The 56,112-nt window shown below is 65.9% G+C and carries 55 protein-coding genes (2 of these 55 only partly in view); 37 read left to right on the top strand and 18 right to left on the bottom strand.

What is annotated here, in order from left to right; genetic code table 11:
* Window positions 1–332, top strand: the 3' portion of a protein-coding gene (locus tag D9V29_RS11445) for a DUF6804 family protein (RefSeq protein WP_121673455.1). Its footprint begins 25 nt before the window's first position; the window shows 332 of its 357 coding nt (coding positions 26–357); its start codon lies beyond the left edge, outside the window; its stop codon occupies window positions 330–332.
* An 18-nt stretch (window positions 333–350) separates the two neighbouring features.
* On the opposite strand, the gene D9V29_RS11440 is transcribed toward D9V29_RS11445, so the two are convergent.
* Together D9V29_RS11440 and D9V29_RS11435 are read right to left on the bottom strand one after the other, a co-directional pair.
* The gene (locus tag D9V29_RS11440; RefSeq protein WP_121673454.1) at window positions 351–560 is read right to left on the bottom strand and encodes a hypothetical protein; all 210 of its coding nucleotides are present in this window, start codon (window positions 558–560) and stop codon (window positions 351–353) included.
* Between the two features lie 59 nt (window positions 561–619).
* Complete coding sequence (locus D9V29_RS11435; RefSeq protein WP_121673453.1) at window positions 620–877, bottom strand: mycoredoxin; 258 nt, start codon at window positions 875–877, stop codon at window positions 620–622.
* A 138-nt stretch (window positions 878–1,015) separates the two neighbouring features.
* Here D9V29_RS11435 and D9V29_RS11430 point away from each other — a divergent pair, with 138 nt between their 5' ends.
* Window positions 1,016–2,044, top strand: a complete 1,029-nt coding sequence (locus tag D9V29_RS11430; RefSeq protein ID WP_121673452.1) for a 6-phosphofructokinase — start codon at window positions 1,016–1,018, stop codon at window positions 2,042–2,044.
* On the opposite strand, the gene D9V29_RS11425 is transcribed toward D9V29_RS11430, so the two are convergent.
* Window positions 2,041–4,155 (bottom strand): S9 family peptidase, encoded by a 2,115-nt coding sequence (locus D9V29_RS11425; protein WP_121673451.1) that lies wholly within the window; start codon window positions 4,153–4,155, stop codon window positions 2,041–2,043. The two genes, D9V29_RS11430 and D9V29_RS11425, sit on opposite strands and share 4 nt — an antisense overlap.
* A gap of 30 nt (window positions 4,156–4,185) precedes the next feature.
* On the opposite strand from D9V29_RS11425, the gene D9V29_RS11420 reads away from it, so the two are divergent.
* The 4 genes from D9V29_RS11420 to D9V29_RS11405 all read left to right on the top strand — a co-directional run bounded on the left by D9V29_RS11420 (window position 4,186) and on the right by D9V29_RS11405 (window position 8,615).
* Window positions 4,186–5,025 (top strand): aldo/keto reductase, encoded by an 840-nt coding sequence (locus D9V29_RS11420; RefSeq protein WP_121673450.1) that lies wholly within the window; start codon window positions 4,186–4,188, stop codon window positions 5,023–5,025.
* A gap of 18 nt (window positions 5,026–5,043) precedes the next feature.
* Complete coding sequence (locus D9V29_RS11415) at window positions 5,044–6,945, top strand: DUF2207 domain-containing protein (protein ID WP_121673449.1); 1,902 nt, start codon at window positions 5,044–5,046, stop codon at window positions 6,943–6,945.
* 159 nt (window positions 6,946–7,104) lie between these two features.
* On the top strand, window positions 7,105–8,286 hold the full coding sequence (locus tag D9V29_RS11410; RefSeq protein WP_121673484.1) for an inorganic phosphate transporter: 1,182 nt from the start codon (window positions 7,105–7,107) through the stop codon (window positions 8,284–8,286).
* An 8-nt stretch (window positions 8,287–8,294) separates the two neighbouring features.
* Window positions 8,295–8,615 carry a peptidase gene (locus D9V29_RS11405; protein WP_121673483.1) on the top strand — a complete coding sequence of 107 codons (321 nt, stop codon included), beginning with the start codon at window positions 8,295–8,297 and terminating at the stop codon, window positions 8,613–8,615.
* A gap of 149 nt (window positions 8,616–8,764) precedes the next feature.
* Here D9V29_RS11405 and D9V29_RS11400 read toward each other — a convergent pair whose 3' ends face one another.
* Window positions 8,765–10,042: a uracil-xanthine permease family protein gene (locus D9V29_RS11400; protein WP_121673448.1), complete on the bottom strand. Its 1,278-nt coding sequence runs from the start codon at window positions 10,040–10,042 to the stop codon at window positions 8,765–8,767.
* A 170-nt stretch (window positions 10,043–10,212) separates the two neighbouring features.
* On the opposite strand from D9V29_RS11400, the gene D9V29_RS11395 reads away from it, so the two are divergent.
* Both D9V29_RS11395 and D9V29_RS11390 read left to right on the top strand, forming a co-directional pair.
* Entirely contained in the window at window positions 10,213–11,649 is a 1,437-nt protein-coding gene (locus D9V29_RS11395) for an NCS2 family permease (RefSeq protein ID WP_121673447.1), read from the top strand.
* A gap of 32 nt (window positions 11,650–11,681) precedes the next feature.
* Window positions 11,682–12,578: a phosphodiesterase gene (locus D9V29_RS11390; RefSeq protein WP_121673446.1), complete on the top strand. Its 897-nt coding sequence runs from the start codon at window positions 11,682–11,684 to the stop codon at window positions 12,576–12,578.
* A 56-nt stretch (window positions 12,579–12,634) separates the two neighbouring features.
* Here the strand turns inward: D9V29_RS11390 and D9V29_RS14790 are convergent, their stop codons facing one another.
* Window positions 12,635–13,396: a putative endonuclease domain-containing protein gene (locus D9V29_RS14790; protein ID WP_147436268.1), complete on the bottom strand. Its 762-nt coding sequence runs from the start codon at window positions 13,394–13,396 to the stop codon at window positions 12,635–12,637.
* 411 nt (window positions 13,397–13,807) lie between these two features.
* Between D9V29_RS14790 and D9V29_RS11375 the strand changes: the two genes are divergently transcribed.
* Window positions 13,808–15,304 (top strand): aspartate ammonia-lyase, encoded by a 1,497-nt coding sequence (locus D9V29_RS11375; RefSeq protein WP_121673443.1) that lies wholly within the window; start codon window positions 13,808–13,810, stop codon window positions 15,302–15,304.
* A 5-nt stretch (window positions 15,305–15,309) separates the two neighbouring features.
* On the opposite strand, the gene D9V29_RS11370 is transcribed toward D9V29_RS11375, so the two are convergent.
* On the bottom strand, window positions 15,310–16,194 hold the full coding sequence (locus tag D9V29_RS11370) for a fumarylacetoacetate hydrolase family protein (RefSeq protein ID WP_229790540.1): 885 nt from the start codon (window positions 16,192–16,194) through the stop codon (window positions 15,310–15,312).
* A gap of 150 nt (window positions 16,195–16,344) precedes the next feature.
* Here D9V29_RS11370 and D9V29_RS11365 point away from each other — a divergent pair, with 150 nt between their 5' ends.
* From D9V29_RS11365 to D9V29_RS11355, 3 genes are all read left to right on the top strand, one after another.
* On the top strand, window positions 16,345–17,445 hold the full coding sequence (locus tag D9V29_RS11365) for a PrsW family intramembrane metalloprotease (protein WP_229790539.1): 1,101 nt from the start codon (window positions 16,345–16,347) through the stop codon (window positions 17,443–17,445).
* A gap of 232 nt (window positions 17,446–17,677) precedes the next feature.
* Window positions 17,678–18,052 (top strand): FKBP-type peptidyl-prolyl cis-trans isomerase, encoded by a 375-nt coding sequence (locus D9V29_RS11360; protein WP_121673442.1) that lies wholly within the window; start codon window positions 17,678–17,680, stop codon window positions 18,050–18,052.
* A 3-nt stretch (window positions 18,053–18,055) separates the two neighbouring features.
* A complete protein-coding gene (locus tag D9V29_RS11355; RefSeq protein ID WP_121673441.1) occupies window positions 18,056–18,583 on the top strand; it encodes an adenine phosphoribosyltransferase in 528 nt (175 codons plus the stop codon).
* Between the two features lie 2 nt (window positions 18,584–18,585).
* Here the strand turns inward: D9V29_RS11355 and D9V29_RS11350 are convergent, their stop codons facing one another.
* Entirely contained in the window at window positions 18,586–18,981 is a 396-nt protein-coding gene (locus tag D9V29_RS11350; RefSeq protein ID WP_121673440.1) for a DUF1304 domain-containing protein, read from the bottom strand.
* A 10-nt stretch (window positions 18,982–18,991) separates the two neighbouring features.
* Window positions 18,992–20,215, bottom strand: a complete 1,224-nt coding sequence (locus tag D9V29_RS11345; RefSeq protein ID WP_121673439.1) for a trans-sulfuration enzyme family protein — start codon at window positions 20,213–20,215, stop codon at window positions 18,992–18,994.
* Between the two features lie 107 nt (window positions 20,216–20,322).
* Between D9V29_RS11345 and D9V29_RS11340 the strand changes: the two genes are divergently transcribed.
* The 3 genes from D9V29_RS11340 to D9V29_RS11330 all read left to right on the top strand — a co-directional run bounded on the left by D9V29_RS11340 (window position 20,323) and on the right by D9V29_RS11330 (window position 23,356).
* Window positions 20,323–20,802: an Lrp/AsnC family transcriptional regulator gene (locus tag D9V29_RS11340; RefSeq protein WP_121673438.1), complete on the top strand. Its 480-nt coding sequence runs from the start codon at window positions 20,323–20,325 to the stop codon at window positions 20,800–20,802.
* A 95-nt stretch (window positions 20,803–20,897) separates the two neighbouring features.
* Window positions 20,898–21,947, top strand: coding sequence for an LLM class flavin-dependent oxidoreductase (locus tag D9V29_RS11335; RefSeq protein ID WP_121673437.1), 1,050 nt, complete (start codon window positions 20,898–20,900; stop codon window positions 21,945–21,947).
* A gap of 35 nt (window positions 21,948–21,982) precedes the next feature.
* Window positions 21,983–23,356 carry an MFS transporter gene (locus D9V29_RS11330; RefSeq protein WP_121673436.1) on the top strand — a complete coding sequence of 458 codons (1,374 nt, stop codon included), beginning with the start codon at window positions 21,983–21,985 and terminating at the stop codon, window positions 23,354–23,356.
* A gap of 18 nt (window positions 23,357–23,374) precedes the next feature.
* Here the strand turns inward: D9V29_RS11330 and D9V29_RS11325 are convergent, their stop codons facing one another.
* Both D9V29_RS11325 and D9V29_RS11320 read right to left on the bottom strand, forming a co-directional pair.
* Window positions 23,375–23,743, bottom strand: a complete 369-nt coding sequence (locus D9V29_RS11325; protein WP_183084992.1) for a protealysin inhibitor emfourin — start codon at window positions 23,741–23,743, stop codon at window positions 23,375–23,377.
* Between the two features lie 19 nt (window positions 23,744–23,762).
* On the bottom strand, window positions 23,763–24,893 hold the full coding sequence (locus tag D9V29_RS11320) for a M4 family metallopeptidase (RefSeq protein ID WP_121673435.1): 1,131 nt from the start codon (window positions 24,891–24,893) through the stop codon (window positions 23,763–23,765).
* Window positions 24,894–24,979: 86 nt separating this feature from the next.
* Here D9V29_RS11320 and D9V29_RS11315 point away from each other — a divergent pair, with 86 nt between their 5' ends.
* Together D9V29_RS11315 and D9V29_RS11310 are read left to right on the top strand one after the other, a co-directional pair.
* Window positions 24,980–25,897 carry an LLM class flavin-dependent oxidoreductase gene (locus D9V29_RS11315; protein WP_121673434.1) on the top strand — a complete coding sequence of 306 codons (918 nt, stop codon included), beginning with the start codon at window positions 24,980–24,982 and terminating at the stop codon, window positions 25,895–25,897.
* Entirely contained in the window at window positions 25,897–26,355 is a 459-nt protein-coding gene (locus D9V29_RS11310) for a PaaI family thioesterase (protein WP_121673433.1), read from the top strand. The genes D9V29_RS11315 and D9V29_RS11310 overlap by 1 nt, the downstream gene beginning before the upstream one ends.
* Here D9V29_RS11310 and D9V29_RS11305 read toward each other — a convergent pair.
* The gene (locus tag D9V29_RS11305) at window positions 26,352–26,552 is read right to left on the bottom strand and encodes a DUF5302 domain-containing protein (RefSeq protein WP_121673480.1); all 201 of its coding nucleotides are present in this window, start codon (window positions 26,550–26,552) and stop codon (window positions 26,352–26,354) included. The genes D9V29_RS11310 and D9V29_RS11305 overlap by 4 nt on opposite strands.
* A gap of 53 nt (window positions 26,553–26,605) precedes the next feature.
* Window positions 26,606–27,262 (bottom strand): pyridoxine/pyridoxamine 5'-phosphate oxidase, encoded by a 657-nt coding sequence (locus D9V29_RS11300; RefSeq protein WP_121673432.1) that lies wholly within the window; start codon window positions 27,260–27,262, stop codon window positions 26,606–26,608.
* A 181-nt stretch (window positions 27,263–27,443) separates the two neighbouring features.
* Here D9V29_RS11300 and rpsO point away from each other — a divergent pair, with 181 nt between their 5' ends.
* Complete coding sequence (rpsO, locus tag D9V29_RS11295) at window positions 27,444–27,713, top strand: 30S ribosomal protein S15 (protein ID WP_121673431.1); 270 nt, start codon at window positions 27,444–27,446, stop codon at window positions 27,711–27,713.
* 112 nt (window positions 27,714–27,825) lie between these two features.
* Here rpsO and D9V29_RS11290 read toward each other — a convergent pair whose 3' ends face one another.
* On the bottom strand, window positions 27,826–29,514 hold the full coding sequence (locus D9V29_RS11290) for a glycoside hydrolase family 13 protein (RefSeq protein ID WP_121673479.1): 1,689 nt from the start codon (window positions 29,512–29,514) through the stop codon (window positions 27,826–27,828).
* 88 nt (window positions 29,515–29,602) lie between these two features.
* On the opposite strand from D9V29_RS11290, the gene D9V29_RS11285 reads away from it, so the two are divergent.
* The gene (locus tag D9V29_RS11285; RefSeq protein ID WP_121673430.1) at window positions 29,603–31,111 is read left to right on the top strand and encodes an amino acid permease; all 1,509 of its coding nucleotides are present in this window, start codon (window positions 29,603–29,605) and stop codon (window positions 31,109–31,111) included.
* 4 nt (window positions 31,112–31,115) lie between these two features.
* On the top strand, window positions 31,116–31,574 hold the full coding sequence (locus D9V29_RS11280) for a VanZ family protein (RefSeq protein WP_121673429.1): 459 nt from the start codon (window positions 31,116–31,118) through the stop codon (window positions 31,572–31,574).
* Window positions 31,575–31,586: 12 nt separating this feature from the next.
* Here the strand turns inward: D9V29_RS11280 and D9V29_RS11275 are convergent, their stop codons facing one another.
* Complete coding sequence (locus tag D9V29_RS11275; RefSeq protein WP_121673428.1) at window positions 31,587–32,744, bottom strand: acyltransferase family protein; 1,158 nt, start codon at window positions 32,742–32,744, stop codon at window positions 31,587–31,589.
* Between the two features lie 134 nt (window positions 32,745–32,878).
* Between D9V29_RS11275 and D9V29_RS11270 the strand changes: the two genes are divergently transcribed.
* From D9V29_RS11270 to D9V29_RS11255, 4 genes are all read left to right on the top strand, one after another.
* Window positions 32,879–33,985 carry an LLM class flavin-dependent oxidoreductase gene (locus D9V29_RS11270; protein WP_121673427.1) on the top strand — a complete coding sequence of 369 codons (1,107 nt, stop codon included), beginning with the start codon at window positions 32,879–32,881 and terminating at the stop codon, window positions 33,983–33,985.
* Window positions 33,985–34,599, top strand: coding sequence for an FMN reductase (locus tag D9V29_RS11265; RefSeq protein ID WP_121673426.1), 615 nt, complete (start codon window positions 33,985–33,987; stop codon window positions 34,597–34,599). The genes D9V29_RS11270 and D9V29_RS11265 overlap by 1 nt, the downstream gene beginning before the upstream one ends.
* Before the next feature lie 84 nt (window positions 34,600–34,683).
* The gene (locus D9V29_RS11260; protein ID WP_121673425.1) at window positions 34,684–34,878 is read left to right on the top strand and encodes a hypothetical protein; all 195 of its coding nucleotides are present in this window, start codon (window positions 34,684–34,686) and stop codon (window positions 34,876–34,878) included.
* 359 nt (window positions 34,879–35,237) lie between these two features.
* Entirely contained in the window at window positions 35,238–37,523 is a 2,286-nt protein-coding gene (locus D9V29_RS11255; RefSeq protein WP_121673424.1) for a polyribonucleotide nucleotidyltransferase, read from the top strand.
* Between the two features lie 224 nt (window positions 37,524–37,747).
* Here D9V29_RS11255 and D9V29_RS11250 read toward each other — a convergent pair whose 3' ends face one another.
* Window positions 37,748–38,218, bottom strand: coding sequence for an Lrp/AsnC family transcriptional regulator (locus tag D9V29_RS11250; protein ID WP_121673423.1), 471 nt, complete (start codon window positions 38,216–38,218; stop codon window positions 37,748–37,750).
* A 175-nt stretch (window positions 38,219–38,393) separates the two neighbouring features.
* Here D9V29_RS11250 and pdhA point away from each other — a divergent pair, with 175 nt between their 5' ends.
* From pdhA to D9V29_RS11225, 5 genes are all read left to right on the top strand, one after another.
* Window positions 38,394–39,557 carry a pyruvate dehydrogenase (acetyl-transferring) E1 component subunit alpha gene (pdhA, locus tag D9V29_RS11245; RefSeq protein WP_373294838.1) on the top strand — a complete coding sequence of 388 codons (1,164 nt, stop codon included), beginning with the start codon at window positions 38,394–38,396 and terminating at the stop codon, window positions 39,555–39,557.
* Window positions 39,554–40,561, top strand: a complete 1,008-nt coding sequence (locus D9V29_RS11240) for an alpha-ketoacid dehydrogenase subunit beta (RefSeq protein WP_121673421.1) — start codon at window positions 39,554–39,556, stop codon at window positions 40,559–40,561. Before pdhA ends, D9V29_RS11240 begins: the two co-directional genes overlap by 4 nt.
* Window positions 40,558–42,030, top strand: coding sequence for a dihydrolipoamide acetyltransferase family protein (locus D9V29_RS11235; RefSeq protein ID WP_121673420.1), 1,473 nt, complete (start codon window positions 40,558–40,560; stop codon window positions 42,028–42,030). Before D9V29_RS11240 ends, D9V29_RS11235 begins: the two co-directional genes overlap by 4 nt.
* 74 nt (window positions 42,031–42,104) lie before the next feature.
* Window positions 42,105–43,487: an MFS transporter gene (locus D9V29_RS11230; protein ID WP_121673419.1), complete on the top strand. Its 1,383-nt coding sequence runs from the start codon at window positions 42,105–42,107 to the stop codon at window positions 43,485–43,487.
* Between the two features lie 173 nt (window positions 43,488–43,660).
* Window positions 43,661–45,268, top strand: a complete 1,608-nt coding sequence (locus D9V29_RS11225) for an ABC-F family ATP-binding cassette domain-containing protein (protein WP_121673418.1) — start codon at window positions 43,661–43,663, stop codon at window positions 45,266–45,268.
* Window positions 45,269–45,271: 3 nt separating this feature from the next.
* On the opposite strand, the gene D9V29_RS11220 is transcribed toward D9V29_RS11225, so the two are convergent.
* Both D9V29_RS11220 and D9V29_RS11215 read right to left on the bottom strand, forming a co-directional pair.
* Window positions 45,272–45,493 carry a hypothetical protein gene (locus D9V29_RS11220; protein WP_121673417.1) on the bottom strand — a complete coding sequence of 74 codons (222 nt, stop codon included), beginning with the start codon at window positions 45,491–45,493 and terminating at the stop codon, window positions 45,272–45,274.
* A gap of 248 nt (window positions 45,494–45,741) precedes the next feature.
* Window positions 45,742–46,368, bottom strand: coding sequence for an SACE_7040 family transcriptional regulator (locus D9V29_RS11215; RefSeq protein WP_121673416.1), 627 nt, complete (start codon window positions 46,366–46,368; stop codon window positions 45,742–45,744).
* A gap of 161 nt (window positions 46,369–46,529) precedes the next feature.
* Here D9V29_RS11215 and D9V29_RS15145 point away from each other — a divergent pair, with 161 nt between their 5' ends.
* From D9V29_RS15145 to D9V29_RS11180, 8 genes are all read left to right on the top strand, one after another.
* The gene (locus D9V29_RS15145; RefSeq protein ID WP_308428574.1) at window positions 46,530–48,137 is read left to right on the top strand and encodes a carboxyl transferase domain-containing protein; all 1,608 of its coding nucleotides are present in this window, start codon (window positions 46,530–46,532) and stop codon (window positions 48,135–48,137) included.
* 4 nt (window positions 48,138–48,141) lie between these two features.
* Entirely contained in the window at window positions 48,142–50,190 is a 2,049-nt protein-coding gene (locus D9V29_RS11210) for an acetyl/propionyl/methylcrotonyl-CoA carboxylase subunit alpha (protein WP_229790538.1), read from the top strand.
* Window positions 50,187–51,353 carry an acyl-CoA dehydrogenase family protein gene (locus D9V29_RS11205; RefSeq protein ID WP_121673414.1) on the top strand — a complete coding sequence of 389 codons (1,167 nt, stop codon included), beginning with the start codon at window positions 50,187–50,189 and terminating at the stop codon, window positions 51,351–51,353. Before D9V29_RS11210 ends, D9V29_RS11205 begins: the two co-directional genes overlap by 4 nt.
* 9 nt (window positions 51,354–51,362) lie before the next feature.
* Window positions 51,363–51,848: a MaoC family dehydratase gene (locus D9V29_RS11200; protein WP_121673478.1), complete on the top strand. Its 486-nt coding sequence runs from the start codon at window positions 51,363–51,365 to the stop codon at window positions 51,846–51,848.
* A complete protein-coding gene (locus D9V29_RS11195) occupies window positions 51,845–52,660 on the top strand; it encodes an HpcH/HpaI aldolase/citrate lyase family protein (RefSeq protein ID WP_121673413.1) in 816 nt (271 codons plus the stop codon). The genes D9V29_RS11200 and D9V29_RS11195 overlap by 4 nt, the downstream gene beginning before the upstream one ends.
* Before the next feature lie 167 nt (window positions 52,661–52,827).
* Window positions 52,828–53,904 (top strand): aldo/keto reductase, encoded by a 1,077-nt coding sequence (locus D9V29_RS11190; RefSeq protein ID WP_373294837.1) that lies wholly within the window; start codon window positions 52,828–52,830, stop codon window positions 53,902–53,904.
* Window positions 53,905–53,966: 62 nt separating this feature from the next.
* On the top strand, window positions 53,967–55,349 hold the full coding sequence (locus D9V29_RS11185) for a M16 family metallopeptidase (protein ID WP_121673412.1): 1,383 nt from the start codon (window positions 53,967–53,969) through the stop codon (window positions 55,347–55,349).
* On the top strand, window positions 55,346–55,948 hold the full coding sequence (locus D9V29_RS11180) for a histidine phosphatase family protein (protein WP_121673411.1): 603 nt from the start codon (window positions 55,346–55,348) through the stop codon (window positions 55,946–55,948). The genes D9V29_RS11185 and D9V29_RS11180 overlap by 4 nt, the downstream gene beginning before the upstream one ends.
* A 25-nt stretch (window positions 55,949–55,973) precedes the next feature.
* Here D9V29_RS11180 and D9V29_RS11175 read toward each other — a convergent pair whose 3' ends face one another.
* Window positions 55,974–56,112, bottom strand: the 3' portion of a protein-coding gene (locus tag D9V29_RS11175; RefSeq protein WP_121673410.1) for a GNAT family N-acetyltransferase. It continues 320 nt past the right edge of the window; the window shows 139 of its 459 coding nt (coding positions 321–459); its start codon lies off the right edge, out of view; its stop codon occupies window positions 55,974–55,976.

The raw sequence follows: 56,112 nt of genomic DNA, 5'->3' as shown, positions 1-56,112 counted from the left end.
CGGACTTCACCCGCCCGGCCCTCGCCCCTGGCATCCTCGCCGGCATCGTCCTGTTCGTCGGCGTCGCTCTGATCGACAGCACGTGGTTCATCGTCGTGCATTACGTCGTCACCGTGCTGGCCGTGATCATCGCGTGGTTCGCGATTCAGGCACGCATGTGGTGGTGGCTGCTCGTGCTCGTGCCGATCATCGTGCTGTGGAACCCGGTTCTCCCGCTCGGGTTGAGCGGGGTCGGCTGGATGTCCGCACAACTGATCGCGCCGATTCTCTTCGTCGCTGCGGGACTGATGATCCGGGTCCCGGTGTCCGCGAGCGGTGCAGCCGCGCGCTGACAACGATCGAGCGCGCTGCTACGCCCCGGGTTCCGGCGTGAGGTCTTCTGCCTCTTCCGGGGTCCCAGCGTCCACAGCGGGGTTCTCCGCAACCCGGTCGGCGTCCTCGCCCGTGTCCTCGGCGACCGCTCCGCCTCCGTCACCCGTTCCCGGGTCGTCGGCGACGATGTCTGCGTCCTGAGGAATCGAGAAGTCGCTGAGAGGGTCGTTGCTTTCGGTGTGTGTCATGGCTCGAGGCTACGCCCGCGACCGGCGTGCACCAAGGGCCTTGCGCTCGTGCTCGCCGGTCAGGCGCCGAGGGCGGCCTTCACCGCGAGAAGCGACGGGTTCGTCGCAGACGTGCCATCCGGATAGATCACCGTGGGAACGGTCTGGTTGCCGCCGTTGAGACTCGCGACGAGCTCTGCCGTACCGGGAACCTCTTCGATGTTCACCTCGGTGTACCCGATTCCGGCTTTGTCGAGCTGTGACTTCAAACGGCTGCAATAGCCGCACCAGGTGGTCGAGAACATTGTGATCGTGCCGTCGGCGGGAACGAAGTCCATGGGGAAAATCCTTTTCGGGTGAGGCGACTCGGGGCGCGGAGGATGCAGGCCAGCAGAGTGACCTCGTCTCACGCTATCCTCGATGCAGCAACGTCGCTGCCCTTTTCATTCCCCCGGATCCACGAGGAAACCTAACTTATGCGAATTGGTGTGCTCACCAGCGGCGGCGATTGCCCCGGCCTGAATGCTGTCATCCGAGGTGCTGTGCTCAAGGGCACAAAGATCCACAACCAGGAATTCGTGGGAATCCGCGATGGCTGGAAGGGCGTTGTCGAAGGTCTGACCATGCCGCTTGACCGTCACAGCGTCCGCGGCCTCGGCAAACAGGGTGGCACCGTCCTCGGCACGAGCCGCACCAACCCGTTCGAAGGACCCCACGGCGGGCCGGAGAACATTCAGGCGACGCTCGACCGCCTCGGAGTGAACGCGCTCATCGCCATCGGTGGCGAGGGAACCCTGGCGGCCGCGAAGCGGTTGACGGATGCCGGCCTCAAGATCGTCGGCGTGCCCAAGACGATCGACAACGACCTCGACGCCACCGACTACTCGTTCGGCTTCGACACCGCCGTCGAAATCGCCACCGAGGCGATCGACCGGCTCCGCACAACGGGAGAGTCTCACCGCCGCTGCATGGTCGTCGAGGTGATGGGCCGTCACGTCGGCTGGATCGCATTGCACGCAGGCATGGCCGCGGGTGCCCACGCCATCCTCATTCCCGAGCAGCCGCAGTCGGTCGACCAGATCTGCGCCTGGGCCAAGAGCGTCGGCGACCGGGGCCGCGCCCCCGTGATCGTCGTGTCGGAGGGATTCACCCTCGACACCATGGAGAGTGCGCACTCCGAGAAGGGTCTGGACGCGTTCAACCGCCCCAGACTCGGCGGCATCGCGGACGTTCTCGCCCCGATCATCGAGGAACGCACGGGCATCGAGTCCCGCGCGACCGTGCTCGGCCACCTGCAGCGCGGAGGTGTCCCGAGTGCATACGACCGGGTGCTTGCCACCCGTCTCGGCATGGCCGCGATCGACTCCGTCATGAAGGAAGAGTGGGGCACCATGGTTTCGCTTCGCGGAACCGACCTCGTCAACGTCCCGTTCGAAGACGCCCTCGGCGGGCTCAAGACGGTGCCGCAGGAACGCTACGACGAGGCCGCGATTCTCTTCGGTTAAGCCAACCCGAGTACGTCCAGCACCCACGCCAGTTCGAAGGCACGTTCGCGCCATGCGTTGTACCGTCCGCTCACTCCGCCGTGCCCCGCGCTCATCTCGATCTTGAGCTGCACAGGAGCACCCACGTCCCGGAGCCGCGCGACCCACTTCGCCGGTTCCACGTAGAGCACGCGGGTGTCGTTGATGCTCGTCACCGCCAGAATCCGCGGGTAGGTGACGTCGTCACGCACGTTCTCGTACGGCGAGTACGACTTCATGTATGCGTACACCTCGGGATTCTCGAGCGGGTTGCCCCACTCGTCCCACTCGATCACGGTCAGCGGAAGATCCGGATCGAGGATGCTCGTGAGCGGGTCGACGAAGGGAACCTCGGCGAGGATTCCCGCGAACAGCTCCGGTGCGAGATTCGCGACAGCACCCATCAGGAGACCGCCGGCGCTCCCGCCCTCGGCGACGAGGGCATCCGGCGTCGTGTATCCCGCGTCGATCAGGTGCCTTGCAGACGCGACGAAGTCCGTGAAGGTGTTCTTCTTGGTGAGCGTCTTGCCATTCTCGTACCAGGCACGGCCGAGTTCTCCTCCGCCGCGTACGTGGGCGATCGCGAAGGTCACGCCACGGTCGAGGAGGCTCAGCCGGGCGATCGACATCGCCGGGTCCATGCTCGCCTCGTACGAGCCGTAACCGTAGAGCAGGAGCGGTGCCGGTCGCGGCGTTCCCCGCTTCCAGACCAGCGAGATCGGCACGAGGGTGCCGTCCTCCGCCGTCGCCCACTCGCGAGCCTGCTCGTAGTCGCCTGGCGAGTATCCACCGAGCACCGGCTGCTGCTTGAGCTGCGTGAGTTTCTGGGTCGCGACGTCGAGGTCGTACACGGTCGCTGGGGTGACGAGCGAGCCGTAGCTGAGGCGGACGTTCGGCTGTTCCCACTCGGGGTTCGCCGACGCGCCAACCGTGTACAGGGGCTCGTCGAACGAGACCTCGTGGATATCGATCGCTTCCGGAGAAGTGACCCCGTCCAGCACGGTGATGCCTAGGCGGGAGAGACCCTCGCGCCGGTAGCCGAACACGAGGTGGCCGGCGAACGCTTCGACGTCCTCGAGCCGCGCCTCGTCACTGTGGGCACGCACGACCGTTGCATCCTGTGGGCCGGTGCCCGTGGCATCCGGTCGAACGGCGACGAGTTCGAAGTTGGGAGCGCCCGAGTTGTGCAGCACGAGGAGCCAGTCCTCGCCACCGATCACGGCGTGCTCGACCGAATACTCGACGTCGTCCTGGCGCGGCCAGAGGACGCGGGGCTCGGTCGTGGCATCCTGCCCGTCGATCAGGAGCCATTCGCTCGTGACGCTCGACGACACCACGACGACGATGTAGCGGGCGCTGCGGGTCACGCCGACACCGACCCAGAACCGCTCGTCAGGCTCTGAGAGGATCACGACGTCTGCGCGGGTCGGCGTCCCGACCTCGTGCCGCCAGAGCGTGTCAGGGCGCCACGACTCGTCGACCGTCGTATAGAACACGAAACGACCGTCGGGGGAGAAGGTGGCCCCGTGCGACGTGTTGTGGATTTCGTCCGGGAGGTCCTCGCCGGTCAGAAGGTTGCGGATTCGGAGAGTGAACCGTTCGTCGCCTTCGGTGTCGACCGCCCACGCGAGCAGTTCGCCGTCGCGGGAGACGTCGAATGACCCGAGTGAGAAGAAGTCGTGGCCTTCGGCTTCGACGTTCCCATCAAGAAGAACCTGTTCGCCGGGGACGTCGACGCCAGGGGTGAGAACAGGGGGAGCCCAGTCGTCGGCGTCGGTGATCGGCGCGCGGCAGTGAATGCCGTATTCCTTTCCCTCGACGCTGCGGCCGTAGTACCACCAGTCGCCTTCGCGCACAGGAACACTGAGATCCGTCTCGAGGGTTCGGTCCTTGATCTCACCGAAGATCTGCTGACGCAGTCCGTCGAGGTGGGCGTTCTCCTGCTCGGTGTACGCGTTCTCCGCGGTGAGGTGGGTGACAACGTCGTCGCTGTCCTTGTTGCGGAGCCATTCGTAGTTGTCGATCACCCGGTCGCCGTGGTGAAGCCGTTCGGTGGGACGAATCGCCGCGCGCGGCGGCACAAGAGAAGCCATGCCCCAACGCTACCGGCGTAGGGTCGGGGCATGAGCACAATGCGAACTCTCCCGCTGTCCGACGGCAACTCCATTCCCTCGATCGGGTTCGGAACCTACCCGATGAAGGGTCAGGAGGCGACGGATGCTGTCGCCAGCGCACTCGACATCGGCTATCGGTTGATCGACACAGCGGTCAACTACGGCAACGAGGATGCTGTCGGCGCGGCAATCCGCAAATCCGACCTGCCGCGCAATGAAATCATCGTCACGACCAAACTGCCCGGCAGAGACCACGGCTACGACGAGACCCTCCGCTCCTTCGACGCGTCGATCGCGGCGCTCGGCGTGGACACCATCGACCTGCACCTCATCCACTGGCCGAACCCCGGTGTCGGCAAGTACACGGAGTCATGGAAGGCGATGGTGCAGCTGCAGAAGGAACATCGGATTCGCTCGATCGGAGTCTCCAACTTCACCCGCGACTTCATCCAAAGACTGGGTGCTGAGACGGGTGTGCTTCCGGCGGTCAACCAGATCGAGCTCCACCCGTACTTCCCGCAGGAAGCGCTCGTCGCCTTTCATGCAGAACACGGCATCGTGACCGAGGCGTGGAGCCCGCTCGGCAAACGGGCGGCGCCGTACTCGGAGCCCCTCATCGAAGAGATCGCGACAGCCCATGGCATCAACGCCAGCCAGGTCGTGTTGCGCTGGCACGAGCTGCGCGGCGTCGTTCCGATCCCCAAGTCGGCGAACCCGGACCGTCAGCGGCTCAACTTCGAGATTCCCGAGGTCGAGCTGAGCAGGGAGGAGATGGCGGCGATCACCGGACTGGGTCGAGTGGACGGCCGACTCTTCGGCGGCGACCCGAACTCTCACGAAGAGATGTAGGCCTTCTAGGCTGGGTGCATGACGCTCCAGCCGAGAACTGTCCCGCGACCGACCGTCCGATCCTTCGCCGCGCGCGTCGCGGCATCCGTCGGGATTGTCGGTGCGGTCCTCGCCGGGGCGATGCTGTCGCCGAACTCCGCGGCGACAGCGGCTCCCGCCATCCGTTCGGACGTTTCCGACTTCACCTTCAGTGCGTTCGAGGGCGAGTACACGCTCGGGATCGACGGCGAGGGGCGATCCACCCTGCGAGCGGTCGAAACGTTCGTGGCCGAGTTTCCCGACTTCGATCAGAACAAAGGCATCATCCGGGCCATCCCCGAGGGCTACCTCGGGGTCGACCTGCACACCCAGATCGTGTCGGTGACGGATGCCGACGGGAACCCTGTCGAGTACGACGACGGCGAGACGGAGGATGGCTTCGTCCAGCTCGCCCTCGGGACCGACGACTACGTCCAGGGCACGCAGACCTACGTCATCGAGTACACGCAGCGGGATGCCGTTCGGGCCTTCGCGGATACGGAAGTGGACGAGTTCTACTGGGACGCACCGGGTGTCGGTTCTGAGCAGCCGTTCGCTGAGGCTCAGATGCGTGTCGTCGTTCCTGAAGAACTCACCGGAGCGCTGACCGGAGCGGCGGCATGCTACGTCGGGGAACAGGGGTCTGAGACCACGTGCGAGGTCTCGGAGACCCGCGGGGACGGGGCAACGGTCTTCTCATCACCGGAGTCGGAGCTCGGTCCGGGCGAGACGTTCTCGCTGGCCATCGCGTTCGAGAAAGGCACGTTCGTCGCGCCCGAGATCCCGTCGACGTGGCCGGTGTTCACCGTGGTACCCGCCGGCGTCGCCGTCGTCGGGGTAGGAGCCCTCGCTGCTGCACTGGTGCTTCGCAGGAAGAGCGCCGGAGATGCTCCCGGCCGGGGAGTCATCGTGCCGCAGTACACGGTCCCGAAGGGGCTCGACATCTTCGTCGCCGCGGAGCTGATCGGGAAAACAGCGAAAGCCATGCCTGCTCTTCTGCTCAGCCTCGCGGTGCGTCGCAACCTGCGGATCATCGATGAGGGGGAGGAGACGGTCTTCCTCCAGGGAAAGAAACGCGAGTACCGCCTGCAGTTCGTGTCCGACGACGGCGCCTCCGCGGCCGACCTCACGGTTCTCACAGCGCTGTTCGGAAAGAAGCGCCAGCCGGGAGCCATCAAGGACCTGAGCGCCAAGGACGAGAAGCTGGCCAAGAAGGTTCAGGCACTCGTGGCCGCCGCACCCGAGGCATCCGTCGCCGGCGGGTATCGGGTGAAGAAACGGGTTCGGGGCGCCAAGGTGTTCGTGCTTCTGGCGTCTTTCGTGATTCTCGGCCTCTTCGGACTCATCATCGCCGCTGCCGCACTGTACGGCGTCAATGCCTGGCTGGCGCTTTCCCTCATGATCGGTCTCGTCGCCGCGATCTGCACGTACATCGCCGCGACCTCGCGGAAGGCACTCACCGCGAAGGGGGCGGAGACACGTGAGTACCTCCTCGGCCTCCGGGACTACCTGGCGCTCGCCGAGGCTGACCGTATCGCCATGTTGCAGAGTCCCTCCGGTGCCGAACGGGTGAGCGTCGAGGATGCTGTCGACCCGGGCGACACGATGCAAATGGTGAAGTTCTACGAAAAGCTGCTGCCGTTCGCCGTGCTGTGGGGAATCGAGAAGGAATGGGCAGCAGAACTTGCGCGGTACTACGAGCAGACGGGTGCAGGCCCCGAGTGGTACGCGGGCAGCTCCGGATTCCACGCCGCTGCGTTCACCTCCGGCCTCGGCGGTTTCGCCTCGTCGTCGGGATCCACCCCGTGGTCGGCGAGCGCGACGGCGAGCGCCTCCGGAGGTTCGTCCGGCGGCGGCTTCGCTGGTGGCGGTGGCGGCGGAGGAGGGGTCGGAGGACGCTGAGCGTTCGCCGAACCGGGGGTGTCAAGTTGACGCGCTCTGGTCAGGGTGTAATCATTCTTACGGCCGCCTCAACTGGCAACCTCGTATCCATGAACTCCCGGTGAATTTTCTCCGGGAACACGTGTGCGCGGGGGAGTCCCTACTCAGAGAACTATGCCGGTGGATATCACCCTCATCATTGTGCTTGTCATAGCACTTGCCCTCTTCTTCGACTTCACCAACGGATTCCACGACACAGCGAACGCGATGGCGACACCCATCGCAACGGGCGCGCTGAAGCCCAAGGTCGCCGTGGGACTCGCTGCAATCCTGAACCTGATCGGGGCATTCCTCTCCACCGAGGTGGCGAAGACCATCTCAGGCGGGATCATCCGTGAGGGTGACGACGGGGTGCTGATCACCCCTGAGCTCATCTTCGCCGGGTTGATCGGTGCGATCGTCTGGAACATGCTGACCTGGCTGCTCGGTCTGCCGTCCAGCTCGTCGCACGCGCTCTTCGGCGGACTCATCGGAGCGGCCCTCGTCGGCTTCGGCACCGGTGCGATCGACCTCGGCGTGCTTCTCTCCAAAGTGATCCTCCCGGCGCTTCTCGCGCCGCTCACCGCCGCTCTCATCGCGTACATCGCGACGAAGCTCGCGTACGGGGTCACCCGCCGCTACGACAACAAGCCCGATGGCCGCTCTGGCTTCCGCTACGGCCAGATCTTCTCGTCGTCGCTCGTGGCTCTCGCCCACGGCACCAACGACGCTCAGAAGACCATGGGTGTCATCACCCTCGCCCTCATCTCGGTCAACCTTCAGTCGCCGAGCGACGGCGTGCAGTTCTGGGTGGTCGTGGTCTGCGCGCTCGCCATCGCCCTCGGCACGTACGTCGGCGGCTGGCGCATCATCAAGACCCTCGGAACCGGCCTCACCGACGTCAAGCCCGCTCAGGGCTTCGCCGCTGAGACCAGCACCGCGGCCACGATCCTCGCCTCGAGCCACCTCGGTTTCGCCCTGTCGACGACCCAGGTCGCCTCAGGATCCGTCATCGGCTCCGGCCTCGGACGCCGCGGCTCGAGCGTGCGGTGGAAGACAGCGGGACGGATCGCCATCGGCTGGCTGCTCACCCTGCCGGCCGCCGGAGTGGTCGGTGCGCTTGCGGCGCTCGTCGCTCACCTCGGCACGTGGGGAATCATCGTGGATGCCGTCGTCGGCATCGGCACGATCCTCTTCATCTTCCTGTGGTCGCGTCGCGACAAGATCGGGCACCACAACGTCGTCAGCGATGTCGCGGCATCCGGTGAAGCCGTTGTCATCGCCGCTGAGCCCGAGGCTGAACCGAAGAAGGTGGCCAAGTGATCGACTGGATGGGATTCGTCATCGTGCTCGCGGCTGCCCTCACGGGAACCGTCGTCGTAGTCGGCTTCTACTCGCTCGGTCTGAAGATGCTCGTGCGCGCCGGTCGCGTGCCCGTCGTGAGCCCTGCGACCTTCACCGATGCCATCACGGTGCTCACGGCAGCGGAGATCAAGTCTGCGGAGAAGAAGGCAGCGAAGGCAGCACGGAAGAACCCGCTGTCCCCGCTGCAGAAGCGCATCGCGCAGTTCGCGGCATACGGATGCTTCGCCGTCTGTGCTGCATCGGTCCTGTTCGGTATCTACCTCATCGTTCCGGCTCTTCACGGCTGATCCCTATGGACGCCGAAACGGCGCGGGCCCTGTGGGGGTCCGCGCCGTTTCTCGATTCAGGGCCGTGCATTCATCCGTTGCGGTCGAATCCACCCGGCGTACCGGGTGTTTCCGACCGCAACGGGTGAAAACGTCTCGGACGAGGCAGGTCAGTCCGTGCCGCGGACCCGTCCGAGCACGTTCATCAGGTGGTAGATGACGATCGCAGCGATGGTGCCGAGGGCGATTCCGTTGAAGACGACGTCACCGAACTGCCAGGTGTAGTTGGCGATACCGATGATGAGCGCCGTCGCCGCGGTGAACTGGTTCTTCGGCTTGGAGAAGTCGACCTTGTTGTCGAGCCAGATCTTCACACCGATGATGCCGATCAGGCCGTACAGGGCCGTCGTCACACCACCGAGGACGCCGGCGGGGATCGTATTGATGACCGCGCCGACCTTGGGCGAGAGACCGAGGAGGATCGCGACGATGCCGGCGACCCAGTACGCCGCTGTCGAGTACACGCGGGTCGCAGCCATGACGCCGATGTTCTCGCCGTACGTCGTGGTCGCCGAACCGCCGCCGAAGCCGGCGATCACGGTCGCAAGGCCGTCGGCGAAGAGTCCGCGACCGGTGAGCTTGTTGATCGACTGGTCGTCCACCATCTGTGCGACCCCGCGGATGTGGCCGACGTTCTCCGCGACGAGCACGAGCACGACAGGGAGGAACGCGGGCAGGACCGCCCAGAGTTCGGGATTTGTGAACGGGTTCGACGGGCTGTTGAATTCCGGCAGCCCGATCCACGCCGCCTTTCCGACAGCGTCGAAGTTCACCTCACCGAACAGGACCGCGGCGATGTAGCCGACGACGACACCGACGAGAATCGACATCCGCCCCAGGATTCCCTTGAACAGGACGGATGCCAGGACGACTGCCCCGAGGGTGATGGTCGCGGTGAGCGGCGCCACCTGGAAGTTGTTCCATGCCGCAGGGCCGAGGTTGAAGCCGATCAGCGCCACGATGGCACCGGCGACGACGGGCGGCATGAGGGAGTTGATCCAGCCGATACCCGTGACCTGCACGAGCAGGCCGACGAGAGCGAGGAGGATGCCGACGATGACGATGCCGAACAGCGCGCTCCCCATGCCTTCCGCCGTCGTCGCGACGGTGATCGGCGCGATGAAGGCGAACGATGACCCGAGGTAGCTGGGAAGCCTGTTCTTCGTGATGAGCAGGAACAGGATCGTGCCGAAGCCGGAGAACAGCAGTGTTGTCGACGGTGGGAAACCGGTGAGGATGGGGACGAGGAACGTCGCGCCGAACATCGCGACGACGTGCTGGGCACCGAGTCCGATCATCCGTGGCCAGGTGAGGCGTTCGGCGGGGCCGACCACCTCGAGGGCTCCGACGTTCTTTCCGTCGCCGTGCAGTGTCCAGGGCAGCGCCATGCGTACTTCTTTCAGGGAAGGGGAGGAGGGCGGAAGCCCTCCGATACCGTACCGACAATTCAGCGTTGTGCGCAGACGAGCATGCGGCTGGCAATAAGCTGTTCCTCGGCGCACCGCGAGAGCTTGGGCTGGTGTCGCCCCTCACCCCATTTTCCTGAAAGGGACCCTTCGTGGCATCGACAACTGCGCCCACACTCAAGAACCGCATCGACGGCTTCTTCGAAATCACAAAGAGGGGCTCGACGTTCAGCGCCGAGGTGCGCGGTGGCCTGGTCACGTTCGTGGCGATGGCGTACATCGTCATCCTGAACCCGATCATCCTGTCGAGCGGCGTCGACATCGACGGAAACTCGCTCGACTTCGCCCAGCTCTCCGCCGTGACGGCACTCACCGCCGGTGTCATGACCATCCTCTTCGGTCTCGTCGCGCGTCTGCCGTTCTCGTTCGCCGCCGGACTCGGCATCAACTCCTTCCTCGCGTTCAGCGTTGTCGGCCAGGTCACCTGGGCCGAGGCGATGGGCCTCGTCGTCATCAACGGTCTCTTCATCGTGTTGCTCGCAGCAACGGGCCTTCGTCGCCTCATCTTCGAAGCGGTCCCAATCCAGCTGAAGATCGCGATCACCGTCGGTATCGGCCTCTTCATCGCCTTCATCGGCTTCGTCAACGCTGGTCTTGTCACCTCCACCGGCCAGTCGTCGCCGCCGGTCGGCCTCGGTTCAGGCGGATCGATCGCGACGCTTCCCACCGTGATCTTCGTGCTGACCCTCCTCGTCAGCGGTGTTCTCGTCGCGCGCAAGGTCAAGGGCGCGCTGCTCATCGGCATCCTCGTCGGCACGGTCCTCGCTCTCGTCGCCGAGACGCTCATCCCGGTCGGCGCCTCCAACGGTGGCGAGAACCCCGGCGGGTGGGGACTCACGGTTCCCGCGCTGCCCACCCAGATCTTCAGCGCTCCTGACCTCGGACTCATCGGCGCCTTCAACTTCGGCAGCTTCGAGCGCATCGGCGTTCTCGCCGCTCTCATGCTCGTCTTCACCCTCGTCTTCACCAACTTCTTCGACGCCATGGGCACGATGACCGGCTTGAGCAAGGAAGCAGGCCTCGCCGACGAAAAGGGAAACTTCCCGCGTCTCAAGTCAGCGCTCATCGTCGAGGGCATCGGTGCCGTCGCCGGTGGTGCGACCTCGAGCTCATCGAACACCGTCTTCGTCGAGTCCGGCGCCGGTATCGGTGAGGGCGCGCGCACCGGTCTCGCCAACATCGTCACCGGTGTTCTGTTCGTCCTCGCCATGTTCCTGACGCCCCTGACGAGCATCGTGCCGAGCGAAGTGGCATCCGCTGCCCTCGTCATCGTCGGTGCGATGATGATGGCGCAGATCCGCGACATCCACTGGACCGAGTACTCGTCGACCCTGCCCGTGTTCCTGACCGTCACGATCATGCCGCTCACCTATTCGATCGCCAACGGCATCGGTGCAGGCTTCATCGCGTGGGTGATCCTGCGCGCGCTGAGCGGCAAGGCCCGCGAGATCAGCCCGTTGCTCTGGGTCGTGGCTGTCGGATTCCTCGTCTACTTCGCTCGTGGACCGATCGAGATGCTTTTCGCCTGATCCGCGTCGGAGGTGCTGGTTAGGCTGGGCGCATGTCTCTTCAGCTTGGCCAGTACCCCCCAGCGCGCCAGGTGATCGTGCACCTGAGCGACACGCACTTCCTCGCCGGGGGCACTCCACTGCACGGCGGCATCACGACGGAGTCGAACCTGGAGCGCGCGCTCGCCCAGGTCGAGGCGACCGGTATCCGGCCGTCCGCCCTCGTGTTCACCGGTGACCTCACCGACCTCGGAGAGACGGATGCCTACGCAAGGCTCCGCGAGCGGGTCGAGCCGGTCGCCGAGCGGCTGGGCGCTCAGCTCATCTGGCTGATGGGCAATCACGACGAACGCGGACCGATGCGGCGCGAGTTGCTGCGGCAGGAGGCATCCGATGCGCCTCTCGACCGGGTCTGGAATCTCGGTGGGTTGCGCTTCATCGGCCTCGACTCGAGTGTGCCCGGCTTTCACCACGGAGAGCTCGATGATGCGCAACTTGAGTGGCTCGCTGCTGAACTGTCGACCCCGGCCGAGCTCGGCACGATCGTGGGTCTGCATCATCCGCCGGCGCCGGCGCCGCAGCCGCTGTTCGATCTGCTCGAGTTGCGCGACCAGTCCGCGCTCGAAGCGGTGCTGCGCGGGACGGATATCCGCGCCATCCTCGCCGGGCACCTGCACTATGCGATGACGTCGATGTTCGCGGGTATCCCGGTATCGGTCGCTGCGGCCACCTGCTACACGATGAACCTCGGCAACCCGCCGCGATCGACCAACGGTATGGACGGCGGGCAGTCGTACAACCTCCTGCATGTGTACGACGACCGCATCACCCACTCGGTCGTGCCGATCGGTGACTTCGCGACCTCCGACTTCTTCACACAGGAGTTCATCGCTGAGATGGAGGCGTTGAGCCCGGAAGAGCGCGTGGAGGCGTTCTCGCGCAAGCGCTGATCCCACTCGCGATCCATTAAGCAGTAGATGCTCCAATATCCCGGGTTTTGGAGCGTCTACTGCTTAATCGATCGCCGTGCTGCGATGAGCGCCTGGGTGCGTTGGATGAATGCGAGCGGCTGGACGTAAAGATCATCGCTCGTCACTCGTACGGTTCGCCAGCCTTCCGTTTCGAACCGCTCACGCCGTGAAATGTCCCGGCGGAACTGGGCCGGGTCGGTGCGATGGTAATCGCCTTCGTACTCGAAAAGCAGCTTGAGGCGTGGATAGGACAGGTCGGGCCGTCCAAGATATTCGCCCGTCGCGGAGTAGATCGGTCGGTTCACCAGTGGCTCGGGCAGTGAGTGGGCAAGAAAGAGCAGGCGAAGATGGCTCTCTGGCCTGGAGTCGACGGCGGTTCGCACGAGCGGCAACGCCCAACGAAGCTTCGAGATGCCGCGCACGCCCTGAGAGGCGCGAACGACCGACGCGAGTTCGTCGATCGTCGATAACACTGGCTCGCGTCCAGCGGCCGCCACCCGGCCGGAGACAAGGAAATCGCCTACCGCAACCAGATCCTCACGACTCAAGACAGAAGCCAGATGCACCCAGGTTTCCACTGGGTCCACCAGCGGTATCTCAGCGGCATGCCAGCGCGGTCGGTGCAGCGTCAGCGCGTGCCCGGTGACGCCGCGCACTCGCGGCGGCTGATGACCTCGAGGAACCGCGACATGGAGTGTCTGGGCGTTCTCGAGCGAGCGAGGAAGTGGCATCCGATAGACCAGCGCAGCGGTCACCGAACAAACGACACCGTCCGACGGCATCAGTGGCGCGAACATCCGGCAGCGATCGAGAACGGATGCTGCGCTCAGCTCAACAGCACGGACCCCTCGGTGAGGCGCCTGGAGATCCGAACCACGAAGCCGACCCGGGGATAACCCGTGGTCATCGGATGTACGGAACGCGACACCTCGCTGCTCCGGCGGAAGGGGAGTGCGTCGAGGCATGGCGACCACCTTGCCACGCGGGATGCCGCCGATCGCGTTCTTCACAGGTCCACCCCGCGTGACAGTGTGGCGATCGCGCCGACGCCTTCTGCCAGTCGGGCCAGCACTCACGGCGCGCAAGGCGGGTAAAGTCGGGAGGGTCCCGCCACAAGCACTCGACGACAAGGCAATGGAGCCACAGTGAGACTGATCACACCCGCCAACCGCGGCCTGGAGATAGAACCACAGGAGAGGGAGTTCCCAATGACGACGGACGAAAGAACCCGCACCGAGACCGATTCGCTCGGCAGCATGGAGATTCCCGCGGATGCCTATTGGGGCATCCACACGGCGCGAGCGCTGGAGAACTTCCCGATCTCGAAGCGACCCATCTCGGTCTACCCGGCGCTCATCGTCGCCATCGCCAGTGTGAAGCAGGCAGCGGCGCGCACGAACGTCGAACTCGGGGTTCTCGGTGCCGAGAAGGGTGCGCTGATCGACCAGGCCTGCCAGCGGATCATCGACGGTGAGTTCCACGAGGAGTTCGTCGTCGGCGTGATCCAGGGTGGCGCCGGCACATCTACCAACATGAACGCGAACGAGGTCATCACCAACGTCGCGCTCGAGATCGCGGGCCGGCCGAAGGGCGACTACGGCTTCATCTCACCGATCGACCACACCAACCGCAGCCAGTCCACCAATGACGTGTACCCGACGGCGATCAAGATCGCACTGTCGTTCTCGCTGCAGACGCTCCTCGACGAACTCGCCCTCCTGCAGGACTCGTTCTCGCGCAAGTCAGCCGAGTTCCGTCACTTGCTCAAGGTGGGACGCACCCAGCTTCAGGATGCCGTTCCAATGACGCTGGGGCAGGAATTCCACGGTTTCGCGACGACTCTCGGTGAGGATCACGCTCGCCTCATCGAAACCCGCTGGCTGCTTGCTGAGATCAACCTCGGCGCCACAGCCATCGGAACCGGGATCACCGCGGACCCCCGCTACGCCTCCGTCGTCGTTGGTCACCTGAACATGATCACCGGCCTGAGCCTCGAAACAGCGCCCGACCTGATCGAATCGACGAGCGACGCCGGCGGCTTCATGTCGTTCAGCGGCACCCTCAAACGCTCGGCGATCAAGCTCTCGAAGATCTGCAACGACCTGCGGCTGCTTTCCAGCGGGCCACAGGCCGGATTCGGCGAGATCAACCTTCCCGCCGTCCAGGCCGGATCGAGCATCATGCCGGGCAAGGTGAACCCCGTCATTCCGGAGGTTGTCAACCAGGTCGCGTTCTCGGTTGTCGGCGCGGACATGACGGTCACCATGGCGGCCGAAGCGGGCCAGTTGCAGCTCAACGCCTTCGAGCCGGTCATCGCCCACTCGCTCATGCAGAGCATCACGTGGATGGCGCAGGCCTGCCACACGCTCCGGATCAACTGCATCGACGGGATCACCGCGAACGAGGAACGGCTCGAGACGATGGTCGGTTCATCGGTCGGAGTCATCACCGCCCTGACGCCGTTCATCGGCTACTCCGCTGCCGCAGCTCTCGCGAAAACGGCCTTGCTCACCCGGCGCAACATCGCCGACCTCGTCGTCGAGTCGGAACTGATGACGCGCGAAGAAGTGACCAGGCAGCTCTCACCGGCACGGCTCTCCGGCCTCGAGTCGATCACGACCGCCATCCCGGTCATCGACGGATTCGTGGAGGAGAGCACCGACGGTGAAGTCCACACGAGTCTCGAGGGAAGCGGCCAGCCCTAGGGGGCTCAGGTCATCCGGCAGTGGGTGGTGAGGCGGCCGAGGCCTTCCACCGACACCGTGACCGTCGACCGGTCGCGGAGGAACACTTGCGGATCACGGGAGTACCCGGCGCCGCCGGGGCTCCCGGTCGAGATGAGAGTACCGGGCAGCAGGGTCGCCGAACGGGACAGGTACGACACGAGCGTCGCCACCGAGCGGATCATCAGCGCGGTCGACGAGTCCTGCATGAGGTGACCGTCGAGCACCGTCGAGATGTGCAGGTTCTGAGGGTCCGGCACTTCATCCCGCGTGACGACGACCGGTCCGGTCGGGGTGAAGCCGTCGAACGACTTGCACCTCGACCACTGCGCCTCCGAATACTGGATGTCGCGGGCGGTGATGTCGTTGACGACCGTGTACCCGAAAACGTAGTCGAGGGCATCCGCCTCTGACACGTCCTTGGCGGGCTTGCCGATGATGACCCCGAGTTCTGCTTCGTAGTCGATCGATTCGCTGAGCGATCGCGGCCACGATGTCGTGCCGTCGTGACCGGTGAGGGAATTGGGCCAGAGCGAGAAGACGGTCGGCGCCTTGTCGGCCTTGAGGTTGAGTTCGCTGGAGTGCGCCGAGTAGTTGAGCCCGATCGCGATGACCTGCGGCGTGTTGTTGAGCACGGCCGAAGCGTGGCGAAGATCGGCGACGGGCGTGAGCTCAACACCCTGGCCGATTACGAGCTCGGCGTGGTTGCGCACGCGCTGCAGCTCGTCGTCGCCGCGCTCGATCAACTGCTGCAGCGAGGCGGGAGCGTCGTCGAGGATCTCGTCGAGGAACAGGGCGCCGTCGCCGTGGACCATCGCGAGCCGGATGGGGGAGTGGGTGTTCGTCTCATCGACGAAATGCGAGAATCTCACCCGTCTAGGCTATCGGACCCACGGATGCCGGCCGGCGGCTCCCGCGGGCAGCGGGCCAGCCATTACCCTGTTCCAATGTCGTACTCGCCTCCTCCTCTTTCCCGGCCAGCCAGAGCCCCCGAGCCGGCGCATCCGGTCTGGAGCAGTCCTGTGCCCCCGCGACCGACCGGTGCGCTCCTCGGCATTCTCGGTGTGGCGATCCTCGCGGTCGTTCTGCTCGTTGTTTTCGGATACCTCACGGTGTTTCTCGGGCCCGGCGCCGTCATCATCGGTTTCGTGGCCGCCCTCATCCCGCTCGCCGTCGTTCTCGCCGCCGTGGCGTGGATCGACCGCTGGGAACCGGAGCCCAGGCTTGCCCTCGTGTTCGCGTTCCTGTGGGGCGCGGCGGCATCCGTGGCGATCGCCCTGCTCGTGGACCTGGGAGTCCAGATCGCCGCGCTCCTCACAACGGGTCAGCCCACCGAAGCCGTCCTGAGTGCGACGCTCCAGGCGCCGATCGTCGAGGAGATCGCGAAGGGCCTCGGGCTCGTCATTCTGTACTTCGCGGCTCGCAGACACTTCGATGGCGTGGTCGACGGGCTGGTCTACGCCATCGTCATCGCTGCGGGTTTCGCATTCACCGAGAACATCCAGTACTTCGGCCTCGCCCTCACCGAGGGCGGCCCGGCAGAGCTGGGCCTCACCTTCTTCATGCGGGCGATCATGTCGCCGTTCGCTCACGCCACCTTCACCGTCCTGACCGGGATCGCGCTTGGCCTCGCGGCGCGGAGGCATCTCGGCTTCGGGGCAATCGGTTACGCGCTCGTCGGACTCGTCGGGGCGATCTTCCTGCACGCGCTCTGGAACGGGGCCACCTACCTCGTGAACTCCTTCGAGTCGTACGCGGCTTACTTCGTCATCGTGCAGGTGCCGATCTCCATCGCCCTGATCACCATCACCGTGTTGGTGAGGCGCCACGAGATCCGCCTGACCCGCGCGAGGCTGGGGGAGTATGCGGCTGCCGGCTGGTTCACTCCGGCAGAAGTCGACATGCTTTCGACCTGGCCCGGCAGGCGGCAGGCGAAGGCGTGGGCACGGAGTCTCCCCGGCAACCGTGGCCAGGCGATGGCGGTCTTCACCCGGGATGCCACGCGGCTTGCCATGACGCGCCAGCGGATGATCACGGGTCGGAACGAGCTGGTTCACCGAACGTCTGAGGCCGAACTTCTGGCTGCGGTGACGGAGGCACGGCGTCGGTTGCTTGCGCCGTGACGCTTGAGAAAAAGCCCCGTTAACCAACTCATCGCCCTGTGCCGCGGCACTGCCTGCAGGTCGACGGGGCGATGAGTTGTTCTGTTCTCAGCATGCACCGACTTGGCCGCGAGTGCAAGGATTTTTTCCGCTCAGAACCGCGCCGGGAGGACCCGGAAACCAACTCAGCTCGATCGGGGACTATTGGCGCGCTCGCTTTGACGCGTGGGCGACGAGGGGGTTTGATGGTCCCATGACCGAATCGCAGAACACCAAGCCCGAAATCGACGCCCCAGAGGGCCCAGCCCCCACCGAACTCGAGGTTGTCGACCTCATCATCGGCGAGGGCGACGAGGCACAGGCCTCCTCCACCGTCAACGTGCACTACCTCGGCGTCTCCTACGACACCGGCGACGAGTTTGACTCCTCCTGGAGCCGCGGCGAATCGATCAACTTCCCGCTCCGTAACCTCATTGCGGGCTGGCAGGAAGGCATCCCCGGCATGAAGGTCGGCGGTCGCCGCAAGCTCACCGTTCCGCCGAGCCTCGCCTACGGTGCAGCGGGCGGCAACCACCCGCTCTCGGGTCAGACGCTCATTTTCGTCATCGACCTTCTCGGTGTGAAGTAACGCTTGAACGTCTCTGAACTCGTTCTCGAACGAAGCGACACGATCCCGGACTTTCCGAAGCCCGGGATCGTGTTTCGTGATCTGACGCCCGTCTTCGCCGATGCGGATGCTTTCGCAGCCGTCATCGATGACCTCGCGGCTCGATTCTCCGGTCGTTTCGACGCGGTGGCGGGCGTTGAAGCCCGTGGCTTCCTCCTCGCCGCCGCGCTTGCCTACGCCGCCCACAAGCCTCTCGTTGCGGTGCGCAAGGGAGGCAAACTCCCGGGTGACGTCCTCAGCGAGGACTATGCGCTCGAGTACGGCTCCGCGACGCTCGAGATCAAGCCGGGCCAGCTCGCAGCTGGTTCGCGCGTCCTCGTGCTCGACGACGTCCTCGCCACCGGCGGCAGCTGTTCGGCAGCCGCACGGCTGATCGAACGCGCCGGCTATTCAGTGGCCGGCATGGGGCTCGTGCTCGAACTGGAAGGGCTCGGCGCCCGCGACAAGCTCGCCGGCTACGACGTCTACGCGATCGTCGCTGAACCGGCCTGAGTTCAGTGCTCGGTCGTCCAGCTCACGATGTACAGCACGACGGTGATGAGGGGGAACACTCCCTGAACCGACGCGGCGGTAAGCCGCCCGCGACCGCTCGTGACCAGAACGATCGCAGCAGCGAGCATGCACGACACCGAGAACAGCCCGAGGGCGAAACCGGCGTCGGTCGCCCCCAGACCGTAGAGTACTGACCCGACAAGCGCACCGACGGCGAGGAACAGGTTGTAGAAGCCCTGGTTGTACGCGAACGCCCGCGTCGTCTGTGCGTCTTCGGCACTCGCGATCCCGAATCGTTTCCATACCGCCGGCCGGGTCCATGCCACCGATTCCCAGTAGAAGATCAGCACGTGGATTGCGGCCGACAGTGTTGCTGCGATCGTGATCAGGATGGACATGCGGCTGAGCCTATTGGGACGCCACCGGGTTTGTCAGCATTCCCGGGCGGATGCCGTCGGCGGGCAGCGCGTCCAGCGCACGCAGCAGGTCGGTCGCGAGGTCTTCCACGTGCTCGAGCCCGATCGAGAGCCGGACGATGCCTGCTCCCGGTCGAGCCTCCTCGGCAACGGGTCGGTGCGTGAGCGATGCGGGGTGCTGGACGAGTGAGTCGACCCCTCCGAGCGACACGGCGTGTGTGATGAGGACGCAGTTTTCCGTGAACGCGCGAGCGGCGGCGAACGTGCCGAGATCGAGCGCGAGAATCGAGCCGGGGCCGGCGAGCTGGCGTCCGATGAGGGCGCCCGGGTCGTTGCCGGGTAGGCCGGGATAGAGCACCCGCACAACCGCAGGATGCTCGCCGAGACGGATCGCGAGAAGTGCCGCCGTCTCCTGCTGGGCGCGCACTCGAACGGCGAGGGTCCGCAAGCCGCGGTGAAGCAGGTAAGCAGCCATCGGATGAAGCACCCCACCGGTCAACGCGCGGACCTGGCGCAGGGACTCCAGCCACGACTCCGGCCCGGCGACCACACCGCCCATGACGTCACCGTGCCCGCCGAGGAACTTCGTGGCGCTGTGCAGCACGAGCGTGGCCCCGTGCCGGATCGGCTGCTGCAGAACGGGGGAGGCGAAGGTGTTGTCGACCATGACGGGAACACTTCCGGCCTGGGCGACGACATCCGCAATATCGAGCAATTCGAGGGTCGGGTTCGCCGGCGTCTCGACCAGGACGAGGCCGGTGTCCGGACGGATGGCCGCCGCGATCTCGTCAGGATCGCACCAGGTGACCGTGGTCCCGAGCAGCCCTGATTCGAGAACGTGGTCGGTTCCTCCGTACAGCGGGCGCGAAGCGACGATGTGACCGGTGCCTCGCCGAACACAGGCGAGCAGGACAGCGGAGAGCGCAGCCATCCCCGTGCTGAACGCGACAGCACCCTCGGCGCCCTCGAGCGCGGCGAGCGACTCCTCGAAGCGAGCCACTCCCGGCTGCCACAGCCGCTGGTACACGGCGGACGCGCCCGGTTCGAGTGGATGCCCCGTCGCCAGGTTCTCGTAGGAATCACCGCCGCTCAGGATTCCCATGAGGGGATTGGTGGTGGAAAAATCGATGGGAGGAACGTGCGATCCCGCGTCGCGCAGTCCGTCCATTCCGCCGTGGACCGCGAGGGTCTCGAATCGTGCATCGTCGCTGAGCATGCCCGAATTTCAGCACCATCTTCGATCCCACGCAAGTGGTCTGCAAGGTACTCTGATAAGACGGCGCTTCTGCCGCAGATGATGCATAGCTCCGATGGGAAGCAGTCATGGAACCGAAGAAGGCACAACTCGACAGCACCGACCGCGCTCTCCTGCGTGCCCTGTCCACGAACGCGAGAGCATCGGGTTCGCAACTGGCCACCGACCTCGGGCTCGCGGAATCGACCGTATCGCTCCGGTTGCGTCGGCTGCACCAGTCCGGCCACATCACGGGGTACCACGCAGACATCGACCTCGCCGTGCTCGGCGCTCCGCTGCAGGCACTCATCGCCGTTCAGCTTGCCCAGCACAACCGTGCGGACATCCAGAAGTTCCGGCGGGAGGCTCCGACCTGGCCCGGGGTACTCTCCATGTTCCACATGGGAGGCCGCGACGACTACCTGATGCACGTCGCCGCACGAAGCACCGCTGACCTGCGTGAGTTCGTGGTCCAGTACCTGACCGGGCATCCGGCCGTCGCACATACCGAAACGAACCTCGTCTTCGAACACGCGGCCGGCACCGGCTGGCAGCAGTTGCTCGCCTGAGAAAGCCGGATGCCGTAACCGCTCGCGAGCGAAAGCATCCGTCCCGGGAATGAAGAGCAGGCGTCCGGACTTGGACCTACCGAAAGGTTGTGTGTGTGAAACTCTCTGTTCTTGATCTCGTCCCCGTCCGTTCGCGGCAATCCTCCGCTGAGGCGCTCGCCGCAGCCATCGACCTCGCTCAGGTCGCCGATGAGCTCGGCTTCGAGCGGTACTGGGTGGCCGAACACCACAACATGCCGTCGGTGGCGTCGACCAACCCGGCCGTGATCATCGGTATTCTGGCCGCCCACACGAAGCGGATCCGGGTGGGATCTGGAGGCGTCATGCTCCCGAACCACGCGCCGCTCGTGGTCGCTGAGCAGTTCGCGCTCCTCGAGGCAGCCGCACCGGGACGGATCGATCTCGGTCTCGGGCGTGCCCCCGGAAGTGACCCCGTCGTCACCGCCGTACTCAACCGATCGGGAGCAACGAGCGACGTCAACAGCTTCCCGAACTACGTCAGCGACATCGCCGCTCTCCTCAGTGAGGACGGAGCGACGGTTCGGCTCACGAGCGGAACCGAATACGAATTGCGCGCGACACCCGCCGCGACGAGCACCCCGAACATCTGGCTGCTCGGTTCGAGCGATTACTCGGCGACCCTCGCCGCATCGCTCGGGCTTCCCTACGTGTTCGCTCACCACTTCGCCGGTGCCGGCGCGGAACGGGCGCTCGAGATCTACCGCTCACAGTTCCAGCCGTCACCCGTGCTCGACGCCCCACGCACGTTCGTGACCGCGAACGTCGTGGCCGCGCCGACAGCAGCCGAAGCGTACGATCTGGCTCTCCCGAACCTGCAGATGATGGCTCGTTTGCGTACCAACGAGCAGCTCGGCCGGCTCGCCACGGTGGAGGAAGCGAAAGCGACCACGATGACGCCGCTGCAGGACGAGTTCATCGCCGCATCTCTCAGCAGCTGGATCATCGACGAACCGGAGGCCGCTGCGCGACGGGTGCGTGAGCTCGCGAAGAGGTTCGACGTCGACGAGGTCATGGTGTCCCCAGGCGCATCTGCGCACGACGCGGATCCGGCCAACCGTACCCCGGGGAGGGCCAGCACGCTGCGTCTTCTCGCGGAGCAGTTGGCGCTCGTCCCGGCTGCCTGACCGCCAGCGGGCCGGACACGGGGCAGAATAATGAGATGACCGAACCCGAAAGCCCGACCTCGCGGTTGTCCCGGCTCGACGCTCTGCCGTTCACGAAAGAGCATCGCAAGCTGCTCGTCGGTTCCGGTATGGGATGGGCCCTCGACGCGATGGACGTCGGACTCATCTCCTTCGTGCTCGCACAGCTCGCGGTCACCTGGAGCCTCACCGGTTCCGAACTGAGTTGGATCGCCTCGTCCGGGTTCATCGGCATGGCGATCGGGGCAAGCCTCGGCGGGCTCCTCGCCGACCGGCTCGGCCGGCGCCAGGTCTTCGCGATCACGCTGCTGATCTTCGGCATCGCGACCGGCGCCTCGGCGCTCTCCTGGTCCGTCGGCGTGCTGATCGCGCTCCGCTTCGTTGTCGGCCTCGGACTCGGCGCCGAGCTTCCCGTCGCATCGACACTCGTCTCCGAGTTCGCTCCTCCCCGAATCCGCGGCCGCATCATCGTGCTGCTCGAAGCATTCTGGGCGGTCGGATGGACGCTCGCGGCCATCATCGGTTTCGTCGTCGTACCCGCGAGTTCCGAAGGCTGGCGCTGGGCGCTCGCCATCGGTGCCATTCCGGCGCTGTACGCGGCCGTCGTCCGGTTCGGTCTGCCCGAGTCCGTCCGCTTCCTCGAATCGAGGGGACGCATCGCCGAGGCCGAGTCGACGGTTCAGCGGTTCGAGCGCTCCGCGGGGGTCGTGCCCCCAGCGCAACCGGCCGAGACCGTCGATGTGCCTGCGAAGCCACGACTGACGGCACGACGCCAGGTCGCCGCGCTCTGGGCGCGACCTCACCGGGTGCAGACCGCCGCCCTCTGGCTGGTCTGGTTCTGCGTGAACTTCTCCTACTACGGCGCGTTCGTCTGGCTGCCGACGATCCTCGTGGCATCCGGGTTCTCGCTCGTCCGATCCTTCGGATACACGCTCATCATCACTCTCGCGCAGTTGCCCGGGTACCTCGTGGCGGCATGGCTCGTTGAGAAGTGGGGGAGGAACAAGACCCTGGCCGTCTTCCTCACCGGCTCGGCCGTCTCAGCGGTGCTGTTCGGGCTCGCCGGGGCCGAGTGGCAGGTCATCGGCGCAGGGATGCTGCTGTCCTTCTTCAACCTCGGGGCATGGGGCGCGCTCTACGCGGTGACTCCTGAGCTGTACCCGACCGAACTCCGCGGCACCGGAGCCGGCTGGGCGGCCGGCATCGGGCGGATCGCATCGATCATCGCTCCTCTTGCCGTTCCACTGCTGACCGGGTTCGGCGGCAACGTTCTGCTCTTCAGTGTGTTCGCCGGGTTCTTCCTCATCGCGGCGGGCGCTTCGCTGCGACTCGCCGACAAACGCGGCAAGTCGCTCGACGAGTTCGTTCCGCCCGAGGTTTTCCGGGTCTGACCTCCGGCGGCGCGATCCTCAGGTGTTGTCGTCGGGCGCGGCGGCCGGGCGCAGTTCCCGTTTTTCCTCATCACGCTCGCGGACCCGGTCGACGAGTTCGCGCCACGGTCCGGTGAGGCGCTGCTCGGGAATGACGGCTTCCCGCGGTTCGGGGAGGATCCGCTCGGGTGCGTCGCGACTGTCGGGCCGGTCCGTGCGTGCGCGCGGTTCGCAATTGATCCGGTAGAGGTAACGATCCGGTTGGCTCGGCTCCCGGGTCACCTCGTCCCAGGGCAGCTTGCGGAGCAGGACCACCCACGACTCTTCGTCGGGTTCACGCTCGACGAAGACATGCCAGCTGCGGGTAATCCCGGCGAACCCGCCGCTTCGGGTGACGGTCACTTTCATGCCCGTGATCGTACTCCCCTCAGCTCAGCACGCCCACCTCTCCCCACGCTGTGCGGACAGCCGCAGTTTCGGGCGATTCGGAACCGTAGAGCCTCACCGCCACGGCGATAGTCGCGTCGGCGAAGCCTCCGAAGTCGGTGGTGGCCTTGATTTCGCCGGTGAGGGTCTCGTACCAGATGCGGCCCGCGCGCTCCCAGGCGTTGCCGCCGATCGACGTGGCCGCAAGGTAAAACGCCCGGTTGGGAATCCCCGAGTTGATGTGAACGCCGCCGTTGTCGTCGTCGGTCTCGACGAAGTCGTCCATGTGTGCCGGCTGGGGATCCTTGCCGAGCACGTCGTCGTCATACGCGGTGCCGGGAGCCTTGAGCGAGCGAAGTGCTGTGCCCTCCACCTCATCGGTGAAGATGCCTTCGCCGATCAGCCAGCTTGCCTCGGTCACGTCGTGTCCTCGTGAGTGCTGCTCGACGAGAGCACCGAAGACGTCGGATACGGACTCGTTCAGGGCGCCGGACTGTCCCGAGTAGACCAGGTTGGCGGTGTATTGGGTGACACCGTGGGTGAGTTCGTGCCCGATGACGCTCAGCGATGTCGTGAACCCGGCGAACACCTGCCCGTCGCCGTCGCCGAACACCATCCGGGACCCATCCCAGAAGGCGTTGTCGTATGCATCTCCGTAGTGCACGGTCGCCTCGAGCGGCGAGCCGGCACCGTCGACGGATGCGCGCTCGAACGCGTCCCAGAACAGCGCGTGGGTGTGACCGAGCCCGTCATACGCCTCGTTGACGCTTGCGTCGTCGACGGCGGGCTCACCCTCGCGGCGCACGATGCGACCGGGCAGGGTTTCAGTTCCACCGGCATCCGATATGGCGCGATCGGGTTGTGAGGGATTGGCGACCGGACCGGTTCGGGGCCGCACGACGGGTGGCCGCATCGTGGGCGGCTCGCCAGGGCGGACAGAGTGGCTCACGTGCTCGCTCTCGAGGACGTGCCTCGCCGCCTCACGGGCGCGGTGTAGCCGGGGATCCTCGAGCGAGGCCAGCTGGGCAAGCAGATACGGCGGCACGATGAAGCAGCGGTGCTGGGAGTGGTGCGCAGCGGGGCGAGCGGATGCCGGTGGCACGGTCGGTGCGGGTTGCGGTCGCGTTCTCATATCTGGAATTCTCACATCCGCCCCCGACATGGTGCGCGGCCGGCGGCGGCGCGGGGAGGATTCGCCGCCGACCGTAGACTCGGCGCATGCGAATCGGAATCACGATCCTGCCCCAGGATCCCTGGCCTGTTGCCCGGCGCAAGTGGGGTGCGGCCGAAGAATACGGGTTCGACGGGGCCTGGACCTACGACCACCTGTCGTGGCGTTCGCTCGCGGATGAGCCGTGGCACGGAACAGTCCCGACCCTCACCGCCGCGGCACTCGTGACCAGCAGCATCCCGATCGGGGTGATCGTCGCCTCGCCGAACTACCGGCATCCCGTCCCGTTCGCCAAGGAGATCGCAACTCTCGATGAGATCTCCGGCGGCCGGTTCCAGCTGGGCCTCGGCCCTGGTGGCACCGGTTTCGACGCCGCAGTTCTCGGCGCGGCCGAATACTCGCCCCGCGAGCGTCACGACCGATTTGCGGAGTTCGTCTCAGGACTCGACCTGCTGTTGCGCCACGAATTGCCTGGCAGTGGGGGAGTGAGTTTTGACGGGGACTGGTTCACAGCGGTTCGCGCCCGTATGGTTGGCGCTCCCGCACACCACCCGCGCGTGCCCTTCGTGATTGCGGCGAACGGGCCCAAGGGGATGCGGCTCGCCGCCGAGTACGGGCAGGGCTGGGTGACCACAGGGCGGGATGGAGCCGTGGGGGAGGACTGGTGGACGTCGGTGGCCGACCTCGCTCACCGGTTCGAGGACGCAGCGCTCTCGGTCGGAACAGACCCGCTCGGGCCGGACCGCTACCTCATGATCGACTCGGGTGGGAGCTACGCGCTTGACAGCATCGGTCGATTCGACGACGTCGTCGGCCGCGCGATCGAGCTGGGCTTCACCGACGTCATCACCCACTGGCCGCGCGCGGACGGAATCTTCGCCGGCTCCGAAGACATCCTCGATGACGTCGCTGCGCGGCTTCCGGCGCTGCATGAGCACGGTGGAGTGATCCCTAAGCTGGGCTGATGAACCTTCTCGATGACGCCGGCACCAGCGGTCTTTCCGGTCTTGAACAGTTGCAGGGCCTGATCGCGTCAGGGAAGCGGACGCCGATCGGGGAGGCTCTGGGATTCGGGCTCATCGAGGTCGGCAAGGGATACGCGGTGTTTGAGGGCACCCCTGGCCCGTCGGTGCTGAACCTCACCGGAACGGTTCACGGCGGATTCGCCGCGACGGTGCTCGACTCGGCCTGTGGCGCTGCCGTGCACACCCGGATCTCGCCGACGCAGGGCTACACGACTCTTGAACTGAAGACGTCGTTCCACCGCCCGATCACCACCGAAACCGGGCCGGTGCGTGCCGAAGCAAGTCTCATTTCGTTCGGGCGCAGGGCGGCTTTCGCGTCGGCCGCGCTGACGGATGCCGCTGGCCGGGTTCTCGCGACGGCGACGTCGTCACTCCTGGTGTTCGAGCGGAGCGACTAGCCGCTCTTCCGGCGGAACTCACGCTGGTGCGTCGCTGGCCCGTGCGCGCCGTGGATCGCTGAATCGCCGTCGAGGTGGTCGGTGCCCTTGCCCTGCGACTGCTGCTTCTTGCGTTCGAGGGCCTCACGGAACTTCCGTTTCGTCTCCTCGGAGGCGCCGGTGTCGTCTGCATTCGCTTCTGGTTTCTCGGAAGTCATGGTGTCCTCGCGATCTGGATCGGATGCCGTCCCAGTGTAAACAGCAGCGGCGGTCACGGCCAGAGCAGGCCGTGTTCCCAGTCCCGGCCGTGCCGAGAATAACGCAGACGGATGTGGGCGCGGTCCGGGGACGCCTGCCAGAACTCGACGGAGTCGGCAGCGACCGCCCAGGTGTTCCAGGTGCGGGCGACGAGGTGAGGGTCATCGGCGACGCGGGCGACGGCATCCGCGTGGGCGGACGCGTACTCGTCGAGTGAACCGAGTGGTTCGCTCTGGTGCCCGACGAACGCCGCTGCCCTGGCCTCGACGGGGCGGGCGAGAAAATCAGCTTCTCCTTCGGCCTGGGGGCGTTTGCGGACCGGGCCGGTGACCCGTACCTGACGCCCGAGCGCGGGCCAGAAGAACGTGAGGGCGGCGAAAGGATTTGCTCCGAGATCCCGCGCCTTCGGGCCGTCGTCTCGCGACGCGAAGAGCCAGCCTCGTTCGTCGATGTCCTTGAGGATGAGGGTGCGCGCGGTGACGACGCCGTCCGGTCCGCTCGTCGACAGCGTCATGGCGTGCGGGGCAAGAACGCCGGCGTCGGCTGCTTCACCGAGCCAGGTCGTGAACAGCTCGACCGGGTCTCCGGGGGCGGCGCCCACCGCCAGGTCAGGGAGATCGTCGGGGAAGCTTCGCAAGGCACGTAACGTTGTCGCGAGAGAGTCAGTCATGGCATCCTTTCGAACGGTTCCCAACCGCGCCGCGTCGCTGCGGTCGAGGCGTTCACCCTACCGCCGTCCGGAGAACTGAAACCTGCTAAACTCTTGAGGTTGCCGTCAAACGGCCGCGGATAAAGAGAGCCTGCACATTCTGTGACGGGCACCGCGCAACGAGAGAAAAGGGGATCAACCTATGGCACTTGAAGGCGAAGCCAAGAAGGCGATCATCGAAGCGTACGCAACCCACCCAGGTGACACGGGATCCCCCGAGGTCCAGATCGCTGTGATGACCCAGCGCATCAAAGACCTCACCGAGCACCTCAAAGAGCACAAGCACGACCACCACTCACGTCGTGGCCTGCTTCTCTTGGTTGGTCAGCGTCGCCGTCTCCTCGGCTACCTGGCTGATGTCGACATCAACCGCTACCGCGCGCTCATCGAGCGTCTCGGACTGCGTCGCTAATTCAGTCGGGCAGTTTCGGAGTCGATTGACACCGCGAACTTCTTGAAAAACGGGCCGTTCACCGCGAGGTGAACGGCCCGTTTTTGTGCCCGGATGCCACGGGGCGCGCTGGTCACAACCGGTAGAGGCGTGCCTCCCACGGGCGCAGGGGCCCGCCGGTGTCGTTCGCATAATTGCCCAGGACGAGTCCTGCTCCCGTCACGTCCACCGGAAGGTCCCCGTCGAATGCGTCGTCCGAGACGTTGGCGACCACGAGGAGAGTTTCGGTTCCGCGCGTGCGCGTGAACGCGTACAGGGTCGGATGCGACGGGGCGAGCAACTCGAAGTCGCCGAGGGCGACCGTCTCGTTCTCATGCCGAAGGGCAATGAGTTTGCGGTAGAAGTCGAAGACACTCGAGGAGGACGCCCGGTCCGCCTCCACATTGATCTCGGGGTAGTTCGGGTTCACTTCGATCCACGGCTTTCCCGTCGTGAATCCGGCGTGTTCGCTCGCATCCCAGTGCATCGGCGTCCGCGCATTGTCGCGCCCGCGAGCGTGAACTCCCGCGAGGACGCTCGCGGGGGAGGCGTCGAACTCCTCCACGGCTTCACGATAGTGATTGATCGATTCGATGTCGCGGTAGTACTCGATCGACTCGAACCGCACGTTCGTCATGCCGATCTCTTCGCCCTGATAGATGTACGGCGTCCCGCGGTGCAGGTGCAGCACGAGCCCCCACAGCGTCGCGGACTCGACCCGATACTGTTCGTCGTTGCCGAATCGCGAAACGAGCCGCGGCTGATCGTGGTTGTTGAGGTACAGGCTGTTCCAACCGCGCTCTGCGAGCCCGTCCTGCCACCGTGCGAGATTGGTCTTGAGCGCCACGAAGTCGAGCGGAATCGCGTCGAACTTGTGGGCGCCGGAGTCCAGGGACACGTGCTCGAACTGGAACACCATGTCGACCTCGGCGCGGTCAGGATCGGTGAACAGGACGGCATCCTCGATGCTGACCCCCGGCATTTCGCCGACGGTGAGGTACTCGCCCTCCCGCCCCGCGAAGACCTCACGGTTCATTTCCTGCAGGAACTCGTGGATCTGCGGTCCCATCGTGAACCCGAGCCCCGCGCCCCTGTTCTCGCCGTCGATGAACTCGGCGCGCTTGGCGATGAGGTTGATGACATCCATCCGGAATCCGTCGACGCCTCGGTCGAGCCAGCGGCGCATCATCGCGTACACCGCCTGCCTCACGTCGGGGTTCTCCCAGTTCAGGTCAGGCTGCTGTTTGGCGAACAGGTGCAGGTAGTACTCGCCGGTTGCCTCGTCGAGCGTCCAGGCCGGACCGGAGAAGGCGCTCGTCCAGTCGTTCGGTGCGCTCCCGTCCTCGCGCGGCGCCCGCCACCAATACCAGTCCCGCTTCGGGTTGTCCGTCGACGACCGGGATTCCTGGAACCAGGCGTGCTCGTCGCTCGTGTGATTGACGACGAGGTCCATGACGATCCGGATGCCACGGGAGTGGGCATCGGCGACCAGCTCATCGAAATCGGAGAGAGAACCGAACACCGGATCGATGTCCTCGTAATCCCGGATGTCGTATCCGTTGTCGTGCTGCGGCGACGGGTACACCGGTGACAGCCAGATCACGTCGACGCCGAGTTTGGCCAGATAGCCGAGCCTGGAGCGGATGCCGCCGAGATCGCCGATCCCGTCGCCGTCCGAATCCGCAAAACTCCGCGGGTAAACCTGGTACACGACCGCCCGCGTCCACCACGGGGCTGCGGTGCTGGTGTCGTCCTTCGTTCCGTTCTCAGTGGCATCCGTCATGCAATCGATCTTCTCACTCTCGACGCGCGACGCGAGTTCTGGCATTGTCGGTACGTGCCCTGTTCGGGTCACGGATCTGGAGGAGATCATGAGTCTCTGGCGCACGAAAAGCATCGAGGACTCCCTCGCGGATTCGCACCTCGAACACCGCAGCCTGAAGCGCACCCTCGGGACCTGGGATCTCATGGTCATGGGCGTCGCCGTCGCGGTCGGTGCCGGAATCTTCTCGGTGGGCGCGCGGGCAGCAGGCGACTACGCCGGCCCGTCGGTGAGCCTGGCGTTCGTCCTGGCCGCCGTCACGTGTGCGCTCGCGATCATGTGTTACGCCGAGTTCGCGTCGACGGTTCCCGTCGCCGGTTCGGCTTACACCTTCACCTACGCGACCCTCGGCGAACTGCTCGCATGGATCATCGGCTGGGACCTCATCCTCGAGATGCTCACGGCGGCTGCTGTCATCGCCAAATACTGGGGCATCTACCTCTCCCTGGTGTTCGAGCTGTGGAACTGGAACGTCCCGGACACGATCAACGTTCTCGGTCTCGAGGTGAGTTGGGGGCCGTTCGTCATCGTCGCCGTGTTCACCACTCTCCTCGTTCTCGGGACCCAGCTGTCAGCACGTGTGGGTGCCGTCTTCACGATCATCAAGGTCGCGATCGTGCTCTTCGTCATCGTCGTCGGTGCCTTCTTCGTCAAGGTGGAGAACTACAGTCCCTTCATCCCGGAGGAGCGCCCGACCGAGGGCGGTACCGGTGACGCGTGGTCGCAGTCGCTGTTCTCGTTCCTGACAGGGGCTGCGCCGGCACAATACGGAGTGTTCGGACTGCTGGCAGGCGCGTCCCTCGTGTTCTTCGCCTTCATCGGGTTCGACGTGGTCGCGACGAGCGCCGAAGAGGTGCGTGACCCGCAGAAGAACCTCCCACGCGGGATCTTCGGCGGTCTCGCCATCGTCACCGTGCTCTACATCGGCGTCAGCCTCGTCCTCACCGGAATGGTGCCGTACACAACCCTCGCCGAAGCGGAAGATCCGTCGCTCGCGACCGCGTTCGTCGCCGTCGGGGCCGACTGGGCCGCCCAGGTGATCTCGGTCGGCATCCTGGCCGGGCTGACGACCGTCATCATGGTGCTCCTGCTCGGCCTCGCCCGTGTGCTCTTCGCGATGAGCCGGGACGGACTCCTGCCGAGGTCGCTCAGTGTCACGAGCGACAAACGACGCACCCCGGTGCGGATCCAGATTCTCACCGGCGTCGTCGTCGCGCTCATCGCGGGACTGACCGACGTCGGCCTGCTCGAGGAGATGATCAACATCGGAACCCTCAGCGCCTTTGTGCTCGTGAGCATCGCCGTCATCGTTCTCCGGAAGAAGCGCCCGGACCTGCCACGGGCATTCAAGGTGCCTCTTTCACCGTTCCTGCCGATCCTGTCTGCCGTGTTGTGCCTGTGGCTCATGCTCAACCTCACGACCCTGACGTGGGTGCGTTTCGGGATCTGGCTGGCGATCGGACTCCTGATCTACTTCGTGTACGGGCGCAGGAACTCGGTGCTCGGGCGTGAGCAGGCCCGGCTTGCGTCGACCGCTCCCGATCCTGCTGCAGACTAGAGGGATGCTTCACCGCCACCCGATACTCGGATTCTTCACGCTCGCGTATCTGGCGTTCGTCGGGTGGGTCACGCTCGGGCCGCAGCCGCTCGATGACAACTCGAACGGACTGTTGTTCCGGCTGTTAGGGTTCTTCGATCGCCACGAGGCGACCTCCTGGATCACCTACAACGGGATCGAGTTCGCCGCGAACATCGGGATGTTCCTCCCCATCGGACTCTTCCTCGTGTTGCTGTTCGGCCGCAAGCTGTGGTGGTTCGCGATGGCGCTTGGTTTCGGCATCACCGTCGCCATCGAAACGGCTCAGCTTTTTCTGCCGACTCGCGTGTCTGATCCGAGAGACATCGTGGCCAACACCGCCGGCGCCGTCATCGGGGTGCTGGTCGGGCTCGTTCTCACGGCACGCAAGGCGCGCGAGCTCCGGCTCGCTCGGGCACGCAGGGCCGTGCCCGCAACGCGCTGAGCGCAGGCGAGGTCAGCGGAACGACGGGGGATCCGGATGGCGCGGGCGCTCTGGTGCGACCGCGCGCATGGCTCCCGTCGGATCCCGCCTGGACGGCCCGGCAGGCGTGTCCTCGGAATCGGCGAAAAGCCAGCGCGGTTTCGGCTCGACGAGAGGGCGGAACAACCGCCGGACCGGGCGACTGGAGAGCACGATCGCGATCACAAGCGAGAAGACCAGCATCGCGACCAGGTAGAGCTCGGGGAGTTCTTCGCCGCGAAGCACTCCGCTTTCACGGAGCGGGTAGAGGACGAAGCTGTGGAGCAGGTACACATACATCGTGTACTGCCCGAGCGTGGTCATCCAGGTTTCCCGCCGGGGGAGCAGCACGAAGAAGGCGGCGCTGAGCAGAGCCGCGAGAACGATGAGACCGAGCCGGACTCCTCCTGCCCACCACTGGTCACCGCCGAGGCCTGAGTAGGACTGGTCGTAGAAGAACCAGTAGCGCAGGTCGATGGCCCGCCAGAGGTCGATGAGAGGCACGAGTACGGCAAGCCAGCCGAGGAGCACGACGATGGCGATTCCGCGGATCACCCAGGTCTGGCGTTCGACCACCCGCCACCGGTCGACGAGTTTCCACCGGTGCAATTGCCAGCCGAGGACGAAGAACGGCAGGATGCCCAGTGCCCTGGCGAGTGAGAAGGTGCTGTCGACGTTGTCCAGGTACCCCACGCCGACGGAGATGATGAGCGACACCGCGAGAGGCCAGCGCAGGAGTGCGAGGTACGGCAGCACGAGCCGGAAGATCCCGAGGGCGAGCAGGAACCACAGCGTCCAGCTCGGGCGCGTCGGGTTCAGTTCACCCTTGCCCTCGACGAGGAACTGAACGAGCGTCCAGATGGTCTCCATGATCGCGTACGGAACGAGGATGTCGGTGATCACGCGCTTCATCTGGCGAACGCTCGGCGACCCGCTTTTGGTGAAGTAACCGCTCACGATCGCGAAGGCGGGCATGTGGAACGCGTAAATCCAGAGATACGTCACCAGCGCGGCATCCGAGTCGTAGGTGATCCGCTGGATCGCGTGTCCCATGACGACGAGGACGATGCAGGCGAACCGGGCGTTGTCCCAGAAAGGTACCCGCGGTTTCGGAGCAGCTGTCGTCTGCTTTCCCGCCGCTTCCGCGCTCATGCTGCTCCCTCGCTCGCTGCCGGACTCCACCCTATTCTGCGAAAGTGGTTCGACTGTGGAATAGATGGCGATCAGCCTCCGTTACACTCGATATCCATTCATATGAATAAACATTTCTTCGCTGGAAGGCAATCATGCAGTTCGGAATCTTCAGTGTCGGCGACATCACCACCGACCCCACCACCGGTCACACCCCGACCGATGCTTCGCGACTCCAGGACATCCTGACCATCGCCCAGCATGCCGAAGCGGTTGGCCTCGACGTCTTCGCCATGGGTGAGCACCACAACCCCCCGTTCTTCCCGTCGAGCCCTGTTGCGATCAACAGCTTCCTCGCGGCACGCACAGAGCGAATCATCCTCTCCACAGCGACAACGCTCATCACGACCAACGACCCTGTCCGCCTCGCCGAGGACTACGCGACGCTTCAGCACCTGTCTGGCGGACGCATGGACCTGACGCTCGGCCGCGGCAACACCGGCCCCGTCTATCCCTGGTTCGGCGAGGACATCCGCCAGGGCATTCCGCTCGCGCTCGAGAAGTACGCGCTCTTGCGCCGGCTCTGGCGAGAAGACGTCGTCGATTGGGAGGGAGAATTCCGCACTCCGCTTCAGGGTTTCACGGCCACCCCACGGCCGCTCGATGGTACGCCGCCGTTCGTCTGGCACGGGTCGATCAGGAGCCCGGAGATCGCGGAACAGGCAGCCTTCTACGGTGACGGTTTCTTCTCGAACCACATCTTCTGGCCGGCTTCGCACACCCAGAAGATGGTGGCGTTCTACCGCCAGCGGTTCGAGCACTATGGTCACGGTCGTGCCGACCAGGCCATCGTGGGGCTCGGCGGCCAGGTGTTCATGCGCAAGAACTCGCAGGATGCCGTCCGCGAGTTCCGGCCGTACTTCGATAACGCGCCGGTCTACGGCCACGGTCCGAGCCTCGAGGACTTCACGTCTCAGACGCCGCTCACCGTCGGCAGCCCGCAGGAGGTCATCGACAAGACGCTCGGCTTCCGGAACTACGTCGGGGACTACCAGCGCCAGCTGTTCCTCATGGACCACGCGGGCCTCCCGCTCAAGACCGTTCTCGAGCAGCTCGACCTGCTCGGCGAAGAGGTCGTTCCCGTGCTCCGCCGTGAATTCGCGAAGGGCCGCGCCGCCGACATCCCTGATGCTCCCACCCATCGGTCCCTCGCGGCCGCGTCCGCGTCGGCTCCCGTTCTCGTCGATTCCGAGGTGAAGTAATGACCGCACGAAAGCTTGTCGTCGTCTCCGCGGGACTCAGCCAGCCGTCATCGACACGGATGCTCGGGGACCGCCTCGCGGATGCGACCGTCGCCCGGCTGCGAGAGCACGGTGCAGAGGTTGAGGTAACGACCGTCGAACTGCGCGACGTCGCTTCCGACATCATGAACAACATGCTGACCGGCTTCGCGAGCCCGAAGCTCGAGGCGGTCATCGACGCGGTGACCGGCGCTGACGGCCTGATCGCCGTCACCCCGATCTTCACGACGAGCTACAGCGGACTGTTCAAGTCGTTCTTCGACATCCTCGACAACCGGTCCCTCACCGACATGCCCGTGCTGATCGGTGCGACCGCGGGAACAGCGAGGCACTCACTCGCCCTCGACTATGCGATCCGGCCGATGTTCACCTACCTGCATGCCGTGGTTGTACCGACGAGCGTCTTCGCGGCATCCGAGGATTGGGGGAGCGGAGCCGACACGGTCAAGACGTTGCCCGACCGGATCGACCGCGCGGCCGGCGAGCTCGTCCCGCTCGTGATCGCGTCCGAGCGATCCACCAGCGTGCGTGACCCCTTCGGTTTCGACGCGGCGCTCAGCCTGATCGGTGGCTAGAACCCGGACGGATGCCGCCACGTGGCGGCGGGCGGCATCCTAGTCCCGCCGACGAGTAGCCGCCTGGTGTGCTCAACTGGTGGCATGAAGACTTCGACCAAGAACCTCGTCATCGGCATCATCGTCCTGATCCTCGCCATCGTCGTGGCATCCTGGATCGTCAACATCGCGCTGTCGTTCCTCGCGGTGGCGATCAAGTTCCTGCTCATCGCTGTCGTGGCCCTCGTGTTGATCGGCGTGGGCTGGGCCTGGTGGGCGAGGGTTCGCGCGCGAGATTGAGAGTGACTTCGCGGTGAGTCGGCGAGGCGCCATGCGGCATCCGTTCACCCGATGGACACGCGAAAATGTCACGCAAAGGGGGTGAAAAACCGCCTCTCTGCTAGTCTTTAGTGGGCCCGATAGCAATATCGGGCACATTCACGGAGCAGGCCGGCAGGAAGCTGGTCCTCGGTGGTGAATTTCTCTCTCGTCGGGACCCCGGCGATCCTCCCTTCGGTGCACCAGCGCCACGGAAGGCCCGAGGGCGATTTTCTACTGGAGATCAGCCAGACCAAAAGGTCTGAGTAATTACTGCCTGTTCCTGCTCCTATGCAGAGCGTGCGCCCACACGGGGCGGCGCTAGACGTAAGGAGAGACCTATGGAAGGTCCAGAAATCAAGTTCGCCGAGGCAGTCCTCGACAACGGCAAGTTCGGTAAGCGCACGGTCCGGTTCGAAGCAGGGCGTCTCGCCCAGCAGGCACAGGGTGCCATTGCTGCGTACCTCGACGAAGAGACCATGCTTCTCTCGGCCACGAGCGCCGGTAAGCACCCCAAAGACCAGTTCGACTTCTTCCCCCTCACGGTGGACGTCGAAGAGCGCAGCTACGCTGCAGGCAAGATCCCCGGTTCGTTCTTCCGTCGTGAAGGCCGTCCGTCGACCGAGGCAATCCTCGTCTGCCGTCTGATCGACCGCCCGCTGCGCCCGTCATTCGTGACCGGCCTGCGCAACGAGGTCCAGATCGTGATCACCGTCCTGAGCATCGCTCCGGACGAGTTCTACGACGCCCTCGCGATCAACGCGGCATCCATGTCGACCCAGATCTCGGGACTTCCGTTCTCGGGACCGATCGCCGGCATCCGCCTCGCGCTCATCAACGGCCAGTGGGTCGCGTTCCCGAAGGCGTCGCAGCTCGCTGACGCCGTCTTCGACCTCACCGTCGCCGGCCGCCTCATCACCGATGAGAACGGCAACGAAGACATCGCCATCATGATGGTCGAAGCAGAAGCAACCGAAGGCGCATGGGGTCTCATCCAGGCCGGCGCCGTCAAGCCGAACGAGGACATCGTCGCCGAGGGCCTCGACGCCGCGAAGCCGTTCCTCCTCCAGCTGGTCAAGGCTCAGTCCGAGCTCGCTGCCCAGTCGGCCAAGGAGGTCCGCGAGTACCCGGTCTTCCTCCCGTACACGGACGAGACCCTCGCCGCTGTCTCCGACCTGGCCAAGACCGAGCTCGCCTCGATCTACCAGATCGCCGACAAGACCGAGCGTCAGAACGCCGACGACGAGCTCAAGGACCGCGTCAAGGCTGCCATCGCTGCCAAGGTCGAAGCCGGCGAGCTGCCCGCTGAGACCAACAACCAGGTCTCTGCTGCGTACAAGTCCGTCACGAAGAAGATCGTGCGCGACCGCATCCTCACCGAGGGCGTCCGTATGGACGGCCGTGGCCTCGCTGACATCCGTCCGCTCGACGCCGAGGTGCAGGTCATTCCCCGCGTCCACGGTTCGGCTATCTTCCAGCGTGGAGAGACCCAGATCCTGGGTGTCACCACGCTCAACATGCTCAAGATGGAGCAGCAGATCGACTCGCTGAGCCCGATCACGAAGAAGCGCTACCTGCACCACTACAACTTCCCGCCGTACTCCACCGGTGAGACCGGTCGCGTCGGTTCGCCGAAGCGTCGCGAGATCGGGCACGGCTTCCTCGCCGAGCGCGCCCTCGTCCCGGTTCTGCCGAGCCGCGAGGAGTTCCCGTACGCGATCCGCCAGGTGTCCGAGGCTCTCGGATCCAACGGTTCGACGTCGATGGGTTCCGTTTGCGCTTCGACCCTGTCCCTGCTCAACGCGGGCGTGCCGCTGCGCGCCCCGGTCGCCGGCATCGCGATGGGCCTCGTCTCCGACGAGGTCGACGGCCAGACCCGCTACGCCGCTCTCACCGACATCCTCGGTGCTGAAGACGCACTCGGCGACATGGACTTCAAGGTCGCCGGTACGAGCGAGTTCGTCACGGCGATCCAGCTCGACACCAAGCTCTCGGGGCTCCCAGCCTCGGTGCTGAAGGCCGCGCTGACCCAGGCCAAGGAGGCTCGTGCAACGATCCTCTCCGTCCTGAACGCTGCGATCGACGCCCCGGACGAAATGGCACCGACCGCGCCTCGCGTGATCAGCGTCAACATCCCCGTCGACAAGATCGGTGAGCTGATCGGCCCCAAGGGCAAGACGATCAACTCCATCCAGGACGAGACCGGCGCGGACATCTCGATCGAAGAAGACGGCACCGTGTACATCGGCGCTGTCGACGGACCGTCGGCTGAGGCCGCACGCGCCCAGGTCAACGCGATCGCCAACCCGACCAACCCTGAGGTCGGCGAGCAGTTCCTCGGAACCGTCGTGAAGATCGCCACCTTCGGCGCCTTCATCTCGCTGCTCCCGGGCAAGGATGGCCTGCTGCACATCTCCGAGGTGCGCAAGCTCGCCGGTGGCAAGCGTGTCGAGAACGTCGAAGACGTGCTCGGCGTAGGCCAGAAGATCCTCGTCCAGATCACCAAGATCGACGACCGTGGCAAGCTCTCACTCGAGCCCGTGATCGCTGAGTCGGCTGAGGACGCTCCCGCTGCGGACGTCACCACCACCCAGCGCGTTCACACGGACGCTCCCGCCGAAGGCTAAACCCTTCTGCTGGCTGAGTCAGCTGCATACGGATGCCCCGCCTCGAGAAATCGAGGCGGGGCATCCGTCGTTAACGTGGTGCGGCGGGTCCTGATCGACGGCGCGCGATCGACCGGGCCCAAAGGGTCGCTCAGGAATTCGATCGGGCCCATAGGGTCATTGACGCTCGACGGGAGTGACCCTTTCGGACCGATCGACGGCGGAAAACGATCAGCGCCGGAACGTCACGCGTTTTGTTCGCGCTCGAGAAGCGGCTTGGCCCGGAAGGGAATGAGTTCCCCCATCGCAAGCGAAGTTTCCGCGCGCTCGACACCCTCGCACTCGAGGATGAGCCCGGTGATGCGAAACAGGTCGTCGGCGTCGGTGCACACCACCCGCACGAGCAGGTCGCTCGTGCCGCTGAGGCCGTGGGCCTGAACGATCTCCGGAATGTCGCTGAGCTTCTCGACGATCGTGCCGAGCTGTTGCTGCTGCAGGTGCACCGAGATGAACGCTGTCAGAGGGTAGCCGAGGGCGACCGGGTTGATCCTGCGATCGAACGGGTGGAGAACATTGGATGCATCGAGCGCACTCATGCGCGCCTGCACCGTGTTCCGCGACAGACCGAGCTTCTCGGCGAGTGCGACGATCGTCGACCGCGGGTCCTCTGTCAGCGCGAGGAGCAGTCGCGTGTCGGTGCGATCCAGCTTGTGCATAGTGCCCGACCTTAGCAGGGTGCAACCGCGCTGGATAGAGCAGAATGTGCAACCCCCGTCGGGATGGTTGTGCGCAATGGGTAACCGGCGTACCGTCGAGGGTACTTTCGGCAACGGCGCCGGATGCTGTGGGCAGCTGCGATCCAGACGCCCGCAGAGCACGAGAGAAAGTTGCGTGTCAGACGTGTCCACAACCCATGAACACACCAGAACCTCTTCCCCGGCAGGCGGTTCCCCTGAGGACCTCCACCCCGGGCAACTCGAAGACATCGTCCAGCTGATCTGCCCGGATGGTGCCCGCACAGCGAGCCCCGGCTTCGACCCGTGGGTCGCCGACGTCACCGACGAGGACCTGCTCGGCCTCTACGAAGACATGATCGTCGTCCGTCGCATCGACACCGAAGCGACCGCGCTCCAGCGACAGGGCGAACTCGCGCTCTGGGCCCCGCTGCTCGGGCAGGAAGCCGCCCAGATCGGTTCGGGTCGTGCACTCCGCTCGGACGACTTCGTCTTCTCCAGCTATCGCGAGCACGGTGTCGCCTACACGCGAGGGGCCCGCTTCGGTGACCTCCTCTCGTTCTGGCGGGGCACAACGGCCTCCGGCTGGGACCCGTATTCCATCGGTATGGCCACACCCGCCGTGATCATCGGCGCACAAACACTGCACGCCACCGGCTACGCCCTCGGCTGCAAGCACGACGGCGTCGACTCTGTCGCCGTCGCCTACTTCGGCGACGGCGCCACCAGCCAGGGCGACGTCAACGAGGCGATGGTGTTCGCCGCCAGCTTCCAGGCGCCCGTGATCTTCTTCTGCCAGAACAATCAGTGGGCCATCTCAGAGCCGGTCGGACTGCAGGCACAGCGCCACATCTCCGACCGGGCGCCCGGGTTCGGCATCCCGAGCATGCGGGTCGACGGCAACGACGTGCTCGCCGTTCTCGCCGCGACACGCATCGCCCTGGACCGTGCCCGCCGGGGCGGCGGCCCCACCTTCATCGAGGCCGTCACCTACCGGATGGGCCCGCACACCACCTCGGACGACCCCAAGCGTTACCGGCCGACGGGCGAACTCGACGAATGGGCCGCGAAAGACCCGATCACACGGCTCGGCCGGCTGCTCGAGGGCCGCGGGGTGCTCACCGAGGACGTTGCCACCCGGGTCCAGCAGAAAGCGGATGCCGTCGCGTACGAGATGAGGGCAGCATGCGTCGCCCTCGAACGGCATCCGGACCCACTCACCGTGTTCGATCAGGTCTACAGCGGCCCGCACTCGGGACTGGAACGGCAGAAGAGCCAGTACGCGGCGTATCTCGCCTCGCTCGACGGAGCGCAGTCATGACGGAGATGACCCTCGGCGCTGCCCTCAACTCTGGCCTGCGCCGGGCCCTCGCCGACGACGACAAAGTCGTGCTCCTCGGAGAAGACATCGGCAAGCTCGGCGGCGTGTTCCGGGTGACGGACAAACTGCAGGAGGAGTTCGGGCCACGACGGGTGATCGACACGCCCCTCGCCGAGGCCGGCATCATCGGCACCGCGGTCGGGCTGGCTTACCGCGGGTACCGACCCGTCTGCGAGATCCAGTTCGACGGGTTCATCTATCCCGGCTTCGACCAGATCGTCGCCCAGGTCGCCAAGCTGCACTACCGCACCCGCGGTGCGGTGAAAATGCCGATCACCATCCGCGTACCGTTCGGCGGGGGAATCGGGGCGGTCGAGCACCACTCCGAATCGCCCGAAGCGTACTTCGCACACACGGCAGGACTCCGGGTCATCTCGTGCTCCAACCCGCAGGACGCCCACTCGATGATCCGCGAGGCCATCGCGTGTGACGACCCCGTGCTGTTCTTCGAGCCGAAGCGCAGGTACTGGCTCAAGGGTGAGGTCTCCGACGACGCGGACGGACTCCCGATGGGCAATGCCCGCGTGCTCACCGAGGGATCGGATGTGACGCTCGTCGCGTACGGACCCCTCGTCCCCACCGCTCTGGATGCCGCGGCCGCGGCGGCAGAGGACGGCACCTCGATCGAGGTCATCGACCTCCGCTCACTCTCACCGATCGACTTCGCGCCGATCGAAGCCTCGGTACGCAAGACCGGCCGTCTCGTCATCACCCACGAAGCAGCACAGTCGGGCGGGATCGGTGCCGAACTCGCCGCGGCGATCACGGAGCGCTGCTTCTTCTGGCTCGAAGCCGCCCCCGCTCGAGTCACCGGCTTCGACACCCCGTACCCGCCTGCTGCGCTGGAGGACGCGTTCCTGCCCGACCTCGACCGGTTGCTCGACGCCGTCGACCGGGTCATGGGCAGGCGTAACTCCCTCACGGGATGGAAGGCGAGCGCATGAGCACGAAACAGTTCGCCCTCCCTGATCTGGGTGAGGGGCTGACCGAGTCCGAGATCGTTGAATGGAAGGTTGCCGTCGGCGACACGGTGACGCTCAACCAGGTCATCGCCGAAGTGGAGACGGCCAAGGCGCTTGTCGAACTTCCGTCGCCGTTCGCCGGCGTCGTGTCAAAACTCTTCGCCGACGAGGGGTCGACAGTGCAGGTCGGTGAACCGATCGTCGAATTCGACATCGGCGGGGATGCCGCGCCCGCGTCGGCCGCGAGTGCGCCGCAAGCCACGCCGGCATCCGAATCCGCGGCTGATGCGGCTGCAGACGGTGTTCCTGCCCAGCTCGATGGTCAACTCGCCCCGGCTGTGCCCGAACGGCAGTCGGTCCTCGTCGGGTACGGGCCGCGGGTCGAAGGCGGTGCCCGCCCCACCCGGCGGGCACGCTCGTGGGCCGCCGAGCCCGAGGAACCCGCCGAACCCGCCGAATCCGCCGAACCCGGTGAAGACGCGCCCGCGTCCGGGGCGCCGCAGCCGGAGCAGGTCGGCGAGCTTTCGTCTGCACACGCGCCGGAGCGCCCGCGGTCAACGCCGCCGGTCCGCAAGCTCGCGCACGACCTCGGTGTGGATCTCCGGGCCGTGACCGGCACCGGCGACGAGGGACTCATCACCCGCGACGATGTGCGGCGTGAGGCCGACGCCCGGCAGGAGGCATCCGTTCTGGACGCCGGCGCAGGGACCGGGCCGTCCGCCGAGAGTGCCGAGGCCGCCGGGGATGCCGGGCGAGACGTCCGGATTCCGATTCGCGGCGTGCGTAAGGCGACGGCGACCGCGGTGGCAGCGTCGGCGTTCACCGCGCCGCACGTCACCGAGTTCCTCACGGTCGACGTGACAGCGGGGATGGACCTCGTACGTTCGCTCGCGGCGAGCCCAGAGTATGCCGGCAAGCGGATCACCATTCTCACCCTCGTTGCGAAGGCGCTTCTCCTTGCGGCGAAGCGGACGCCCGAGGTGAACTCCCAGTGGGACGAAGAGGCCCAGGAGATCGTGCAGTTCGGCTCGGTGAACCTGGGGATCGCGGCGGCGACCGGGCGTGGCCTGATCGTGCCGAACATCAAACGTGCAGACGCGCTCAGCCTTGCCGACCTGTCCGGTGCGATCGCCGACCTCGTGGGCTCGGCCCGTTCCGGCTCGACGAGTCCGAGGGACCTCACCGGCGGAACTCTCACCATCACCAACGTGGGAGTGTTCGGTGTCGACGCGGGGACCCCGATTCTCAACCCCGGCGAAGCGGTGATTCTCGCGATGGGCGCTGTCCGGCGGATGCCGTGGGAGCACCGCGGCGACATCGCGCTGCGCGAGGTGATGACGCTGAGCCTGTCGTTCGACCACCGGCTCGTCGACGGCGAGCAGGGATCCCGATTCCTCGTCGACATCGGAACGATTCTCCGTGACCCAGGGATGGTCCTCACGATGGTGTGACGTGGCAGGAATTCGTCGGGAATTGGCGTAGAGAACCCGCTGACGCGAGGGGCACGCAGGAATATCATCGAAAAATGCCGGAGATCGATTCGGATGCGACAACCCAATATCCCCCACAGAGAATCCGGCTCCCACACGCACTGAGCCCGTTCCGCCTGGGGCAGTACCGCCTGCTGGCCGGCGCCCTGACACTGTCTCTCCTCGGCGCGGGCATGTGGATCGTCGCCGTGGTGTGGCAGGTGATCGCGCTCGGGGGAGGACCGGCCGAGCTGTCGCTCGTCGCAACGGGCAACGCCATCGGGATGCTCGTCGCAGTGCTGTTCGGCGGCGTGCTCGCCGACCGGGTCCCGCAGCGCAACATCCTGCTCACCGTCGAGGCGGTCAAGACGGTGTTCATCACGGCGACCGCGTCCCTCGCGCTCTCCGGGCTGCTCGAACTGTGGCATCTCGTCGCCGTCACCTGTGTCCTCGGGCTCGCAGACGGATTCTTCTATCCCGCCTACTCAGCTCTGCTCCCGGCGATCCTGCCCGCCGGGGAACTGCTCGCCGCGAACGGCGTCGAGGGGATGCTGCGTCCCACGATCATGCAGGCCGCAGGTCCCGCCCTCGCCAGCGCGGCGATCGCCGCCCTGAACCCCGGGCTGGCATTCGCGCTCGTCGCTGGGGCCCAGGCTCTCGCGGTCACGGGCCTGGTCCTCATCCGTACGACACCGGTGAGGCGCGAGATCGGCGAGCCACAGCATCCGCTCGTTGCCCTCGGAACGGACCTGCGCGAGGGCTTCATCTACATGTGGAGAACGCCCTGGCTGCTCGGAACGTTGCTGTACGCCTGCCTGCTGATCCTCGTCATCATGGGCCCGATCGAGGTCCTGCTCCCGTTCGCGGTTCGCGACCAGACCGGGGGAGGCCCTGCGGCATTCGCGCTCGCGCTCGCCGCGTTCGGAATCGGCGGCGCCATCGGTTCGCTCGTCGTCGCGTCGATGAAGCTGCCGAGGCGTTACCTCACCATCATGAACCTGCTCTGGGGTGCCGGGTGTCTCCCGCTCGTCGTTATCGGAATCACTTCGCAGCTGTGGCTCATGGTTATCGCCCTGTTCATCGTCGGATTCACGTTCTCGGCAGCGACCGTGATCTGGGGCACCCTTCTCCAGCGCCGGGTGCCTCCGTCGCTTCTCGGCCGGGTGTCGAGCCTCGACTTCTTCGTGTCGCTCACCCTCATGCCGGTGTCGATGGCGCTCGCCGGTCCGGTGGGTGAGGCGATCGGGCTGACTCCCGCGTTCTTCGTCGCCGGTGCGGTTCCCGTGGTTCTCGCGGTCGCGACGATCCTGCTGTTCCGATTGCCGCGCGACGAGATCCAGCATCCGCTCGACGCGGATCCGGATGCTCCGCCGGTCGCGTCGGAGGAGGTCGGCGAGGACCAGGCTCCCCTTCCGGAGCCTGGGCCCCGCCCCGAGTGAGCGTCATTTGCGACGACGACGGCCGTTTGCAATACTGGAGCGTCCTGTCCCCGACGTAAGGCACACCAGTGAAGTTCGAAGGTTCCGCGCCAGTCCCCGCGCGCTGACGACCTTTCTCTTCGCCTTTTCCCGGCTCCGGTCTTCAGCGCTTCCGCTGAACACTTAGGAGTTGTATGCCTTTACGCACGATGACGTCCGTCACGCTGACGGATCTTTCTTTCGCCTGGCCGGACGGCGAAATCGCCCTCGCCGGAATCACCGGTTCTTTCGGTACCGGCCGCACCGGTCTCATCGGCGCCAACGGATCAGGCAAGTCGACTCTCCTGCGCCTTATCGCAAGAGAGTTGACCCCGACATCCGGTTCGATCACGACCTCAGGTGAGGTCGGCTACCTTCCCCAGTCGTTGACGCTCCGGGTGGAGTCGACCGTCGCCGAACTCCTCGGCGTCGCCGACAAGCTCTACGCCATGCGGGCCATCGAGTCCGGCGATGTCTCCGACCGGCAGTTCGATGTGCTGGCTGACGACTGGGACATCGAGTCCCGGTCGCACGCGGCGCTCGAGCAGGTTGGTCTCCCGGCTGACGCGCTCGAGCGGAGGCTCGACCGGATCTCGGGCGGAGAGGCGATGCTCGTGGCGACGGCGGGGCTCCGGCTGCGGCGCACGCCGATCACTCTGCTCGACGAACCCACCAACAACCTCGACCGGAGGGCGAGGGCGCGACTCGGTTCCCTCCTCACCTCGTGGCCGGGCGCGTTGATCGTCGTCAGCCACGACGTCGCACTCCTCGATCGAATGGATGACACGGCCGAGCTCTACGGTCACCGCCTGTCCGTGTTCGGCGGCGGCTACAGCGCATGGCGTGAGCACCTTGACATCGAACAGTCCGCTGCCGCCCAGGCGGCGCGCACAGCGGAGCAGGCGGTGAGAGTCGAGAAGCGGCAACGGATCGAAGCCGAGGCAAAGCTTGCGACCCGGACGCGGATGGGGCAGAAAGCGTACGAGAACAAGCGTGCGCCGAAGATCATCATGAACAGCCGCCGGTCCGAAGCTCAGGTGTCAGCGGCGAAGCTCCGCGCCGGACTCGATGCCGACGTTCAGACTGCGCAGGCCACTCTGGACGCTGCCGAAGCTCGCCTGCGGGACGCGAAGAGCATCCACGTCGACCTTCCCGACCCCAGCGTGTCGGCCGGCAGGCGCATCGCTGAATTGCGCGCTGCCAACACCACGGTGATCCTGCAGGGTCCGGAGCGCATCGCGCTCGTCGGTCCCAACGGGATCGGCAAGACGACACTGCTCGAGGATCTCGTCTCGCAACGGATGCCAGGGGCCGGGCCGGTACGAACACACCTGGGAACCGACCGGGTCGGGTACCTCCCACAACGGCTCGACGGGCTGGACGAGCAGGCGAGCATGCTCGAGAACGTCGAGCGTGCGGCGCCTGGCGTTCCTCCAGGCGAGCTGCGCAACCGGCTCGCCCGGTTCCTGCTTCGGGGCGACAGCGTCCATCGTCCGGTCGCGACACTGTCCGGCGGGGAGCGATTCCGCGTCTCGCTCGCGCGGCTCCTGCTGGCCGACCCGCCCGCGCAACTTCTCGTGCTGGACGAACCGACCAACAACCTCGACCTCGACAGCATCGATCAGCTCGTCGATGCGCTCCGCAGCTACCGGGGAGCCCTTCTTGTCGTGAGCCACGACGATGCGTTCCTCGAGCGTCTCGGTCTCGACGCGGTGTGGGAACTCGATGTCGACGGCAACCTCACCGAAGCGGATGCGACGTGACCGTCAGCGGTCGGGGTCGGGGTCGCTGTCGGGGTCGCGCTGGGCGCGGCGAACTCTTTGCTCGTCACGCAACAGGAGCACCAGGCCGGCCATCCCCACCGCCACCCCGACGATGAGGAGCCACGCGAGGATGGTGCCCAGATTCCGGACGATCAGGTCCGCGAACAGGACGAGAAGGATGGTTGCGATCGCCAGCCCGCCAAGGATCCCGAGCGCGATGTTCACCCATTGCGGTCCAGAACACTCGGCACGCCGGGTGAATCGGTCCGGGCCGGGTGAAAACGTGTCGTCCGCGGGCGCGCAGGGGTGGGCGGATGCGACGCCTTCGTTGGCGGTCCGGGGTCGCGTCGAGGCGGCACGCCAGCCGCGTTTTCACCCACTGCGGTCCAGAACACTCGGCACGCCGGGTGGATCGGTCCGGGGCGGGTGAAAACGCGACTCCGCGGGCGGGCGAGGAACGGATGCTGGCCGGCTCAGCTGAGTGCGGCGAACGCCATCCGCTCGAGTACTTCTCGCAGCTCATCGCGGGGGAGTTGCTGCCCGCTGTACGGTGTCGAGTTCATCAGACCGAAGGTTGCGTGGGCGCGGATCCGCAGTACGGCGACCTTGGTGTCCGGCTGCATCCGCTGCAGGATGTCGACCCACAACTCGACGTACCGTCGCTGAAGCGAACGGACCGTGTGGCGGTCTTCCTCCGACAGGCTGTCGAAGTCGCGGTCCTGCACGCGGATAACATCGGGGTTGCTGAGGGCGAACCGCACATGGAACTCGACGAGGGCGCGGAGGGCGAGCTCGCCATCCGGCGCTCTCTCGACGACAGTCGTGCCGCCGTGCAGCAACTCGCGGCTGACGTCGATGAGGATCGCGGCAAGAAGTGCCTGCTTGCTCTCGAAGTGACGATAGACGGCGGGCCCGCTCATCCCGACCGCTGAACCGAGGTCTTCGATCGATACCCCGTTGAACCCGCGCTCGGCGAACTGGCTGGCCGCTGCATTCAGCAGGGCCTCGCGCCGCTGGGCTTTGGCCTCGCTGCGACCGACGCGAATCGAGCCCGAGTCAGAGACGTCGGGCCCGCGAACCAGTTGGGTGTCGTCGACCATGGCGTACTCCCGAAAGCGAAGCTGAACATTTGAGTTAACCGATACTAACCCCAATCGGAACACCATCGTCTGGACATTTCAGTTAGCTCGCACTAACCTCAATACCAGTTAGTGACGCCTAACCGAACGGTTCCGGCGTTGTCGCGCACAAGGGACTGTCAATGCAGACACTGATCTCGTCGATGTCATCGTCGAGCGAATCGTTTCGCCGGAACGCCGATGAGCAACGTGCTCTCGTCGATGCCCTGAGGGCGCGGCTCGCTGCTTCGGCGAAAGGCGGCCCGGAGAAAGCCCGTTCCCGTCACGTGGACCGCGGCAAACTGCTGCCGCGCGACCGCATCGACGAGCTCCTCGACGAGGGCAGCCCGTTCCTCGAGGTCGCGCCGCTCGCGGCATCCGGACTCTACGATGACGAAAGTCCGGGAGCAGGGGTGATTGCCGGGATCGGCCTCGTCCACGGTCGGCACGTGATGGTGATCTGCAACGATGCCACGGTCAAGGGCGGCACCTACTACCCCCTGACCGTGAAGAAGCACTTGCGCGCGCAGGAGATCGCCCTCGAGAACCGGCTTCCGTGCATCTGCCTCGTCGACTCCGGGGGTGCGTTCTTGCCGATGCAGGACGAGGTGTTCCCGGATCGCGATCACTTCGGCCGGATCTTCTACAACCAGGCGCAGATGTCGGCGCGGCGCATCCCGCAGATCGCCGCGGTGCTCGGGTCGTGCACTGCAGGAGGCGCCTATGTGCCCGCGATGAGCGACGAGACGGTGATCGTGCGCAACCAGGGCACGATCTTCCTCGGCGGACCTCCGCTCGTGAAAGCGGCGATCGGAGAGATCGTCACGGCCGAGGAGCTCGGCGGTGGTGAACTGCACGCGAGCGTGTCAGGAGTGGTCGACCACCTCGCAGAGGACGACGCCCATGCCCTCGCGATCGTGAGGGACATCGTCGCGACTCTGCCACCGGCATCCGCCCCGGACTGGTCCGTGATCGACAGCCGGGAGCCCGAGGTGCCCGCCGCTGAGCTCTATGGGATCGTCCCCGTCGACGTGCAGGGGTCATATGACGTGCGCGAGGTGATCGCGCGGCTCGTCGATGGGAGCGAGTTCTCCGAGTTCAAGAAGGAGTACGGGACCACCCTGGTCACCGGATTTGCGCGCTTGCACGGACACTCCGTCGGCATCATCGCGAACAACGGTGTGCTCTTCTCCGAATCGGCGCAAAAGGGTGCCCACTTCATCGAACTGTGCGACCAGCGCGGCATTCCGCTGATCTTCCTCCAGAACATCTCCGGCTTCATGGTCGGCCGTGACTATGAAGCGGGCGGGATCGCCAAGCACGGCGCGAAGATGGTCACCGCCGTGGCGACAACTCGGGTGCCGAAACTGACCGTCGTGATCGGCGGATCGTTCGGAGCAGGCAACTATTCGATGTGCGGCCGCGCCTACTCGCCGCGCTTTTTGTGGATGTGGCCGGCGAGCCGCGTCTCCGTCATGGGTGGCGCTCAAGCCGCGGGAGTCCTCGCCACGGTGAAACGCGATGCACACGAGCGCGCCGGAACCGAGTGGACCGCCGACGACGAGGAAGCGTTCAAAGCGCCCGTCCGCGAACAGTTCGAGCAGCAGGGCAGCCCCTACTACTCGACGGCTCGGCTCTGGGACGACGGCATCATCGACCCCGCCGACACCCGCACGATACTCGGCCTCGCCCTCGACGTCTGTGCCAACGCCCCGCTGCCCGAGCCAGGCTTCGGCCTGTTCCGGATGTGACATCGTGAATACCAAGACCCCGTTCGGCACCGTCCTCATCGCCAACCGTGGCGAGATCGCGTGCCGCATCATCCGCACTCTCCGCACGCTCGGCATCCGCTCGGTCGCGGTGTACAGCGACGCCGACCGCGACGCGAAACACGTGACGGATGCCGACGCCGCCGAGCGCATCGGGCCGGCGTCTGCCGCACAGAGCTACCTCGACATCGATGCGGTGATCCGCGCCGCGACAGCGAGTGGTGCAGACGCGATCCACCCCGGCTACGGTTTCCTGTCGGAGAACGCCGCCTTCGCCCGGGCGTGTGCCGACGCGGGCATCGTGTTCATCGGACCTGGCGTCGACGCGCTCGAGGTGATGGGCGACAAGATCCGCTCCAAGAACCACGTCGCCGCGAGCGGGGTGCCCGTGATCCCCGGGGACTCACGACCGGGGCTGAGTAACGCCGAACTCACCGAGGCCGCTGAGGAGGTGGGCTACCCGCTGCTCATCAAACCGTCCGCGGGTGGTGGGGGCAAGGGAATGCACTCCGTCTCGGATCCGTCCGAACTGGAGGAAGCGCTCATCACCGCTCGCCGGGTGGCAGCGGCGGCGTTCGGCGACGACACCCTCTTCCTCGAGCGACTCGTCCCGAGCCCGCGCCACATCGAGGTGCAACTGCTCGCAGACACGCACGGCGGCGTCATCCACCTGGGGGAGCGCGAATGCTCGCTGCAGCGCCGGCACCAGAAAGTGATCGAAGAGGCGCCGTCCCCGCTCCTCGACGACGAGACCAGGGCGAGGATCGGTGAGGCCGCCTGCCGCGTGGCCGAGAGCGTCGGCTACGTCGGCGCAGGAACGGTCGAGTTCCTGGTCTCCGCCGAGCGACCGGACGAGTTCTTCTTCATGGAGATGAACACGCGGCTCCAGGTGGAACACCCGGTGACCGAGGAGGTGACCGGGCTCGACCTCGTCGCGGAGCAGATTCGCATCGCCGCGGGGGAGCAGCTGCGACTGGCCCAGTCCGATGTCAGCCTGACCGGGCATGCGATCGAAGCGCGCGTCTACGCGGAAGACCCTGAGCGCGGGTTCCTTCCGGCGACGGGCACCATCCTTGCCCTGCGCGAGGCGACCGGTGCCGGCGTGCGCGTCGACAGTTCTCTTCATTCAGGGCTCGTCATCGGCAGCGACTACGACCCGATGCTGGCGAAGGTCATCGCGCACGGTACCGATCGAGCCGAAGCGCTCGTGCGGCTCGACCGGGCGCTGGCAGACACCACCATCCTCGGCGTTCGCACCAACATCGAGTACCTGCGCCTGCTCCTCGCCGACGAGGATGTCCTGGCAGGACGCCTCGAAACCTCGCTCATCGACCGGCGCCTTTTCGGGCTCACGTTCCGCCGCCCGGAAGACGAACACCTGGCGGCTGCGGCGCTTCTCCTGCACGCCGAGCGCGAGAAGCGGTCGACCGGGTCCCCGTGGAGCCGCCCCAGCGGGTGGCGACTCGGCGACCACCGCCCGACCTCCTACCTCTTCGTCGGTGGAACCGAGGGCAGCGAACCCGAGGCCGTGCGCGTCCTCGGCGACGCGCGCGGAGCATCCGTCACCGTCGGAACCGGACCGGCGACCGCCGCCGCCCTCCGCCGGGTGAACGGCGACGACTACTCGGTGGTGTGGGGCGACGAATCCCGGATGCTCCGCCTCCTCTCCGCGGGATCCTCCGTCTGGGTCCACGACTCCGGTTTCAGTGCGGAGTTGCGTGTGCTCACGCGTGAGCAGGTGCTCGCCACCCGCCTCGCGTCGATCGAACGGGCCGGTAAACCGGAGAGCCCCGACGTGCGCTCGCCGATGCCGGGAACGGTGATCAGCGTCGAGGCGACCACGGGCGACAGCGTCGAAGCGGGGGCTGCTCTCGTCGTCGTCGAGGCGATGAAGATGGAGCACAAACTCACGGCATCGGTGGCGGGTACCGTCACCGTTCACGTCGCACCCGGAGACCTCGTCAAACTCGACCAGGTCGTCGCCACCCTCAGCCCGCCCGCTTCGCCCTCGACTGTCGAAGGAGACACCGAATGAACACCGAACTCAACGAAGCCCAGCAGAGAATCGTCGACGAGGTGTACGACTTCGCCACGACCGTCGTCGCCCCCGCCGCCTACTCGTATGACACCGAACGCCGCCTTCCGATGGAGATCATCGCCCAGATGGGCGACATGGGCCTGTTCGGGCTTCCGTTCCCGGAGGAGTACGGCGGGCAGGGCGAGGACTACTTCACCCTCTGCCTCGCGGTCGAGCAGCTCGCCCGCGTCGACCAGTCGATCGCGGTCACGCTCGAAGCGGGGGTCGGACTGGGTGCGATGCCGGTGTTCCGGTTCGGTACCGACGCGCAACGCGAGCAATTCCTGCCGATGCTTGCCAAGGGCGAGGCGCTCGCCGGGTTCGGGCTGACCGAGGCCGAAGCCGGCTCGGACGCTTCGGCGACGAAGACCTCGGCGACGCTTGATGGCGGGGAATGGGTGATCAACGGCACGAAGCAGTTCATCACCAACTCGGGTACGCCGATCACCCGCCTCGTCACGATCACCGCGGTGACCGGTGAGAGCGAGCGGCCGGACGGCACGATCAAGAAAGAGCTGTCGACGATTCTCGTCCCGACTCCGGCGGAGGGATTCACCGTCGAGCCCGCCTACGACAAGGTCGGCTGGCACACCTCGGACACCCACCCGCTCACGCTCCGGAACGTCCGCGTTCCCGAGGTGAATCTTCTCGGCAGGCGTGGCCGCGGCTACGCCAACTTCCTTGAGGTCCTCGATGAGGGCCGCATCGCATTCGCCGCCCTCTGTACGGGCGCCGCCCAGGGTTGCGTCGACGAAGCGGTGCGGTACGCGGCCACCCGGAACGTGTTCGGCCGCAACATCGGTTCCAACCAACACATCGCGTTCAAGATCGCGCGGATGGAGGCCCGTGCCCTGTCTGCGCGGATGGCGTACTACCACGCGGCATCCCTCCTGCTCGCGGGGAAGCCATTCAAGAAGGAGGCGTCGATCGCGAAGCTGATCAGCAGCGAAGCAGCGATGGACAACGCCAGGGATGCCACGCAGATCTGGGGCGGGTACGGGTACCTCAACGAGAATCCGGTTGCCCGCCACTACCGCGACTCGAAGATCCTCGAAATCGGTGAGGGAACGAGCGAGGTGCAGCTCATGATCATCGCGAGGGAACTGGGTTTCGAGGCCTAGGCTGTGGCGATGACTGAGCAACGGCGCACGATCGAACAGCGCGGACTGTACTTCGAGGAGTTCGACCTCGACGCCAGGTACCTGCACCGACCGGGGCGAACGGTGACCGAGGCCGACAACGTGTTCTTCACGACGATGACGATGAACACGCAGTCGCTGCACCTCGACGCCGCGTGGAGCGAGGAGCAGCCGTTCGGGCAGCGCCTGGTGAACTCGATGTTCACCCTCTCCACGGTCGTCGGTGCATCGGTGGCACAGCTCACCCAGGGCACCATCGTCGCCAACCTGGGGTTCGACTCGGTGCGGTTTCCCGCGCCGCTGTACCACGGCGACACCCTCTACTCCGAGACGGTCGTGCTGGGCAGGCGTCTCTCGGCATCCCGGCCGGGCCAGGGCATCGTCACCCTCGAGCACACCGGGCGTAACCAGCACGGCGACGTCGTCGTCACCGCCGTGCGAAACACTCTCGTCCTCTGCCTCGAGGGCGCCGGATGAACGGGTTCGAGCTCGGTCCCTCGCTGTTGTTCTGCCCCGCTGACCGGCCGGACCGGTTCGAGAAGGCGGCCGCGCGGGCGGATGCCGTCATCCTCGATCTCGAAGACGCCGTCTCGCCGGAACGCAGACCGGATGCGCGGCTGGCCCTCGCGAAGCATCCGCTCGACCCCGAAGCCACCATCATCCGCCTGAACCCGGCCGGCAGCGCCGACTTCGATGCAGATCTCGAGGCTGTCGCAGCGACCGACTACCGGCTCGTCATGCTCGCCAAGACAGAGTCCGCTGCCGACATCGATCGGGTGGGTCCCGGTTATCGCGTCGTCGCGTTGTGCGAGACCGCCCGCGGGGTTCTGGCTGCGCAGGACATCGCCGAGCATTCGTCGACCGTGGCCCTGATGTGGGGTGCAGAGGATCTCGTCGCGTCGCTCGGCGGCACCGCCAGCCGGAACGGTGACGGTCGCTATCGTTCGCTCGCCCTCCACGCCCGGTCGACTGTGCTTCTCGCCGCGGGGGCGTCCGGCCGGGCAGCCATCGATTCGGTGTATCTCGACATCGGGGACCTGAGCGGACTCTTGGAGGAAGTTCAGGATGCCGCGGCGTCCGGATTCTCCGCAACGGCCTGCATCCACCCCGGCCAGGTCGCCACGATCCGGGCCGGCTACGCCCCGGAACCCGCCCAGCTTGCTGCTGCCAGAGCCGTCCTGGAGGCGGCGGAAACCCACCGGGGAGTGTTCCAGCTGGACGGTGTCATGGTGGACGAACCGGTGCTTCGCCACGCTCGAAACATCCTCCGGAGAAGCGGCTCCGAGTAGCTCCTCGACGCCGATACCAAATCGTTACCAAGTATTTGTCGTGGCGACACCGCTGCGGTCGGCCGGTGTCGGAGGACTGGCATATTCTGGCCTCAGGTGCGGGGGCGCTGAGTCTCTTGCATCCCGCAAAATGACGGGCAAAGAGGGTGAAATCAGTGAGCAGGATGATGCCGCGACTATTCGCGTCCGACGCTCCTGACGCCGGGCCCGCCGACATGCGACCGACCGGCTCCGAACCGGCTCGCGGCAGGCACGCCGGTGCTCCTGAGATGCACCCCTCATCTCCGATCCCCGTGATGGGCGATGGTGCCGGCCTCGGTGCCGCCATCCGGCGCACTCTGGGTGACACCGACCTGAGCGTCTTCCCGCTCGCGCTCGGCTCGAGCGTTTTCGGCTGGACAGCCCAAGTCGACGCGAGCGCCGCGATTCTCAACCGGTATTACGACTTCGGCGGCAACTTCATCGACACCGCCGACAGCTACTCCGCCGGCCGGAGCGAGCACATCATCGGTCAGTGGATGTCGCGCAGGCGCAACCGCGACGACATCGTGCTTGCCACCAAGATCGGGAATCACCCGGACAACCCGGGGCTCGGCCCCGTCGCCATGGTGCGCGCGGTCGAGGCGAGCCTCGAGCGGTTGCAGACCGACCACATCGACCTGCTGTACTTTCACCTCGACGACCGCTCGGTTCCGCTCGAGGACACCCTGGGCACCGCCCAGTGGCTCATCGAGTCCGGCAAGGTGCGGTACCTCGGCGCATCCAACTTCTCGGCTGAGAGGCTCGTCGAAGCACGGATCCTCAGTGCGGCCGGCTACCCGCGGATCGAAGCGCTCGAGACGCACTACAGCCTGTTGCACCGCCAGCCGTTCGAGGGAGACCTCGGGCTCGTCAGTCGCGGGCAGGGTCTTGGCGTCATGCCATACTTCGGGCTCGAAAACGGGTTCCTCACCGGCAAATACCGCTCGCGGGCCGACCTCGACGGATCCACACGGGCCGCCAGGGTTGCCAGGCACCTCAACCGCAATGGACTGCGCGTCCTGAACGCGCTCGACGCCGTGGCCGCTGAGCACAACGCGCCTGTCGCATCGATCGCCCTCGCCTGGCTCCTCGCCAAAGCGGGTGTGGTCGCACCCGTCGCGAGTGCGTCACGGCCGGAGCAGGTCGACGCCCTCGTCGGCGCGACCGCGATCCGCCTCACGCGAGCGCAGGTCGTCGAACTCGAACGCGCCGCCCGCGCCTGACCGGGTCGTGCCCCCGGATGGGCGTGAGACAGGACGCGCCCGCTGCCGTAGGCTGGAACACGATGAACGGCGCCGTTGAATTCCCGCTCGATGTTGCCGAGCTGTCCTTTGCTGCATCCGGAGACGCCCTCGTGCGCCGGACAGTCCTGCCCAGCGGTGTACGAATCCTGAGCGAACACGTGCCGGGCAGCCGCAGCGCGACCCTGGGCTACTGGGTCGCCGTGGGCTCACGCGACGAGCGGGGCGGTGAAACGCCCGGTGCCTCCGAATCCGGCTACGGATCCACTCACTTCCTCGAGCACCTCCTCTTCAAGGGAACTCCGACGCGCACCGCATTCGACATCGCGATCGCCTTCGATTCCGTCGGCGGAGAGCACAACGCCCTGACCGCCAAAGAGCACACCTGCTACTACGCGAAAGTCCGGGACCACGACCTTGGCATGGCGGTCGAGGTCATCGCGGACATGCTCACCAGCAGCCTCCTCGACGCCGATGAATTCGAGAACGAACGCGGAGTCATCCTCGAGGAACTCGCGATGGCGGAGGACGACCCGGGTGACGTGGTCAGCCAGAGACTCTTCGAAGCCGTCCTCGGCGACCACGCACTCGGCCGCCCGATCGGCGGAACCCCGGATGCCATCCGCCAGGTCACCAGGGATGCAGTGCTCGCTCACTACCGTGAGAACTACCGCCCCCAGGATCTCGTCATCACAGCAGCCGGCGCCGTCGACCACGACGCGCTGGTCGCCGGAGTGACGACCGCACTGACCGCCGCCGGATGGGACCTGTCGGCGACTGCCCGCCCGGTCGAGCGCCGGCACCAGGGCGACTCACCGGTGACACGAGGTGCCGTGCTCTCGGTCGAAACCCGTCCGATCGAGCAGGTTCACCTGCTCATCGGGTTCCCCGGGCTTGCGGCAGCAGATGATCGCCGTCTCACCATGGGTGTGCTCAGCTCCATCCTCGGCGGCGGGATGTCGTCGCGCCTGTTCCAGGAAATCCGCGAAAAGCGTGGCCTCGCGTACTCGGTCTATTCGTTCTCGGCGTCGTACTCCGACGCGGGCGTCTTCGGTCTCTACGGCGCGTGTTCGCCGGCCAGGGCCCGCGAGGTGGCCGACCTCATGCTCGACGAACTCCGGCGCCTCGCAACCGACGGCATCACCGACGATGAACTCGCGCGGGCGAACGGGGCGCTCTCCGGGGCATCCGCTCTCGCGCTCGAGGACTCGGACACCCGGATGTCGCGGCTCGGCCGGGCCGAAATCACCCTCGGTGAATTCCTCGACCTCGACGAGAGCCTGCGCAGGCTCGCTCTCGTCACCACAGATGACGTGCAGGCGCTGGCCGCCGATCTCGTCGCCCGCCCACTTTCCCTCGCTGCCGTTGGCGCCGTCGATGATGACGTGTTCGCCGGATTCGGTGAGGACAACAGGAGTACGTCGTGACCCAGACCATTTACCTCGTGCGCCATGGCGAACAGCAGGACGCCGAACACGGACTCGGCGACGGCCCGCTGTCTCCCCGCGGTCGCAGGCAGGCGCAACTGCTCGCCGAACGCATTGGAGGGTTGCCCCTCACAGCAGCGCACCACTCTCCGCTGCAGAGGGCATCGGAGACGGCGCGGATCATCGGTGAGCGGATGCCGTCGATCGTCTCGGAGCCGACAGCGCTCCTCATGGACTGTGTGCCGACCGGCAGCACCGATGAGATGCCGTCGGCGTACCTGCCGTTCTTCGGCTCGGTGACCGAGGCTGAGATCGAGGCGGGAACGGCACAGATGGCGGATGCCGTCGCCGAGTTCCTCGCACCCCGGAAGGGTGACCGGCACGACCTGCTGATCACCCACAACTTCGTCATCGCGTGGTTCGCGCGCGAGGTACTCGGAGCGCCGGAGTGGCGCTGGATGACGCTCGACCAGGCGCACTGCGGGATCACGATCATCCAGCGGAAGCCGGGACGGCCGTGGACGCTTCTCGCTCACAACGATCTGGCGCACCTGCCGATGGAACTGCGCACAGGATTGCCGGACGCTCCGCTGATCTGACGCCGCGGCATCCGTTCGATGCGGTTCAGGCCGTCAGGGTCTTGCGGTACCAGGCGTTCGCGTTGGGGTTGTCGTTGTACGGTTCGACGCTCTCGTAGCCCATCGACCGGTAGAGGCCGCCTGCTGCGGTCAGGGTCGCGTTGGTGTCGAGCACGACTTCGGTC

Source organism: Mycetocola manganoxydans, from assembly GCF_003667545.1.
GTDB classification, from domain to species: domain Bacteria; phylum Actinomycetota; class Actinomycetes; order Actinomycetales; family Microbacteriaceae; genus Mycetocola_A; species Mycetocola_A manganoxydans.
This window is presented reverse-complemented; position numbering and strand designations above follow the sequence as displayed.

Coding starts and splice junctions, on each gene's coding strand:
- D9V29_RS11265 (WP_121673426.1), top strand. CDS start 33,985: ATGACCGCACGAAAGCTTGTCGTCGTCTCCGCGGGACTCAGCCAGCCG.
- D9V29_RS11205 (WP_121673414.1), top strand. CDS start 50,187: ATGAACACCGAACTCAACGAAGCCCAGCAGAGAATCGTCGACGAGGTG.
- D9V29_RS11275 (WP_121673428.1), bottom strand. CDS start 32,744: ATGAGCGCGGAAGCGGCGGGAAAGCAGACGACAGCTGCTCCGAAACCG.
- D9V29_RS11420 (WP_121673450.1), top strand. CDS start 4,186: ATGAGCACAATGCGAACTCTCCCGCTGTCCGACGGCAACTCCATTCCC.
- D9V29_RS11225 (WP_121673418.1), top strand. CDS start 43,661: ATGCCTTTACGCACGATGACGTCCGTCACGCTGACGGATCTTTCTTTC.
- D9V29_RS11285 (WP_121673430.1), top strand. CDS start 29,603: ATGAGTCTCTGGCGCACGAAAAGCATCGAGGACTCCCTCGCGGATTCG.
- D9V29_RS11350 (WP_121673440.1), bottom strand. CDS start 18,981: ATGTCCATCCTGATCACGATCGCAGCAACACTGTCGGCCGCAATCCAC.
- D9V29_RS11435 (WP_121673453.1), bottom strand. CDS start 877: ATGGACTTCGTTCCCGCCGACGGCACGATCACAATGTTCTCGACCACC.
- D9V29_RS14790 (WP_147436268.1), bottom strand. CDS start 13,396: ATGTTCGCGCCACTGATGCCGTCGGACGGTGTCGTTTGTTCGGTGACC.
- D9V29_RS11330 (WP_121673436.1), top strand. CDS start 21,983: ATGACCGAACCCGAAAGCCCGACCTCGCGGTTGTCCCGGCTCGACGCT.
- D9V29_RS11305 (WP_121673480.1), bottom strand. CDS start 26,552: ATGACTTCCGAGAAACCAGAAGCGAATGCAGACGACACCGGCGCCTCC.
- D9V29_RS11425 (WP_121673451.1), bottom strand. CDS start 4,155: ATGGCTTCTCTTGTGCCGCCGCGCGCGGCGATTCGTCCCACCGAACGG.
- D9V29_RS11290 (WP_121673479.1), bottom strand. CDS start 29,514: ATGACGGATGCCACTGAGAACGGAACGAAGGACGACACCAGCACCGCA.
- D9V29_RS11405 (WP_121673483.1), top strand. CDS start 8,295: ATGGGATTCGTCATCGTGCTCGCGGCTGCCCTCACGGGAACCGTCGTC.
- D9V29_RS11215 (WP_121673416.1), bottom strand. CDS start 46,368: ATGGTCGACGACACCCAACTGGTTCGCGGGCCCGACGTCTCTGACTCG.
- D9V29_RS11430 (WP_121673452.1), top strand. CDS start 1,016: ATGCGAATTGGTGTGCTCACCAGCGGCGGCGATTGCCCCGGCCTGAAT.
- D9V29_RS11345 (WP_121673439.1), bottom strand. CDS start 20,215: ATGCTCAGCGACGATGCACGATTCGAGACCCTCGCGGTCCACGGCGGA.
- D9V29_RS11300 (WP_121673432.1), bottom strand. CDS start 27,262: ATGACTGACTCTCTCGCGACAACGTTACGTGCCTTGCGAAGCTTCCCC.
- D9V29_RS11200 (WP_121673478.1), top strand. CDS start 51,363: ATGACTGAGCAACGGCGCACGATCGAACAGCGCGGACTGTACTTCGAG.
- D9V29_RS15145 (WP_308428574.1), top strand. CDS start 46,530: ATGCAGACACTGATCTCGTCGATGTCATCGTCGAGCGAATCGTTTCGC.
- D9V29_RS11270 (WP_121673427.1), top strand. CDS start 32,879: ATGCAGTTCGGAATCTTCAGTGTCGGCGACATCACCACCGACCCCACC.
- D9V29_RS11190 (WP_373294837.1), top strand. CDS start 52,828: ATGCCGCGACTATTCGCGTCCGACGCTCCTGACGCCGGGCCCGCCGAC.
- D9V29_RS11415 (WP_121673449.1), top strand. CDS start 5,044: ATGACGCTCCAGCCGAGAACTGTCCCGCGACCGACCGTCCGATCCTTC.
- rpsO (WP_121673431.1), top strand. CDS start 27,444: ATGGCACTTGAAGGCGAAGCCAAGAAGGCGATCATCGAAGCGTACGCA.
- D9V29_RS11400 (WP_121673448.1), bottom strand. CDS start 10,042: ATGGCGCTGCCCTGGACACTGCACGGCGACGGAAAGAACGTCGGAGCC.
- D9V29_RS11315 (WP_121673434.1), top strand. CDS start 24,980: ATGCGAATCGGAATCACGATCCTGCCCCAGGATCCCTGGCCTGTTGCC.
- D9V29_RS11360 (WP_121673442.1), top strand. CDS start 17,678: ATGACCGAATCGCAGAACACCAAGCCCGAAATCGACGCCCCAGAGGGC.
- D9V29_RS11320 (WP_121673435.1), bottom strand. CDS start 24,893: ATGAGAACGCGACCGCAACCCGCACCGACCGTGCCACCGGCATCCGCT.
- D9V29_RS11280 (WP_121673429.1), top strand. CDS start 31,116: ATGCTTCACCGCCACCCGATACTCGGATTCTTCACGCTCGCGTATCTG.
- D9V29_RS11310 (WP_121673433.1), top strand. CDS start 25,897: ATGAACCTTCTCGATGACGCCGGCACCAGCGGTCTTTCCGGTCTTGAA.
- D9V29_RS11235 (WP_121673420.1), top strand. CDS start 40,558: ATGAGCACGAAACAGTTCGCCCTCCCTGATCTGGGTGAGGGGCTGACC.
- D9V29_RS11325 (WP_183084992.1), bottom strand. CDS start 23,743: ATGAAAGTGACCGTCACCCGAAGCGGCGGGTTCGCCGGGATTACCCGC.
- D9V29_RS11440 (WP_121673454.1), bottom strand. CDS start 560: ATGACACACACCGAAAGCAACGACCCTCTCAGCGACTTCTCGATTCCT.
- D9V29_RS11195 (WP_121673413.1), top strand. CDS start 51,845: ATGAACGGGTTCGAGCTCGGTCCCTCGCTGTTGTTCTGCCCCGCTGAC.
- D9V29_RS11185 (WP_121673412.1), top strand. CDS start 53,967: ATGAACGGCGCCGTTGAATTCCCGCTCGATGTTGCCGAGCTGTCCTTT.
- D9V29_RS11260 (WP_121673425.1), top strand. CDS start 34,684: ATGAAGACTTCGACCAAGAACCTCGTCATCGGCATCATCGTCCTGATC.
- D9V29_RS11230 (WP_121673419.1), top strand. CDS start 42,105: ATGCCGGAGATCGATTCGGATGCGACAACCCAATATCCCCCACAGAGA.
- D9V29_RS11340 (WP_121673438.1), top strand. CDS start 20,323: ATGGAACCGAAGAAGGCACAACTCGACAGCACCGACCGCGCTCTCCTG.
- D9V29_RS11250 (WP_121673423.1), bottom strand. CDS start 38,218: ATGCACAAGCTGGATCGCACCGACACGCGACTGCTCCTCGCGCTGACA.
- D9V29_RS11375 (WP_121673443.1), top strand. CDS start 13,808: ATGACGACGGACGAAAGAACCCGCACCGAGACCGATTCGCTCGGCAGC.
- D9V29_RS11255 (WP_121673424.1), top strand. CDS start 35,238: ATGGAAGGTCCAGAAATCAAGTTCGCCGAGGCAGTCCTCGACAACGGC.
- D9V29_RS11390 (WP_121673446.1), top strand. CDS start 11,682: ATGTCTCTTCAGCTTGGCCAGTACCCCCCAGCGCGCCAGGTGATCGTG.
- D9V29_RS11240 (WP_121673421.1), top strand. CDS start 39,554: ATGACGGAGATGACCCTCGGCGCTGCCCTCAACTCTGGCCTGCGCCGG.